Below are 57,671 nucleotides of genomic sequence, written 5' to 3'. Positions count from 1 at the left end.
CAGCGTGCGTTCGATCAGGAGTGCGCGGAAACCGGTGCAATCGATAAAGAAATCGCCTTCGATCCGGCGTTCTTCGCCCAGTGTGAGGGCGGTGATCGACCCGGTAGCGCTGTCCTGTTCGACATTCCCGATAGTGCCCTCGATGCGAACAACGCCGCGGCCTTCGGCATACCGCCGCAAGAACGCGGCGTAGAGCCCGGCATCGAAGTGGTAGGCATATGGCATTTCCGGTGAGCGCGGGGTCCGTGATCCGCGCCGCATCTTGAGCGAGCGCGCAGCCGTTTCATTGAGCGAATAGTGCGCCAGCGGTTTCGCGATGCCAAGCTGCTTGGCGCGCAGCCAGTAGTGATGGAACGGCAGCAGGCCATGGCCGCGCCCCACGGGGCCGAAGGCATGCATGTATGCCTCGCCCTCGCGCCGCCAGCCGTTGAACTCGATACCCAGCTTGAAGGTGCCCTTGGTCTCGCGAAGAAACTGGGCTTCGTCGAGGCCGAGTGCGTGATTGATATAGCGGATCTGCGGAATCGTCGCTTCGCCGACACCGACTGTGCCGATGTCTGCGCTCTCGACCAACGTGACCGAATGCGTGGAAGGCAGGAAGCGCGCAAGCAGCGCAGCGGCCATCCAGCCGGCTGTACCGCCCCCGGCGATCACTATGCGAAAGGAACTCTCTTCGGTCACAAGCTCACCCTATTGGAGCCTGCCGGGAAAGCCATCTTGGGAACAGCATTTCCCGGCAGACGAGTGGCCGGACGGCGAGCCTGCTTTCGCAAACCCCGCCCGGCCGGAGGAGCCCTAGAACTTGTAGGTGAACCCGGCGAGGAACCGGCGTCCGTATTCCTGGTAATCGATCACCGCTCGCGGTTCAGGTACGTCGAATTGCGATACAAAGGGCTGGTTCGTCAGGTTCTGGCCCTGCACGTAGATCGAGAGGCCTTCGAGCGCGCTACCGGGCTGGAATTCATAGCCGATCTGCGCGTCGACGATAGTTTCTGCACGGGCCAGACGGCGAACGATATTTCCGCCGAAGCCGGTGAAGTCAGCGAGGAATTCCGAACGGTAGCGAACGCTGCCGCGGGCGCTGAAGCCGTTGAGATCATAGTACAGCGTGCCGTTGGCGACCCACTTCGAGTAACCGGGAATCTGGTCGATTTCGCCTTGTGCGTTCTCGATCTCGGTCTTGGTGTAGCCAAGGCCGCCGGTCACGCCGAAGCCGGTGAGCGCCGGTGTCAAAACGTCGAATGGAACCGTTGCCGAAAGCTCAGCGCCGTAGAAATTGCCGCCGCCCGTGTTCACTTCGGAGAACAGCAGACCAATCGGGCTTGCCGGCGCATTGCCTGCGGGAAGCGGGAAGGTGCTGTAGTCGAAGACTTGCACGTCGCCATCGATGTAGCTGACCAGATCCTTGTAGAAGAGCTGGGCTGCGATCACGCCAGCGCCGCCAGCGAAGTATTTCTCGATGTTGAAATCGACGGCATTGGCCCGGTACGGACGCAGAACCGGGTTGCCGCCGCCGCCGGAGATGTACGGATATTCGCCGGTCGGGCTCTGGCCGTTGTTGGTTTCGACAATGCCGTAACCGATGGCGACACGAAGGTCATCGAGCTGCGGACGCTGGATCTGGCGGCTGGCAGCAAGGCGGAATACCCACCCGCTATCGAAGCGCAGCGACAGGTTGGCGCTGGGAAGGATGTCCCAGTAATTGTCGCCGAGCGAGAGATTGACCCTTTCGTCGCCCGGAAGACCGTCAACGTTCGTAAATGCGACACCGGTCGAGTTTTGTTCGGTGTTCACGGCTTGCACGCCGAAGTTACCGGTCAATTCCCCTGAACCGAGGTCCTGCTGCACGTCGAACTGAAGGTATGCAGTCATCAGCTTTTCGGTGATTCCGTAAGCCTTGGCCGGGATATCGTTGCTGTCGTTCGCGTCGAGCACCAGCGTGCCATCTGCAATCAGGTTGCGAACATCGTAGCTGACGATCGGGCCGAGGCCGAGATAGCCGAGGTCTGTCGGACGGAGCAGCTCGCTGCTCGGGATGGCGATTTCGGTCGCGCCATTGGCGGGCGAAACAAAGAATTCGTCCGGCGTCAGGCTCTTGGAACGGTCGGTATAGGACAGGCCGAAGCTGACTTTCGAAATGAAGCTCTCGATGTCCTTCGCAACGCCGAGGCGGTACTGGTAGAGTTCGTCCTTGATAATGCGATTGTTGTAGTAACCGGCCTGGATGCGGCTGCCGCCCCAGCCAAGCGGATCGGTCAGGACGATCAGGTTGGGGTCGCTGTAATCCAGCGTGGGATCGAAGCTCGTGCCGTTTTCGTCCGAGAAGAACTGGATGGTATCGGTCGCTCCGACGCCAGCGTTGTAGCCGGTGCCGGAATAGCTTTCGATGCTCAGCTCGTTGCGATCGGTGCGCGAGAAACCGATGTCGAAGAACGCGCTCCAGCCATCGTCACCTTCATAATTGAGGTTCAGGCCACCGGAATAGAGGTCTGCTTCGCGCTGGAACACGTCGTTGCGGACTACGCCTTCGACGTTTTCGAAGGTGCCCTGTTCGGCAAAGCCGCCGAATGGGCCGTCGACAACGGTTGCGGTCGAGGGGTCGAAGGTCGTGCCGAAAGCGCCAAAGCCGAGCGGAAGCTCGATGCCGCGCTTGGACTGGTCATCGTCAAAATTCGAATAGAACCCGTCGAGTGTGACCATCAGCGTGGGCGATGCTTCCCACTGCAGCGTGCCGTTAAAGCCGAGACGAGTAAGCTGTGTCGAAGTGACGAAGCTCTTGTTGCCGCCGATGACGAAGGGGCTGCCCGGTTCGCCGCTGCCCGCATAACCCCAGGCATTGAATTCCTGCAGCTGATACGGCTCGTCGGTATAGGCAGCCGAAAGCGCGATGCCGAGCGTGTCGTCAGCGAACTGGTCTACGTAAGTTGCGTTGGCGCGGTAACCGAATTCCTTCGAACCTGCGTTCAGCGCACCGATGTCCGCGTACGAACCCTTGGCACCGATGGCGAAGATCGTTTCACCCGTCTCGAGCGGGCGGATGGTGCGGATGTCGATCGTACCGACAAGGCCCTGGCCCACGAGGCTGGCAGAGGGGCTCTTGTAGACGAGCACCTGATTGACGACTTCCGAGGGATACTGGTCGAATTCGACTGCGCGGTTGTCACCGGTCGAGGTCTGCTCGCGCCCATTGAGAAGCGTCTGCGAAAAGTCCGGGCCAAGGCCGCGAATGGCGATGACGTTGGCGCGGCCATTGAGGCGCTGCGATGTTACGCCGGGGAGGCGGGCGATCGATTCGCCGATGGAATCGTCGGGCAGCTTGCCGATGTCTTCCGCCGTGACCGATTCAAGGATGAGGTCGCTGTTGCGCTTCTGCGCGACCGACGATGCAAGCGATTCGCGGAAGCCGCTGACGATGATGACCGCAGATTCGTCCGTGTCCGCATCGTCGACCGGCTGGCCTTCTTCTTCCTGGACCGTGGTCGCCGGCTGCGTGCTTTGCGCAGCGGCAATGGACGGAGTAAAACCGCCGACGAGTGCGAGGGCCAGAACCGGAACGCTGGTGCTCCCGGCAAGATGCTTGCGAAATGCCATTACTTTGCTCTCCCAGATGGCCGCCCCCTGTTTGCCGAGGTCCGGCTCAAATACCCCACAGGCAGCTTCTCTTCGGCCTGTATGACAGTTTTGATACGTGCTGGTTGGGGGGCGGCGGAAGACAGCATACGTATACGCAACCGTCCGCCAAATCTGCGCGGTGCCCAAATGTCACATGATTCTAGCGGGCTGGCTGCCTCGGGCATGGCACTTTTATCGGGATAGGCTTATGGTCGCGGGCCATGGCTGCTGGTGCGGCCTGGAGGAGAGAGATGGGACGCAAGCCGACTGGTCGTCCGACCAGTTTCGACATTGCCTATGCTGCCGGAGTTTCGCAGCCAACCGTCAGCCGTGCGCTGCGCGGAGATCGCTCCGTGAGCGAGCAGACCCGTCAGAAGATCCAGCAAATCGCGCGCGACCTCAATTACACGGTCGACAAGAACGCATCCTCGTTGCGCTCGCAAAGATCGAACACGATTGCGCTGCTGTTTTTCGAAGATCCCACTCCCGATGAAAGCATGATCAATCCATTCTTTCTCGCCATGCTGGGGTCGATCACCCGGGCCTGCGCGGACCGGGGCCTGGACTTGCTGATTTCGTTTCAGCGGATGGAAGATGACTGGCACGTCAAGTATCAGGACAGCCACCGGGCAGACGGCCTGATCCTGCTCGGCTATGGAGATTACACGACATACACGCCCAAGCTGGAAAAGCTGGTCGCACAGGGCACTCACTACGCGCGATGGGGTTCGGTCAGCCTGGATTCCAGCGGAGCGACCGTGGGAACCGACAATGTCGACGCTGGGCGGCTGGTCGGCAGGCACCTGCTCGAAATTGGTAAGCGGCAGATCGCATTCCTAGGCGAAGCTGACGAGACTTGCCCGGAGTTTCTCGGACGTTTCACTGGCCTGAGAGAAGTGACCGAAGATGCCGGATTGCCTCCCCCACCGCGCTTCGACGCGATAACGACCGAAGAGGCAGGGTATTGTGCGGCCCGAAAATTGCTGGAGAGCGGCGCGGATTGCGACGCCATTTTCGCTGCCAGCGATCTGATCGCGATCGGTGCGATGCGCGCTCTTGCAGATGCCGGGAAGAAGGTGCCTGACGACATTGCCGTCGTGGGGTTCGACGACATCCCCGCCGCAAGCCTGACCACGCCGCCGCTCACCACGGTAACGCAGGATGTGAGGGGCGCGGGCGAAAGCCTGGTAGATGCGCTTCTGTCACAGATTGCGGACCGCGAAGTCACTCCGCACAAGCTGCCCGGAAAACTCGTGATCAGAGGCAGTACAGCCAAAGCCTGAGCTGTTACGTATTCGTATACGTGTTTGCGCATGATGGTACTTCGTGCGAGCCATCCTTTCGTGACCGGGCAAAACAGCCCGGCCGGGGAGAGGATTGATCGTATGGCGACTTCGGCCGCAAATACCCAGGCGCGCAAACCGCAGATGGGCTGGGGGCAGCTTGCCAACATCAGCTTTGGCTTTTTTGGCATCCAGATCGGGTTCGTGCTGCAAAACTCGAACATGAGCCGGATTTTCCAGACCGTGGGCGCATCGCTCGACGATCTTCCTGCGCTCTGGGTTGCAGCGCCGCTTACCGGCCTGATTGTCCAGCCAATTATCGGCCATCTTTCGGACAAGACCTGGAATCGTTTTGGCCGCCGCCGGCCCTACTTCATGACCGGTGCAATCCTTGCCGCAATCTCACTGCTATTGATGCCGCTGGCCCCGGCTTTTGGTGCGCCGCTGTTGTTCGCTGCTGCGCTGCTGTGGGTATTGGATGCAAGCCTGAACATCTCGATGGAGCCGTTCCGTGCATTCGTCGGCGACATGCTCGACAAGTCGCAGCACGCGACCGGATATGCAGTTCAGACTGCCTTTATCGGAGCGGGGGCCGTGGTTGCGGCAATCTTCCCGTGGCTGCTGGAACAGTTCGGGGTAAGCAATATCGCCCCGGCTGGCGAGATACCCGACACTGTCAAATGGAGCTTTTGGGCAGGAGGCGCTGCGCTGTTTTTGGCGATCGGCTGGACGGTCGTCTCGACCAAGGAATACAGCCCGGAAGAAATGGCCGCCTTCGAGGCCGAGCGGGAAGTCGAAACGGGTCAGAGCGTGCGTGCGCTGGCCGCGAAAACCTACGGTTCTGCCGTGCTGTGGATTGCTGCCGGACTGGCCGTGATAGCGAGTGTCAGCCCGCTCGGGCTGGAGAAAGAAATCTACCTGCTCGGGGGCCTTCTTGCCGTCTACGGAGTTCTCAGCGCTATCGGCATTTCGATGGCGAAGCAGGGCAAGCATGCCAATATGCTGTCGAGCATTGTCGGCGATTTTTCCGGCATGCCGGACACGATGAAGAAGCTCGCACTGGTCCAGTTCTTCAGCTGGTCATCGCTCTTTATAATGTGGATATATTCCGGCCCGATCGTGTCACAGTATTTCTATGGCAGCCCCGATCCGACCACCGCCGCATATAACGAGGGCGCGAACTGGTGGAACCTGATCTACACGGTGCAAAATGCGGTTGCCGCAGTCGCCGCGCTGACGGTGTTGCCGGTGCTATCGAGACGCATCGGCAAGGCGCGCACGCACATGACCTGTCTCTTGCTGGGTGCGCTCGGCTTCCTTGGCTATTTCGTGCTGCGCGATCCCAATTTGCTGCTTGTCTGCGAGATACTCAAAGGCATTGCTTGGGCCTCTATCCTCGCGATGCCCTATGCGATCTTGGCCAGCAGTCTGCCGCAGGCCAAGCTCGGTATCTACATGGGGCTGTTCAATATTTTCATCGTGGTGCCGCAATTGCTCGTGGCGACCGTGATGGGCAGCGTGATGAACGCCTTCTTCCCGGACGATCCGATCTGGACGATGCTGTTCGCGGCGGCGAGCTGGACGATTGCTGCCTTCGCCATGCTGCGAGTGACCGTGCCAGGGGAGGAAGCCCGTGCGTAAGCTATTCGTTGGAGCCGCCGCAGCGGCTCTGCTAGCGGGCAGTGCCCTCGCGATGAGCGGCACGGCCGACGAGCCTGCTGCAACTGAGTGGGAACTGCACAGCAAAGTTTCGATCGAGCATCCTGAATGGTCGCGCGATGCGGTCCTCTACCAGATCAATACGCGCCATTTCACCGAAGAGGGCACCTTTCGTGCTGCGCAGGAAGAACTGCCGCGGCTGAAGGAACTTGGCGTGGACATTCTCTGGCTTATGCCGATCCATCCGATCGGTCAGGAGAACCGAAAAGGCACGCTGGGCAGCCCTTATTCGGTACAGGATTATTACGGCGTAAATCCGGAATTCGGGACCGAAGAAGAATTCCGGGATTTCGTGGAAGCTGCGCATGGACAAGGCTTCAAGGTAATCCTCGATCTGGTGGCCAATCACACGGCCTGGGACAATGCGCTGCGAACAGAGCATCCGGACTGGTACGAAAAGACCTGGGACGGCGATTTTCGGCCGACACCGTGGTGGGATTGGTCCGACATCATCGACCTCGACTGGTCAAAGCCCGGCGTGCGCCAGCATGTGGGCGAGGCAATGGAGTATTGGGTCCGCGAGTTTGGCGTCGATGGATACCGCGCCGATGTGGCGGGGTATGTCCCACTCGACTTTTGGGAAACCATGCGCGAGCGGCTGACCGCCATTCGTCCTGTCTTCATGCTCGGCGAAGTGCAGCAAACTGCATTCCATCACTCCGCCTTCGACGCCACTTATGCCTGGGATTGGCACAACACCACGAAGAACGTGGCGCAGGGCAAGGGCGATGCCACCAGCTTCTATGGGTATTATGCCGAAAATGAGAGCCTGTGGCCGCGCGAGGCCATGCGGATGACCTATATCGAGAACCACGACAGCAATGCGTGGGAAGGCACGGTGCAGGAAAATTACGGCCCGGCGCTGGAGGCCATGACCGCCTTGTCCTTCACCGGCGAGGGCCTGCCGCTGATCCACAACGGCATGGAAGCCTGCAATTCCAAACGCCTGCAATTCTTCGAGACGGACCCGATCGACTGGAGCCAGGGCGCAGGTTGCAATTACGGCGAATTGCTCGGGGAGCTGATTGAATTTCGCAAAGCCAATCCGGCCTTGGAAAATGGCCAGTGGGGCGCGCGGATGCAGCAGGTCGTGACAGACAAGCCGAAGCAGGTCTTCGCCTGGGTCCGCCAGGAAGATGGCAACAAGGTCGTGGGACTGTTCAATTTCTCGCCGGAACCGGTCACCGCATCGCTCGCCGATGGGCTGGCTGGGGGACGGTTCGAAGAATTTCAGTCTCGCGAGCCCGTTGTCCTCAAGGCGGGCGACGAGGTGACTTTGCCCGCCTGGGGCTTCCGTCTTTTGTCGAGCATCGCGAACTAAGCGCTTTCAAACATTCGATTGCGCGGGCTGGGGATAAGCATTTTTCCTCCCGACAAGCATTGTGCGCGGACCAAAATTTTCCTATCGCTCCGGCGACCAAAAGCCGCTTGCGCGCCAAACGCTCGCCGGCCATCTCAGCGGTCGCTCCGCACCGAACTGACCAATTTTTCGAGAACATCTCTCCATGTCCCTCACCCATTTACAGCGGCTTGAAGCCGAAAGCATCCACATCATGCGTGAAGTGGTTGCCGAAGCTGAAAAGCCCGTGATGCTCTATTCCATCGGCAAGGATAGCGCAGTCATGCTGCATCTTGCCAAGAAAGCATTCTATCCGTCCCCGCCGCCGTTTCCCCTGCTTCATGTCGACACGACCTGGAAATTCAAGGAAATGTACAATCTGCGCCAGAAGAGCGCGGATGATGCGGGTATGGAATTGCTCATCCACCAGAACCCCGAGGCGCAGGAGCGCGGGATCAATCCGTTCGACCACGGACCGGTGCATACCGACATGTGGAAGACACAGGGGCTGAAGCAGGCGCTCGACAAATACGGCTTCGATGCCGCGTTCGGCGGTGCCCGCCGCGACGAGGAAAAAAGCCGTGCGAAAGAACGGATTTTTTCGTTCCGCACTGCGACCCACGGCTGGGACCCGAAGAACCAGCGCCCTGAGCTCTGGAACCTCTACAATGCCAAGAAGACCAAGGGCGAAAGCATCCGGGTCTTCCCGCTGTCCAACTGGACCGAGCTCGACATCTGGCAGTACATCCATCTCGAGAACATCGAGATTGTCCCGCTCTATTACTCCGCCAAGCGGCCCACCTTCGAATATGAAGGCGGGTTGTTCATGGCCGACGATATCGAACGCCTGGAAAAGGTCATGGGTAAACGCCCGGAGATCACCGAACGCTCGATCCGCTTCCGCACGCTGGGCTGCTTCCCGCTGACCGGCGCAGTCGAAAGCGAAGCGGCAACGCTGCCCGAAATCATCCAGGAAATGCTCCTCACCACGACCTCCGAAAGGCAGGGCCGCGTCATCGACAAGGATTCGGGTGACGCTTCGATGGAGAAGAAAAAGCAGGAGGGCTATTTCTGATGTCGGATAGCGTAACGGACACCGTCTACGAAACCGATGCCCTCATCGCCGAGGATATCGACGCGTATCTCGAGAAGCACCAGCACAAGACCATGCTGCGCTTCATCACCTGCGGCAGCGTGGATGATGGCAAGTCGACCCTGATCGGCCGCTTGCTCTATGATTCGAAGATGATCTTCGAAGACCAGCTTGCTGCGCTCGAAAGCGATAGCAAGCGCGTCGGAACGCAAGGGCAGGAAATCGATTTCGCCTTGCTGGTCGACGGTCTCGCCGCCGAACGTGAACAGGGCATCACGATTGACGTCGCGTACCGGTTCTTCGCGACAGAGCACCGCAAGTTCATCGTCGCGGATTGCCCGGGCCACGAACAATACACGCGCAATATGGTCACCGGTGCTTCGACCGCCGATCTGGCTGTAATCCTGATCGATGCGCGCAAGGGCGTGCTTGTCCAGACCAAGCGGCACAGCTTCCTGTGCCACCAGCTCGGCATCAAGAACCTCGTCCTTGCCGTGAACAAGATGGACCTGATCGATTACGACCAGGCGAAATACGATGCCATCATCGCCGAATACACGGCCTTTGCTGAAAGCATCGGGATCGAAAGCTTTACCGCCATCCCGATTTCGGGCCTTGCGGGCGACAACATCACCAGCAAGTCGGACAATACCGGCTGGCATGACGGTCCCACGTTGATGGAGCATCTCGAAGCCGTTGAAGTGCGAAGCGATGCCAATCTCGGCAAGCCGTTCCGTATGCCGGTGCAGTGGGTCAACAGGCCTAACCTGGACTTCCGCGGATTCTCCGGTTTGATTTCGACCGGCAGCGTGAAGCCGGGTGACAAAGTTCGCTCGCTGCCTTCAGGCAAGACGAGCACGGTCAAGTCAGTCGTCACCATGGACGGCGATCTTGACCAAGCCATATCCGGTCAGTCCGTCACCATTACTCTTGATGACGAGATCGATTGTTCGCGCGGTGACGTTCTGGCTGCTGCAGACAATCCTCCCGAAGTCGCGGACCAGTTCGAAAGCACCATCGTCTGGATGGACGAAGAACCCCTGGTGGTCGGCCGCGGCTACTGGATGAAGCTCGGCTCGCAGATGGTTTCAGTGACCGTTGCCGAGCCCAAGTTCGAAATCAACGTCAACACGATGCAGCACCTTGCGGCCAAGACGCTTGAACTCAATTCGATCGGCGTCAGTGAAATCACGACCGATCGCCAGATCGTGTTCGATCCCTACGAAGAAAACCGCGCGCTCGGCGGCTTCATCCTGATCGACAAGATTACCAATCACACCGTTGGTGCCGGGATGCTGAATTTCAGCCTGCGCCGCGCACAGAACGTACATTGGCAGGCGGTGGACATCACGCGTGACGATCACGCCGCGATGAAGAACCAGCGTCCCCGTGTGTTGTGGTTCACCGGCCTTTCGGGATCGGGCAAGTCGACGATCGCGAACGAGGTGGAAAAGAAACTGGCGATCATGAACCGCCACACGTTCCTCCTCGACGGGGACAATGTGCGTCACGGTCTCAACAAGGACCTGGGCTTCACCGAAAGCGACCGGATCGAGAATATCCGCCGCATCGGCGAAGTGGCCAAGTTGATGACCGACGCCGGCTTGATCGTTCTGACCGCATTTATTTCGCCGTTCCGCGCCGACCGCAAGCTGGTCCGCGACATGATGGGCGAGGGCGAATTCATCGAAATTCACGTCGATACTCCGCTCGAAGTCGCGGAGCAGCGCGATGTGAAAGGCCTCTACAAAAAGGCTCGTGCAGGTGAGTTGAAGAACTTCACCGGCATCGACAGCCCGTATGAAGAGCCGCAAGAGCCGGAAATCCGCGTCAATACCGTGGCGATGAGCCCGGAAGAAGCCGCGGATTACATCATCAAACAGATCCTGCCGCTCAAGTAAGGGCGCCGGGGCACCACTGATGCTACTTTTTCGGGGGCGCGAGGCCCATTCGCGATCGTTTGCGAAAGCGGTCAGCTGGCGAATTCTCGGCAGTATCGACACCTTCGCGCTCAGCTGGTTCTTCACCGGCAGCGCGAAGGCGGCTGGCGCTATCGCGATCAGCGAGGTGGTGACGAAGATGGTACTGTATTATTTCCACGAGCGCGCCTGGGCGAATGTCTCGTGGGGATTTGCCAAGGACGCAGAGGAAAGCCAGGCGGGCGACCGGCCCGCCTGAGCTTGGCAGTACCAATCAGTCGACGAAATCGCTCACGCGCTCGATGATGATCGCCGGGGCCATGCCGCCCGCAGCGCACATCGTGACGAGGCCATAGCGCTTGTTCTGACGTTCCAGTTCGTCGACCATAGTGCCGATCAGGATTGAACCCGTGGCGCCGATGGGGTGTCCCAGCGCGATAGAGCCGCCGTTCACATTGACCTTGTCCCAATCGAGATCGAGGTCGCGCACGAACTTGGCTGCAACCACCGCGAATGCCTCGTTGATTTCATAAAGATCGATGTCGTCTTTCGACAGACCGGCCTTGGAGAGAACTTTCTTCGCCGCAGGGACGGGCGCGTTCAGCATCAGGGTCGGATCATCGCCCATATTGGCGGTCGCCACGATACGTGCACGAGGTTTAAGCCCATGCTTCTGGGCATATTCCTTGCTCGCCACCAGGACGGCCGCGGCACCGTCAACCACGCCCGAGCTGTTGCCCGCATGGTGGAAGTGCTTGATTTCGAGGTCGGGATATTTCGCGTTTACCAGTCCGGCAAAGGTCGTGCCGTTCTTGTCGAGCGGGACATTCGCGATCTTGGCGAATGCCGGCTCTAGCTCGGCAAGCCCTTCGCGAGTGGTCTGGGGGCGCGGATATTCATCCTTGTCCAGCACGACATTGCCGTCGTCATCCACCACCGGGACTACCGATTTATCGAACCGGCCTTCCGCCATCGCCTCCGCCGCGCGCTGCTGGCTGCGGTAGCCGACTTCATCCAGCTCTTCGCGCGTGAAGCCTTCCATCGTGGCGATGGCATCACCGCATACGCCTTGGTGGCTTTGCGGGTGGGTGCGCATCAAGCGCTCGTTATAGCTACCCATCATTGGCGGCTTGAGGCCCGCTGCCATCTTGTCCTTCGACATTTGCGCGGTGAGGCTCATCATTTCGGTGCCGCCTGCGACAACGCAGTCTTCCATGCCGCTCATGACCTGGGCCGCGGCAAGTGCAACCGATGTGATGCCGCCGCCGCAGAACCGGTCGAGCGTGGTGCCGCTGGAAGTGATGTCATAGCCGGCATCGAGCGCAGCCATGCGACCAAGGTCGCCTGCCTGCATCCCGTCCTGCGTGCTGACCGACCAGATGACATCGTCGACCGTGGAGGTGTCGAGATGGTTGCGGTCCTTGATCGCCATTAGAGCTGTTGCGGCGAGATGCTGCGGATGCATTGCGGCCAGCGCGCCCTTGCCCTGCTTGCCGATCCCTCTGGGGGTGCGGACGGCATCGATGATGTAGGCTTCGGACATGGCGTGTTCCTCTCTCGTCTTGTCGAATGTTGCGGCTTTTGCCGGTTGACGTTTGCGTAAACCTCCCGCAGCAAGGGCGCAAGAACAGTTTCTATTTGCAATGGAGAGAGAGAATGTCCGAGGAACTCCTCACCGAGGTCGACAATGGCGTCCTGATCGTCACCATTAATCGTCCCGAAGCCAAGAACGCGATGAACAAGGCCGCCGCCGAAGGCATTGCCGCGGCAATGGACCGCCTGGATGCGGATGATGATTTACGCGTCGGTATTCTGACCGGTGCAGGCGGCACGTTCTGTTCCGGCATGGACCTTAAGGGGTTCCTGCGCGGCGAGTCGCCCAGCATTGAAGGCCGCGGATTTGGCGGTGTGGTGCAGGCTCCGCCAAAGAAGCCGCTGATTGCAGCGGTTGAAGGTTATGCCTTGGCCGGCGGGCTTGAGCTCATGATTGCCTGCGACTTGGTCGTGGCGCACAAGGATGCGAAATTCGGCATTCCCGAGGCAAAGCGCGGCCTGGTGGCTGCTGCTGGCGGCGTCATGATGTTGCCTGACCAGATCCCTGAACGCATCGCCATGGAGCTGGCGCTGACCGGCGATTTCATTGGCGCGGATCGCGCTTACGAACTGGGCCTCATCAACCGGGTGACAGACGGGTCTGCGCTTGATGGTGCCAAGGAACTGGCAGCAAAGATCGCCGAGAACGGACCACTTGCGGTTCGCGTTTCGAAGCAGATCATGAAGGAATCGCGCGGCTGGGCCATGGACGAACGCTACGACAAGCAGGCCCAGTTGATCGGACCTGTCTTCGTGTCCGAAGACGCCCGCGAAGGCGCCGCAGCATTTGCAGAAAAGCGCAAGCCGAACTGGAAGGGTAAATAAGCCCCCGTTCGCGCCCAAGTTCAGATATCTGAGAGGAAGTCCAAGCCATGTCCGTCATCGACGTACCCCAGCCCGAATTCATGAACGACGAGGAAATTTCGATTTTCGCCGACGCCGTGGGCAAATTCTATGAAAAGCATGCTCCTGAAAAGCGCGTCCTGAAATGGCGCGAAGAGGGCCAGGTCGAACGCGAGTTCTGGAACGAGGCAGGTGCGGCTGGACTTCTCGGCACTTCGGTGCCCGAAGAATACGGCGGCCACGGCGGCGATTTCCGGCATGAAATGGTCGTCATCGACCAGCAATCGAAGCATAACGTCGAAGGCTTCGCCGCAAGCCTGCATAACACCGTGATCCTGCCATATCTCGTGCGTCACGGCACTGAAGAGCAGAAGAAGAAGTACCTTCCCAAGCTGGTTTCCGGCGAACTGGTCAGCGCCATCGCGATGACCGAGCCGGGCGTGGGATCAGACCTTCAGTCGATCACCACTACGGCACTGAAAGATGGCAATGGCTACCGTATCAACGGAGCCAAGACGTATATTTCCAACGGCCAGACGGCAGATTTCATCGTCATCGTGGCCAAGACCGACCCGAAGGAACGTGCCAAAGGCATCTCGCTGATGCTGCTCGAAACCGACGGTGCCGAAGGGTTCCAGCGGGGCAAGAAGCTCGACAAGATCGGGCTGGACGCTGCCGACACTTCCGAACTGTTTTTCGACGATGTCTTCGTGCCGGCTGAAAACGTGCTTGGCGGCGAGGAAGGGAAGGGCTTCTACCAGCTGATGGGCGAGCTGCCGCAGGAACGCCTGATCATTGCGATGGGCGCGATGAACGGTATCGAAAAAGCGCTCGAAACGACGATGGAATTCGTCAAGGACCGCAAGGCATTCGGGCAGACGATCTGGGATTTCCAGAATACACAGTTCGTCATGGCCGACCTGAAAGCGCGCGGCACGGCGGCGCGCATCTTCGTAAATGATTGTATCGCCAAGCACCTCAAGGGCGAGCTCGATGTCCCGACGGCTTGCATGGCGAAATACTGGGTCACCGAACTTCAGGGCGAAGTGGTCGATAAGTGCCTGCAATTCCACGGCGGCGCGGGCTACATCAATGATTATCCGATTGCGCGCATGTACCGCGACAGCCGCATCACGCGCATTTTTGGCGGCTCGAACGAAGTCATGAAAATGGTGATTGCCCGCTCGATGTAGTTTCCCCTGTTTACCTTAAAGGTTAGGTCAAATACCTGACTCGCAAGGGGGACTGATCGCTGCATAGACGGGGTTACAAGGCGGCTTCACGTCACGGGCTGATCGTTGCCGGTTTCCTCGCTTATGCGATGGTTCTGGGGGGTGGAGGTTCGCCCAGCCCCAAAGCGGAGATAATTGTCCAGCTTGGCTTCGTGGCCGCGCTGGGCGCGTGGCTGTGGTGGGCGCCGAAGCATGGCTTTGCCCAACTCAATGACATTCCCAAACCGCTGATCTGGCTGGGCGCCGCACTGCTGGCGTTGCCGCTTATCCAGCTGGTGCCGCTACCGCCTGCCATCTGGCAGGCGCTGCCCGGGCGTGATCTTCAACAGGCGTCACTGGGCCTTGTCGGTGCGCAAGACAGCTGGCGTCCCTTGTCGATCAGTCCGCCGCGAACGCTAGCCGCCCTGCTGGCGCTCGTCCCGGCGGTTGCGCTGATGTGGGCGGCCGCCAGTCTGCCATCGAGGGACAGGCGCTTTGTCATCCTCGCGATTGCCGCTGTCGCGGTTGCGGGCGCTGCACTTGGCGCGTTGCAATTGGCCGGCGGCGACGGCGCGTTCCAGTTATACGAATTGAGCCATCGCGGCTGGCTCACGGCTTTCCATGCCAACCGCAATGCGGCAGTCGACGTTTTGCTGATCGGCTCATTGGCGCTCAGCGCCTGCTTCGCGGGCAAGTCCATGCCCGGTCCGGTTGCGCGCCGGCGCATTCCGATATTGCTGGCCGGCCAGGGTGTCCTCCTGCTCGCCGCGATTCTCACTGGCTCACGCATGGGCATCCTGCTGATCCTGCCGGTCCTGGCGATCAACGCCATGATCCTCAAATCGGTAGGCATGGGAAAAATGCTCGATATCGCACTGCGCGCAGCAGCGGTTCTGGTGGCAGCGATGCTGGCTTTGCCGTGGTTGCTATCGGGCAATGCGAGGCTGGCGGAAGTCGCCTCGCGCTTCGACGTTGCAGGAGATGCGCGCATCCTGCTCTGGCGCGATACGGTCGCGGCGATCGAGGCGTTTTTTCCTGTCGGCAGCGGGATAGGGACCTTCCCGGTCGCTTTCGGACCATACGAAAGCTTTGAAAGCCTTTCACCGGCCTCGATAAACCGGGCGCACAATGACTACCTGGAATTTCTGCTCGAAGCCGGCTTGCTTGCCCCTGTCTTGATCGCGCTCGGAGCGTGCGCGTTGTTCGCCGCCGGCAGAAAGGCTTGGCGTGAGTGCCCGTGGGACCGCGCTCCACAGATCTTTGCGCTTGGCACCCTTGCTGTCATTGCGCTGCATTCCTTCGTGGATTATCCACTTCGCAACATGGCAATAGCCTGCCTCGCAGGGGTGGCGGCCGGGCTTTTGAGCGCGACCCGGCAATCCCCCGAGGCCCGACGGGAAGCGGAATCAGAGTAATGACACGCCTGAGTACCTTGGCCTCAATGGTCCGTTTTGCGGGTCTATGCGGCGTGCTCGTGCTCACCGCCTGCCAGCGGCCACTCAATCCCGTCGTACCTGCCGGACAGGCCGGTTATGATGCTGTTGCAGTCGATGCCGCTTCATCGCTTCCTGAACGCTACACGCTCAATCCGGGCGACGTTATCGCAGTGCGCGTTTTCGACGAACCCAATCTGTCGGTCGAAGAAATTGCGCTCGACAATGCCGGGATCGTTACGCTTCCGCTCATCGGCGAGGTCAGGGCTGTCGGGCTCAGCGCCACCGAACTCGCCGCAGCAATCGAGGCGGCATACGCTTCGAATTACCTGCGCGATCCCCGCATTTCGGTCATCGTCAAGCAAGGGCGCACCCGGACCATCGCGGTCGAAGGCGAGGTGGAGCAGCCCGGCGTCTTCCCTTACGCGGAAGGCCAGACCTTGCTGACAGCGCTGGCGCTGGCACAAAGCCCGACCGACACCGCCAAACTGGACGAAGTCATGATCTTCCGGACGATTGACGGCCAGAGCACGGCTGGCCGGTTCGACCTGCGCGCAATTCGCGGAGGCCGGATGCCGGATGTCGCGCTGATGTCCGGTGATGTGGTCGTGGTCGGATATTCCAGCGTGCGCGGCGCGTGGCAGGATGTCCTGCGTGCGGTGCCGGTATTTGGCATATTCAGGCCGATTTGATGACTGAAGCCACTCCTATTCCCATGCTCAATGCGCGTGATCGCTACGCCGCAGCCTATGCCGCGTCCGGCAACAACGCGATCAGCGACGCGATCCGCAGCGTGATTGGTGCATTGCGCCGCTATCTTTGGATGGCCATCGCGATCGTTGGCTCTGCTGCGGCCCTGGCGCTAATCGTGACCATGCTGGATACGCCTCGCTATTCTGCAGCGGCCAGCGTGCAGATCAATGACCAGCGTGACGAGGTGCTCGGCGGTGCGTTTGAAACTCAGGTGGCGCCGCCATCGTCCGACTGGGACATCGACCGCTTCCTCAACACACAGCTCGATGTCCTGCGCAGCCGCGCCTTGGCAGAGCGGGTCGCGGATGCACTGAACCTGGCTAATGACGAACGTTATTTTTCGGCCATGGAAGTTCCCCCTCAATCGGTCCCCACCGAAGAAGCGGACAAGCGCAAGTTGGCCATCGACCTTCTGCGCGCCAATGCCGAGGTCGAACTGCGCCGGTCGACCCGAATCGCGCTGATCACGTTCTCCAGCACTGATCAGGAAGTTACGGCACGCATCGCCAACGCCTTCGCCGAGGAATTCATCCAGCAGAACCTGCAGCGCCGCTTTGACAGCTCTGCCTATGCACGCAATTTCGTGGCCGAACAGCTCGATGAAGCGCGCCGATCACTGGAAGAGACCGAGGCCGCTTTGAATGATTACGCGCGCCAGACAGGCCTGATCCGGACGCGCGATACCTTTGCGCCCAGCGGTCCCGAACTTGCCGCAGGAACCGTGACTTCATCGAGCCTGCTGCAATACAATCAGGCCGCCATTCGTGCCCGTGAGGCGCGCATTGCAGCACAATCTCGCTGGGATGCGATTTCAAATTCGCCGCTGCTGTCTTCTCAGCCGGTCCTGGCCAATCCCACCGTGCAGTCCTTGATGACCAGGCGCGCGCAGACCGAAAGCGAATTGCAGATAGCGCGTGAGCGTTACTTGCCCGGACACCCTGCGATTGCTCGCCTCGAAGGTGACCTTGCCGCAGTCAACACGCAGCTCAATCGTACAGCGAACGACGTTCGCCAGTCGATTCGTGCCGACTACCTTGCGGCACAGTCCGCCGAGCAGCGGCTTGAGAGCCAGGTCACGCAGGCCCGCGGCGAAACACTTGCCGAACAGGACAAATCGGTACGGTACAATGTGCTTGCGAGAGAAGCCGATACTGCGCGGTCATCTTATGATGGGCTGCTGCAGCGGTTTCGCGAATTGAATGCGTCGGCAGGCATTGCCTCGAGCAACATCACCATCATTGATCGGGCGGAAATACCCAGCGCGCCATCTTCGCCGAGCCTGCCGCGCAATCTGGCGATTGGCTTGCTGCTTGGACTTGCGTTGGCCGGTATTGCCGTATTCCTGCGCGATCAGCTTGATGATGTCATCCACACACCGGAAGACGTGGAAGAGAAGCTCGGCCTGTCCCTTCTGGGCGTTGTTCCGCGTGCCGAAGACCAGACCCCGCTCGAAGCGCTGGCAGAACCCAAATCGCCGATTGCCGAGGCATACAATTCCATGCGCGGCGCGCTGCTGTATTCTACCCCTACTGGGCTTCCCAAAATCATCGTCGTCACCAGTGCTCAGGCCGCCGAAGGCAAGAGCACGACCAGCTTTGCCATTGCCGCCGGTCTGGCACGTATCGGCATCGAACCCTTGCTGATCGATGCCGACCTGCGCCGTCCGGCCTTGCACAAGATCGTCGGGATCAGTGCGGAGCGCGGGCTGACCAATCTCCTGGTTTCGCAGGATGATCCAAGCGATCTGACTACCCGTGTCGAACACGGCGGAAGTGCGTTCGACGTTCTGCCTGCCGGTCCATTGCCGCCAAGCCCGACGGAACTGTTGTCGTCGCCGCGGATGGCGCAATTGCTTGAATTCTTTGCGGGCAAATATGGCGTGGTGATCGTCGATAGTCCGCCGATCCTGGGACTCGCGGACGGACCCATGCTGGCCGCTATTGCCGATGGAACGGTGTTCGTGGTCGAGGCTGAGCGCGGCCGCAGCGGTTCTCTCAAGGCCGCTTTGCGCCGGCTGCGTTCGATGGAGCCGACCATTCTTGGCGCAGCCCTGGCGAAGTTCGATCCGACGCGTTCGGGCAATCGATATTCCGCCTATTACGGCTACGATTATTATGCCTACTCCGACAAGGAAGGGCGAAGCGCGGGATGACTGCCGAACGGGCCCGGTGGATCGTCAGCCTCGGCGGGCTGGTATTCGCCGCGCTAGTGCTGGCTTCGGGATTTGATCGCCTCAGCTCCCACCAGCCAAGCGATGCGCGCCTTGTTCCGGCACCCTTCCGCGCCGATGCAGCGCGGGTCACCGCATCCAGCCACTTGCTGGCAGGGCGTCACGAAGGCGCCCTGGCTGCCGCTCGCCAATCGATCCTCGCAGACCCCTTCGATCCGCGCGGCCCGGCCTTCCTTGGTGCGGCGCTGTATGGACAAGGGGCGAATGATGAGGGCGAACGCGCGATGCTGCTCACCGCCAGGTTGAGCGCCCGTGAACCGCTGAGCCAGGGCGCGCTGACTGCAATATCGATGGCCGATGGCAAGGTGGGCGAGGCTGCGCGTCACTTCGACATCCTGCTCCGTGCCCACCCGCGAACACGATCCCTGGACGGCCTGTTCGCGATCATGGAATCCCGCCCGGAAGGACGCGCCGAATTGGCCCGCCGATTGACCCGGCAGTCCCTGTGGACCGACGCCTATTTGCGGGCCGAGGGTCAGGAAGTCGGCGTACTCCGCGACCGGGCACGGTTCCTTGCGGCCAATGCTGACACCATTTCACTTGGTTGCGACAGGATTGACCCGCTGGTCCGCGAACTGGCGAGGCGCAACTACCGCGCCGATGCACAGTCACTTCATTCTGCTCAATGTGCCAGCGCTTCGAGCGGGCAGGTCCTCGCCGATTCAGGCTTTGATCGTTTGGGCGAGGATGCGCTGTTCGGCTGGCGCAGGCATGGCAGCGGCGATGTGACTATATCGAGGCGAGCAGGGTCGGTGGATCTGGAAAACCGTACGAGTGTAACGCGGCTCGTATTGTCCCAGCCGATCGCCCTGCCTCCCGGTGAATATCGAGCGTTCGGAAGTGTTTCCGGGGCCAATAGCGATGCGCTGCTGGCATCGCTCAACTGCGGAGAGCCCGCCCGGCCCATCCAGGGCGGTGGCTCGCTTGGGCGAGGGCAGCTTATTCGATCCGACGGCTGTGATGATCCTGTATTCGGTATCTGGCTGCGTCCGGGTCTTGGCGTTGTCGCGCTGGACAACGTTCGCCTCGAGGCAGTTGGCCGCGCTGACTAAAGCAGCGCGCTGTAGAATTCCTCCCAGCGCTCGGCGACACTCTGCTGAGAGAATGGTCCGCCAGCCAGCCCTCCTGCTGCATCGGACATTCGCTGCCATTCCTGATGATCGAGAGCGAAAGCCTGACGCAAGGCGGCGCCAATGGAACCGGCCGATGTGCCGCAGTCGATCGCAGCGCCTTCGGTGAACCCTTCGGGCAGATGGCAATGCTCGCTCATGATCGTGGGAACCCGCGCCGCCCACGCCTCAAGGATCGCCATGGGCAGCCCTTCGCTGTGCGACGGCAGGATCAGGAAGCGCGCAATTTCGAGCAGAGCCGCTTTTTGCGATCCGAAGGCCGTACCGACGAACTCGATGCCTGTATCCCTATTGCCCTTCATGGCGCTTTCGATGGCGGCGATACCCTCGTCATCCCCCCAGCCGGCGATCGTAAGGGAGGCGCCGGACGGCAGATCGCTACGCACCGAAAGCCATGCTTCCATCAGGGCCGACAGGTTCTTTTTTTCATGTATGCGGCCAAGGTAGAGCACCATCGGTGGGCGCTCCCTGCCCATGGCGGACGTGATCGGGGGAGCCGCATTGGGCACGACGCCGATCTTTGCCCCTGGCGCTTCGTTCGCGATATCAGCGGCTTCTGCATGGGTAAGCGCGTGAAATGCATTCGCAATCTTCCACGCCGCTCGTTCCCAGAACCATCGCCCGAGGTGCTTCTTCCACGCATTGCGGCGCGTAATCCACGGGTCGAACATGCCATGCGGGCTGATCACGAGCGGTAAACTGGAATGGTCTGCGAGTTTGCGGGCTACCCGGCTCGGATATTGCCAGATGCCATTGAGGTGCAGAAGGTCAAGCCGGGCGGTCCGGACAAGCTCAGGAAGCTGAGGCGCGTAGCCAAAGGCCGCTGGACCGCGCACATCGGCCAGCCGCACCTCGCAGCCTTTCAAGCGCCACACATCGTCTTGCGAGGCACTGTCGCGCAAGCCCAGCACAACGGGCTCCGCGTCAAGCGAGCGCAGAATGTCGGCTTGCGTGACGACTGCTTCGAACACGCCGCCATTGCGGCGCGAGACCCACGAGGACAGCAGGCCTACCCGCTTGCCCGCGAGGGAAGATGTCTTGCTCAGGCCTCGACGACCTTTTGCTCGATTGCACCGAAGATCGAATGGCCCTCGGCGTCTTTCATTTCGACGCGCACTGTATCGCCGGGAGCCATGAATCGTGTCTTGGCCTCGCCGTCGGCGATGGTCTCGATCATGCGGATTTCAGCGATACAGCTGTAGCCGAGGCCGCCTTCGGAAACGGGTTTGCCCGGATCGCCGTCGGGCCCCTGGTTCGATACTGTGCCCGAGCCAATGATGGCTCCTGCACCGAGATCGCGGGTCTTTGCGGCATGGGCGACAAGATCGGCAAGGCTGAATGTCGCATCGACACCGGCATTGGCGCGTCCGAAAGCTTCGCCATTGTAATCGACCATCAAGGGCAGGTGGATCACGCTGCCCTTCCATGCGTCGCCCAGTTCGTCCGGCGTTACGGCTACCGGCGAGAATGCGCTGGAGGGTTTGGACTGGAAAAAGCCGAAGCCCTTGGCCAATTCGCCTGGGATCAGGCCGCGCAGCGATACGTCGTTCACCAGCATGAGAAGCTTGATGTGGCCTGCGGCCTCTTCGCTAGACACGCCCATCGGCACATCGTCCGTAATGACCGCGACTTCACCTTCCATGTCACAGCCCCACTTGGTGTCCTTGAGCGGGATATCGTCACGCGGGGCGAGGAATTTGTCGCTGCCGCCCTGGTACATCAGCGGATCGTGGTAAAAGCTTTCGGGCACTTCTGCGCCGCGCGCTTTGCGGACCAGTTCGACGTGATTGATATAGGCAGAGCCGTCCGCCCACTGATAGGCGCGGGGGAGGGGCGAATGGGCTTCACGCTCGTGGAACCGCTCGCACGGTACAGCCTGGTGCTCGACGTCGGTATAGAGCGCTTCCAGCTTGGGCGCGACTTCATCCCAATTGTCGAGCGCAGCCTGCATGGTCGGCGCGATATTGTCGGCGGCGCAGTAACGGGTGAGATCCTTCGATACGACCACCAGCTTGCCGTCGCGGGTTCCGTCCTTGAGTGTGGCGAGCTTCATGTTTCAGGTCCTCTCGGGATTGTCGGGTTGATTGTCCGGATGCGATCGCTGGAATTCGGGAAGTTCCAGGCAGGCTTGCTCGATCCGGGTGATGCGCGGCTTATCGGAAAAATCGAAGTCGAAACGCTGGGCATTGTAGACTTGCGGCAGCAGGCAGACTTCGAAGAAGCCGGGTTTGTCGAACAGGAAATCGCCGGTACCCAGCTGGGCAAGCCGCGCTTCGAGCGGGTCCAGCGTGCGGGCGAGCCAATGGCGATACCAGACGCCGATTTCTTCCTGTGATTTGCCGTATTCGTTCGACAGATATTTCAGCACCGGCAGGTTCAACGGCGCGTGGAGTTCGGTGGCGATGGCATAGGCCAATTCGCGGGCGGTGTAGCGATCCTCGATATCGGCAGGCAGCAATGCCTGTTCAGGATATGCCTCGTCGAGCCATTCCAGCTGCGCCATCGACTGAACGCGGTCGCGGCCCCCGGCTTCCAGCAATGGCACCGAACCGAACGGATTGCGGCTCGTGAAAGCTTCGCCTTTCTGTTCGCTGGTCAGCAGGTTCACCGGCACATATTCGTAATCCAGCCCCTTCAGCTCCAGCGCAATGCGCAGGCGGTAGCTGGTGGAGCTGCGGTAGTATCCGTGAAGCCTGATCAAAACGCGGCGATCCCGGTGATGGCACGGCCCAGGATCAGCGCGTGGACGTCATGCGTTCCTTCATACGTGTTGACGGTCTCCAGGTTCACCATGTGGCGGATGACCTGATATTCTTCGGAAATACCGTTTCCGCCATGCATATCGCGCGACTTGCGAGCGATATCGAGAGCCTTGCCGACATTGTTGCGTTTCACGATCGAAATCATGTCGGGGGCAAATTTGCCTTCGTCCATCAAGCGGCCAACGCGCAGGCTGCCTTGCAGGCCGAGTGCGATTTCGCTCATCATGTCTGCCAGCTTGAGCTGGTAAAGCTGCTTGGATGCCAGCGGTACGCCGAACTGCTGCCGGTCGAGGCCATACTGCCGGGCTGCGTGCATGCAGAATTCCGCGGCACCCATGGCGCCCCAGCTGATGCCATATCGGGCGCGGTTGAGGCAGCCGAAGGGACCTTTAAGGCCTTGGACTTCGGGAAGCAGCGCGTCGGCTCCGACCTTTACCTCGTCCATCATGATCATGCCGGTGGTGCTGGCACGAAGCGAAAGCTTGCCTTCGATCTTGGGCGCGGAAAGACCTTCCATGCCTTTTTCGAGGACGAAGCCGCGGATGCCGCCGCCATGTGCCTCGCTTTTCGCCCAGACAACGAAAACATCTGCAAAGGGCGCGTTAGAGATCCAAGTCTTGGAGCCGGAAATCTTGTAGCCGTCGCCGTCTTTCTTCGCGACCGTTTTCATGCCCGATGGGTCGGAACCTGCATCGGGTTCGGTGAGGCCGAAGCAGCCGATCAATTCGCCGCTGGCAAGACCCGGGAGATACTTCTGCCTTTGCTCTTCCGAACCGTAGGCATGGATGGGATACATCACGAGGCTGGACTGGACGCTGGCCATCGAACGATAGCCTGAATCGACCCGCTCGATTTCGCGCGCGATCAATCCGTAAGCGACATAGCCTGCACCGGCGCCGCCGTATTCCTCGGGGATTGTTGCCCCGAGCAGACCGGCCTGTCCCATAAGCGGGAACAGTTCAGGCGCGTCGACCTCTTCGCGGTAGGCATCAGTGACGCGCGGCTGAAGTTCGCTCTGCGCGAAGCCGTGCGCGGCGTCGCGGATCATCCGCTCTTCCTCGGTCAGCTGGTCTTCAAGGTTGAAGGGATCGTCCCACGCAAAAGGCACCATGCCGGCCATACAGTCTCCTCTGATACGTCTCTGCCGATGGCAGCAAGAGCGGCGCGGTGCAAGGGGCGTCAGGCCGCTTCCGCATCGCCAGCGATGAATAGGCGGTACTCATTTTCATCGCACAGGCCCGTGACCCATTCCCCGCCGACTTTCAGCCATGCATGAAATTTCGCAATGCCGTCCTGATTCCGCTTGGTTCCAATATAAAGGTCGGACGCGATACCGCGCCGCGCCAGCATCCGGCGGGCCGCCAGAGCCTGGGGCAGGCAATTTGGCGCACCGGGAATGTTGCGGAGTGCCCGTACGATTGCGAGCCGTATGCGCCGAACGGTTTCAAGGTCCGCTTCTGCGATATTGCCCTGATGTATCTGGCCGAACGGGCCGAAGCTCGAGCGCCAGTGGCGCGGCGACACGCTGCCTACAAGAGCCTTGCAATATAGCAGCGCGGCCATGGCTTCGATCGTCGCCAGACGGTCGGCCTTGTCGAGCGCGAGGAAGGTATCAAGCTTGGACATAGCGCCCGCATCCTATCACGAATGCTCGCGCGATACCTCACCTCGCGAGTGACTTATTTCACGATGGGATCATTTCACCAGCGGGAGCGCCTTGCGGCAATCCTCGGCACACTCGCGGCACATTTCTGCACACAATGCGCAATGGGGGTTGTCATGCTTGGCGCATTCTTCGGCGCAGGTTTCGCAGGCCTTGATGCAGGCTTCCATCTGGGCGCGCAGGACATCGATGTTAGCGGCGGTGCGGCGGACAGCCAGGCGGGCGGTCGCAGCGCAGACATCTGCACAGTCGAGACAGTTACGGATGCACTGCGCCATGGCCATGTCTTCAGCCACGCACGCGTCCGCGCACGAGGTGCAGAACAGCGAACAGAGCATCGCGTGGCGGGCAGCAAGGACAAGCTCCTCTGTCTCGTCCTGCACCTGCGGGTGGGTGGCGATCATCTTTTGAAGCGACATGGGGAACTCCTTGTTTTACCTAAGTATCACTCAGGCAATGGAGAGAGCGCCGACTTGTTCCGCTGCACGAAGATCAGTGGTTTGCGGCTGCGACCTGTACCGAGTTGATCACTTCAGCCGGTGGACAGGGCTTCGACAGCGACTGTGCATTGGGAAAGCGAAGAGCCACGTCGGCGGGGGTGAGTTGTCCGGAATGGAAGATCACCTGCACGTCCTCAGCCATCATCTGTTCGGCAAGGGGGTAAACGATGCCGTCACCCAATTGAACATCGAGAATGGCAATGTCGGGCTTGTTCTTCTGGTAAGCGAGCATTGCGGAAGAGAGATTTCCGAACGGGCCATCCACCTGGTAGCCGGCTTCCGATACCGTATCGCAAAGATCGTATCCGACGATCAATTCGTCTTCGGCCACGAGTATCCTCAGTTTCTGATTACCCATCCTGCTCTCCTCAGCGCGCGCGACCCATTTTATTTAACGCGCAAGGAGCGAGTGGTTCCCGTTTTAGGCGGTTGAACCGTATTTCTGTGTGAAAGCGGCAGCGTTTCCTTCTGCAAGGAGCGCAGCCTGGCCAACCCAGTCATCGCGCCTGATCCGGCCCTGAAACCGGCCAAGCTGGTTGTCGATACGATCGATTTCGGCATCGTCCCATGCAGCGATCTGCCCGAACTGCGTCACGCCCAGATCGGTGAGTGTCGCCGCCAGTTTCGGACCGACGCCCTTGATCCTCGTCAGGTCATCGCCGACGGTCGGCTTGGAAACGGACGCGGTAGCGGGAGGACTGTCTGCATCACGAGCGGCAGCCGGCGCACTGTCGATCAGCGCCGCATTGCGCTGAGCCTTCTCTGCGCCTTCATCCAGCACATCGCTCTTCGCGCCGGTCACACGGGTGCGGCGGGTGGCGCTGAACAGATAGAATGCAACAACCAGCCCGATCAGCAGGCCGATGACGATCAGGGGCCATTGTTGGGCGACGAGTTCACTCATGGCAGTTCCTTTTCCGGAGTATCTGGGGCGGCAGGATCGGGCGCGCGCCCCCAAATCAGCCAGCCGATAGCAAGGCCGATACCATATGCTGCCAGCATCAGGGCGACCGTTTCAAACCATATCGGCATCAGCGCGGCCCCGGGGTATCGACTGGAGTTGGTGTCACCGGTTCTATCCGAATGACGGAAAATTCGATTCTGCGGTTGGCAGGGTCTTCCGGTGTGAGCCCTTCTACGGGCTCGCTCGACCCTACGCCGCGGGCGCGCAAACCATCGCGCGGAATGCCGCGTTGGATAAGCGCTTCGCGAACGGACCGGGCGCGGTCCATGCTGAGTTCGAGGTTGGCAGGTTCGGGACCGGACCGGTCAGTATGGCCAGTAACTGCAATGATGGCCCCAAGACACGGGCGCAGAGCCTCGGCCACTTCCCGCAAGAGCAAGTCGCTGGCTGGCAGCAATTCCGCGCTGCCTTCCTCGAAACGGACCGATCGTTCGCGCAGCAGGCCCTGGACATCTTCCTGACAATGCAGCGGTTCAAAATTGCTTTCGTCAGACGCCGCATTCGCCCAGCCATCGCGCCAGCTGACACCGCCCACGCCGGGCAGGCTGGCTACCAGCTTGGCGGCCCGATCCCGTTTACCTTCGTCGAGGCCTTCTCCGCCTGCAAGCATGGGGTGGCGAGTAGGGGCGCCGTGACGCGATTGAAATTGGGCTGTGATCGGCTCCAATCCGGCTTGAGATATCGCCGCCTTGCTGCGCTGTTCCAGCCGCTGTGCCATGGACTGTGCGCCTTGTTGGCTGCCCACATAGCCAAGCACCCCGACCAGCAGGGCGCCAAGGGCGATAGTGAAAACAGGACGAGACTTCATTGCCCCGCCTTCTAACCGCGCGCCGCGAGCGTGCAAGGCCCGTGACGCGCGGAAAGGGATCGATATCTACATCTGTGCCTGAGCAGTGCGGGCAAGCTCCACGAATTCCTGCCGCCAGAACTCGCGCTGGCGTCCGGCAAGGCTCACCACCTCGTCCCAGGAATACTCCGCAAGCAGCTCGTCACCGCGCAGTTTCTGGCCATAGGCGGCGACTGCCGCAGCGAAGGCGAAATCCCCTTGAGGCAAACGGCGGGTGTCGAGGCTTGCGGCTGGCAAACGGTACTGCAGCAGCTTCGACTTTTCGCCGCCCGGCAGCTTATAGCGCAGTTGGACAAACGCGGCTTCATCCGCATTTCGAGATGTCTCGGAAGATGCGCCGTTATAGCGCCTATCGCCAATCCAGCCTTTCGCGCCGGTAGGTATCACCTCGTAAAGGGCAGTTACCTGGTGGCCCGCGCCGATGTCGCCGGCATCCACCGCGTCATTGGCAAAATCCTGTTCACGCAAGGCACGGTTTTCATAGCCGATCAACCGGTACTGACTGACCGAGGCAGGATTGAATTCGACCTGTATTTTCACGTCCTTGGCGATGGTGAACAGGGTCGAGCTCATTTCGTCGCGAAGAACCTTTTTCGCTTCCATCGCGCTGTCGATATAAGCGTAATTACCGTTCCCGTGGTTGGCGATCTGCTCCATCATGGCTTCGTTGTAATTGCCCGTTCCAAAGCCAAGCGTGGTCAGGGTGATACCGCTGTCGCGCTTGTTTTCGATCATCTCGATAAGCCGGTCGGTATCCGATATGCCGACGTTGAAATCGCCGTCCGTCGCTACGATCACGCGGTTCACTCCGCCCTTGATGTAGGCCTGTTCAGCCATGGAGTACGCCAGCTCCAGGCCGGCTGCACCGGCAGTCGATCCGCCTGCTTCCAGCCGTGACAGGGCAGCGCGGACCTGGCCTGGGCTGCTGGTGGGTTCAAGCACCACCCCGGTTGATCCTGCGTAAACCACTATCGAAACCTTGTCCTTGCCGCGCATTTCGGAGGCCAGGCCGGACAGGGCACGCTTTACCAGCGGCAGCTTGTCGGGGCTGTCCATCGAACCCGAAACATCGATCAGGAAAACAAGGTTTGCGGCGGGGCGCTGATCGCGCGGCAGATCGTATCCGCGCAGGCCCACGCGGATGAGCTTCGCCTCAGCATTCCAAGGGCTGGCCGCAGTGTCGAGAGTAACCGAGAACGGCTTCGTGCGGTCCGTGGGTTCGGCGTAGTCATAGCGGAAATAGTTGATCAGTTCTTCGGTGCGCACCGCGGCCTTGGGGGGTAGCTGGCCCATGCTAAGGAACCGCCTGGCATTGGCGTAAGCGCCTGTGTCGACATCGACCGAGAAGGTGGAGACAGGCTGTGCCGCGACCATCCGGATGGCTGAGACTTCTTCCCCGGCATACCTTTCGCGGTCCTCTGGCGGGATCATGTATTCCAGGGGAGGGGCCATCATTGCTGCATCGGCGGACTCATACATCATTGGAGCGTTCGCAGGCTCCGCGATGTCGATCGTGCTCATATGCTCGACCTGTTCGCCTCCGGAATCCGTTCCCTCGCAGCCAGCCAGAGCCAGCATGAGTGCAGCGGTCGAAGCCAGCGCCAGCGAGCCTCCGGCTACCCGTGTCTGATTGTCCATTTTCTCTCTCTCCACGATTCGCTCTCCTAGAATGTGATGTTATCTCATAAATGATGGCGAGATGAAGGCGAAAATATGGCTAAAATAAGGCAAGTGTCAAATGCATGTTGACAGATGGCGCGCCGATGGGCTGCGTGAATGCCGCTAAATATCTGAGGATATGCAATTTAATCGGGAAGTTGGCTAAGCTTGTTCGCTTGCCTTATTTCGCTTGAACAACATGCGATCTTCAGGCCCGAAGCCTTTTTTCCAAATCACGAAACCATATGTGGCAAGGATTGCCGGGATGCCGACTGCCAATTCGGCCCATTCCGGAAGCTGCGTCGCCAACCAGCCAACCAGCACAGCTGGTGCGATCGCGTAGACCAGCGCCCAGCGCCAGTTGTTGATCGGATAGCCCAGTATCCGGGTGAGCAGCAGTGCTTTCACCAGGCTGGACAAACCCAGCGCAATCAGCAGAGCGATCGCGGCAGCGGCGGCCTTAAACGGTTCGCCGTAGCCCAAGTTCTGGACCAGCATGATGAGCCCGACAGTCAAAGCTGCCTGAAATGCGATCGTGCCCACGGAAATCGCCAGATTTCGCCCGCGGGCGACGTAGATCAGCACAGCTTCCGATACCACGGCAGTCGCCGCGATGACTTCAGCGGCGAGCAGGAAAGCCAGCGCACCGGTCCCGCCGACGAACTCCGGCCCGACAAGACCCATGACCGCTTCACCCGGAACGCCGAGGGCCAGGGCAATCCCTGCCTGCGCAGCGATAATCCAGAAACCGACCTGGCAAACCTGTTTGGCAATAGCCTCGTAATTCTTGGTCTTGAGGTTCTTCGTGATCACGGGGCCGAGGATAGGTTCAAAACTGGTTTTCAGTTTTTGGGGTAGGCTCGCGACCTGCTGTGCGATGTAATACACGCCGACCGCTGCAGGCGCGGCGAACAGGCCCAGGATAAAGATGTCTATGCGGCGGGTGCCCCATTCGATGGCGTCGGCCGTGGCAAGGGGCAGGGCGCGCGCGGTGACCTTGCGCATATAGCCAAGTTCCGGCCGCCAGCCTTGCGGACGGCCGTAGCTCCGGAAAAACGCGATCAGCCCGGTCGCAAGGCCTGCATAAATCGACGCCAGATAGGCCATCGAGAGGCCTGATTTCGAGAGGCCCGGAATGAAGAAAAACACCCCGGCCATGATCGAAATTGTCCACGGCTCCACCACTGCGCGGGCGCGCACGGTGGTGGCGATGTCGTACTTGTAAGCTTGCGCTGCCAGTACGATTTCGGTCAGCGCGTAAGCCGGGATGGCAAGCACGATGAAGCGGTCTAGCTCGGTGAAGTCGCCGCTTGGAAACAAGGGTGCTGGCACCAACCAGAAAAAGATCGCCGCAATGCTCGAGAAGATGATCGCCAGCAGCAAACCGTCGTAGACCAGATTGGCTGGATGCGCGTCCTCACCATCCGCCAACCGCTGGGCGAGGCCGCGTTTCTCGCCCATCGAGCAAAGCAGCGCTACCAGCTCGACGACAACCAGGGCAGAAGCAAATCGGCCCAGCGCATCAGGACCGTAAAGACGCCCCGCGATGAACAGGAACGGCAATCTGGCGAGCAATCTGAGCAGGAAACCGATGAAGTTCTGCCGGCCGCCCTTGGCGATGGCGGTAAGATCTTCTTCGTTGGTCGAAGTGGTCATCCAGCGCCGCCCTGTTCGGCCTTGAGCGGCCGGGACAGGATGCCTTCGACTACGGACTTCGGCTCGTCCCCCTTGAGCAGGTCATAGACAGCTGTGACGATCGGCATGGCGACACCCTGCCGCGCAGCCAGTTCGACCAGTACGGGCGCAGTATGCGCGCCTTCGGCAACCGTTTTGCGGTCGCTCATCAATGTTTCGGCGCTCTGGCCTTCGCCCAGCGCCTTACCAAGAGAGAAGTTGCGGCTGGATGTCGACGAACAGGTCAGCACGAGATCGCCCAGCCCGCATAACCCGGCGAGCGTTTCGGATCGTGCGCCCAGCGCCTCCCCGAATCGCAGCATCTCGGCATAGCCGCGAGCGATGAGGGCCGCGCGGGCATTCTGGCCCAGGCCCAGGCCGTCGACCACGCCGCATGCGATGGCGAGCACGTTCTTGACCGCCCCGCCAATCTCGGCGCCGACCACGTCATCCGAATAATAGGGACGAAAGGCGTGCCGGGCGATGAGCGGCGAAATGCGTTCCCACTGTTCTTCGCCGTTTCCGCAGGCAAGAGTCACTGCGGTCGGCAAACCGGCCGCCACCTCGTGGGCAAAGGTGGGACCTGACAAAACAGCGATATCGCTTTCGGGCGCGGCTTCCTTCGCGACGTGATTCATCAGCCTGCCGCTGCCCGCCTCGATACCTTTGGAACACAGGACGAGATCTCGCGGGTGGGCGGGCATTCCTGCAAGGACGCTGCCCATATGCTGTGCGGGCGTCACGACCAGCAGGGCGTCGAGCTTGGCCATATCCGCCAGGTCGGACGTTGCGGTGACGCTTTCCGATAGTTTTGCACCGGGCAGAAACAGTGAATTGGTGTGCTCGGAATTGATCTCTTCGACCAGCTCTTCCTCGCGGGCCCAGATTTTCACCGCGCGGCCATCGCTGGCGAGCATTTGCGCCAGGGCCGTGCCCCATGCGCCAGCTCCAAGAACACCCACGCTGGTCATGCCTTCACTCCTGCTCCGCGAGCGGGCTGCGCGTCGGGATCGAGCGGCCAGCGGGGTCGGGCAGCGATATCGAGCGGGTCGGGAGCGAAGTCTTTCAATTGCAGCCTTTCGATCCCCGCCCAGGCAATCATCGCCGCATTGTCGGTACAAAGGCGAGGCGGTGGTGCTGTGAACCGCATTTCGCGAGCAGCCGCAAGTTCTTCGAGTGCAGAGCGCACCACCTTGTTCGCAGCGACACCGCCTGCAACCACAAGCGTCGGGACAGGCCCCATCGCGTTCAGGGCGATCTGCAAGCGGTCGATCACGCAGTCGATGCCAGCCTGCTGGAAGCTGGCTGCGATATCGGCAATCTCGTATTTCCCGCTGTCATGCGCGCGCATCACGGCGCTCTTGAGGCCGGCGAACGAGAAGTGCGGTTCGCCGCTGCCGATCATTGGACGGGGCAAGGGGACCGCTTTTCCGTCACCCTCGCGGGCAAGCTGCTCCACCGCCGGACCGCCCGGAAAACCGAGGCCGAGGATCTTCGCAGTCTTGTCGAACGCTTCGCCGAGGGCATCGTCGATGGTCGTGGCAAACCGGCGATACTGGCCAACGCCGTCTACTCGCAAGATCTGGCAATGGCCGCCTGAAACCAGAAGCAGGGCATAGGGAAATTCGAGCGCTGCATCGGCAAGCCGGGGGCTTAGGGCATGGCCTTCGAGGTGGTTGATCGCGATCAACGGCTTGTCGCTCGCCATAGCCAGCGCCTTGGCGCTGACCAGGCCGACCATCACGCCGCCAATCAGGCCGGGACCTGCCGTCGCAGCAATCGCATCGCAATCCGAAAGCGCAACGCCGGCATCGGCGAGCACGCCTTCGATCATCGGGGCCAGTCGCTCCGCGTGGGCGCGAGCGGCAATTTCCGGGACCACGCCGCCGAATGGCGCATGTTCTTCGTCCTGAGACGCGATGCGCTGCGCGACAATCGTGCGATTGCCATCGACCAATGCGGCTGCGGTTTCGTCGCAGGAACTTTCAATGCCGAGAACGAGCGTCATAACTTCACTTTCCCTTAGCGGTCTCGCTCGCTAGGGCAAGCCGCCGACATGTCTGATATGCCAATCCTCCGCCTTGGAACCCGCCGTTCACCGCTTGCCATGGCGCAAGCAGAGGAGGCGCGCGCCCGTTTGTGCGCAGCGCATGGATGGGATGTGGGTTCTGTCGAACTGGTGCCGGTGATCGCCAGCGGTGACAAGATACAGGATCGCCCGCTTGCCGATATCGGCGGAAAGGCGCTGTGGACGCGCGAACTCGACATGTGGCTCGCCGAAGGGCGCATCGATGCTTCGGTGCATTCGATGAAGGACGTGGAGACCATCCGGCCTGACGAAATTTCCTTCGGGGCCATCCTTCCGCGTGCGGACAAAGCTGATGTTCTCCTGGGGGCTGCCTCGATTGCGGCGATTGCGAAAGGCGCAAAAGTCGGGACCAGCGCCCCGCGACGCGCGGCCCAACTGCTTCACGCAAGGCCCGATGTCGAAGTCGTCGGCATCAGGGGCAATGTGGCGACGAGAATGGCAAAGCTTGCAGCCGGAGAGGTCGATGCGACATTCCTCGCCGGAGCTGGCCTGTCGCGCCTCGGCGAAGACGGCGTCGGTGTCCGCCTGGATCCAGAGGCGTGGTTCCCGGCTCCGGCGCAGGCCGCCATCGGTATCGAATGCCGGACCAGCGACGAGCGAACCGCAGAAGTACTGTCGGCAATCGACCACGCACCCAGCCGCCAGGAAGTGATGGCTGAACGCGCATTGCTCGAGGGGCTGGGCGGTACATGTCACAGCCCGATCGCGGTGCTGACCGTTCGGTCTGGCGACATTATCGAGATGCGTGCGCAAATATTCAGCCCAGATGGTGCACACCGGGTCGAGGGCGAAGCCCATTTTGCTCCTGATGATACAGCGGCCGCGATTGCATTGGCGCATGACCTGCTTGCACGCGCTCCCGATGCCGTGGCGATCAATTTCGGACAGTCCTTGTGACCTGCCCGGTCTTTGTTTTCCGTCCGGAACCGGGTTTGTCGGTCACGCTCGAGACTGCGAAATCGATGGGGCTGGATGCCCGGGGCGCTCCTCTGTTCGAGGTGGAGCCGGTCAAATGGGAAGCTCCTTCGCCCCGGGGGTACAAAGGCGTTCTGGTCGGAAGCAGCAATGTGTTTCGGCACGGCGGCTCGGGCCTTGCCAAGCTGACCAGCCTGCCGGTCTATGCCGTCGGTGAAGCCACCGCAGAGGGCGCGCGAGAGAAGGGCTTCATGGTCGCCCGGACCGGCAAGGGCGGTCTGCAGGCGCTGATCGACAGCATGAAGCCGGGCGAACGGCGGCTCCTGCGTCTTGCAGGAGAAGCTCATGTCGAATTGAATCCACCGGCAGACTTCACCATCGACGTTATTGAAGTCTACCGCACCGATCCGCTCGGCATTCCCGAAGATCTGGCAAAAGGCATGAAATCCGGCGGCATCGTGCTTTTGCATTCGGGCGAAGCTGCCCGCCAGCTGCTTGCCGAATGCCTTCGTCTCGGTCTGGATCGCTCCAAATTGACAGTCGCTGCTTTGGGGCAGAGAATTGCCGATATGGCCGGAGATGGATGGCAATCCGTCCACATCTCAAATCAGCCTCGTGACGCCGAATTATTGGCCTTGGCAAACCAATTGTGTAAGAAAGTAAACGGGTAAAGAGGCGTCCACGAAAGGACGTCCGGGGTCGTGGAACGGAGTGTAATGGAAGATTTCTCGAGCACGCGGCGAGCGCGGGGCAGTTTGCGCCCGATGCTGCTTGCTGTGGCTGGCGCGTTCGCGCTTGGAGCGGGCGTCGCAGGGTATGTCGCATGGCGGATGGACGCCGCTCAGGACGTCGCGACTGAACCTCGGCAATCAGCCCAGGAACTGGCAGTCGAGGGCAGCGAACCTACTCCCTCGCCAAGTGCCAGTGAAAGTGCCGCGGCCGCCGAGGCGGTGGAGCGTGTTGCAGAGCAGCAGGGCGGTATCGATCAACGCCTCGCGGCTGCCGAACAGCGGTTGGCAAGGCTCGACCTGCAGGCTGAGGCGTCGGCCGGGAATGTGGCGCGTGCTGAAGGCCTGTTGATTGCGTTCGCAACCCGGCGCGCCATCGATAAGGGCGCGGAACTGGGATATCTGGCTGACCAGTTGCGGCTGCGGTTTGGCGATGCGCTGCCCAACGCGGTCAACACGATCCTCACCTTCTCCAGAGAGCCGGTTACTCTCGACCAGTTGCTGTTCCGGCTTGATGGTCTGGCACCGCAATTGCAGTCGGGCGAAGGGAAGCCCAGTCTAGAGCGTTTCGCGGATGAGCTGGGGTCACTCTTCACCATTCGCCGCGAAAGTGCGCCGTCGCCGCAGCCGCAGCAGCGGCTCGAACGAGCGCGCCTGTTTCTCGAAAGCGGGCGTCCGGATTCGGCGATCGCGGAAATTCGGAATCTTCCCGGTGCAGTGAATGCCGAAGGCTGGCTCCGCGATGCAGAACGCTATGCGTCGGTCCAGCGCGCGCTCGACCTTATCGAGACCTCTGCCGTGCTTGAACCAAGGCGCCTGCGCGATGGGGCTGGCAACCGGATTGAACAACCAAGTCCTGTAGAGGAATAGCCCTCAGGCTTTCATCAATTCAGGGACATCGCCCGAAACACCGCGTGCCTCGTCCATGAAGAACCGCTTGAGCCAGCTTGAACGCTGGACTCCGGCCATGCCCAACCGGCGTACTGCGCTGGCGGTCTTGCCGGGAACGCCGAACAGGCGTGTCAGGCTGTCGGTCGCGCCCATCACCATTAGCGAATCCAGCGCGCGCCATTTCTCGTAGCGATCAAGGATCTGTGCATCCCCGATATCCAGGCCGAGCCTGCGCGCATCGCCGAGCACCTCCACCAGGGCACCCACGTCGCGCAATCCGAGATTGAGCCCCTGTCCGGCAATCGGGTGCATTCCGTGCGCACTATCGCCAACCAGAGCCATCCGCTGGTCTACGATCCGTGCCGTATGCTGGAAGCTGAGCGGGTAGGAGGTGCGCTGGCTGTTGAGCGAAAGCTCGCCCAGCAAATCACCCATGCGTTTCTGAATTTCCGCCAGGAATGCGCGCTCACCCATTTTGAGCACGCCGGCAGCGTCCTTCTCGTCAACGGTCCAGACCAGCGCACTGCGATGCTGGCCGTCGGGGCCATCAATCAGCGGCAGCAGGGCAAACGGACCCGCGGGATAGAATATTTCCCATGCGACCCCGGCATGCGGTTTCGTGTGATCCAATCCGACGATGATCGCCCGGTGGGAATAATCCCAGCTGGCCATCTTGAGTTCGGCATCCTCACGGGTGGGTGAACGCCGTCCTTCCGAGCCGACAAGCAGGTCGGCGCCAAGGACGGTGCCGTCAGCCAGCGTGGCGGAAACGCCAAATGCATCGCGGTGGCGCTGAACGACATCGACAGGGGCGTGAAGCGTAATCAGCGATTCGCTTTTGACTGCCTCGAAAATCGATGTGCGCAGCACGCGGTTCGCGAACATTCGGCCCAGCGAACCTTCGTGCTTCTCCGGAGTAAAATCGATCCGGCCAGGCTTCATCTGGTCGAGCACAGCGATGCTTTCGATCGGGCAGCCGTGCGGCTCCAGTGTGTCGGCTATGCCGATGTTTCGAAACAGTCGCCAACTTGCGGTGGAGATAGCGGATGCGCGGCCATCGAATCCCTCGGCAGTCAGGTCTGCCGGATCGGCCCGGTCGACCAGGTGGCTCGAAAAGCCTTGTTTTGCCGCAGCCAGCGCCAGCGTAGAGCCGACGAGACCGCCGCCGAGGATGAGCAGGTCGCGCTTGTCTGTCATGGCCACGGTCCCTAGAGCGGGCGACGTGACACTGGCAAGGATTATGGACGTCTCGCGTGCTCGACTGGCTGTTTTACTGCTGGTCGCGCTATGGCTTTTTCCGGCCGGTCTGCTCGCGCAGGACCGTGAGCCGCGCTACGGCGACGAGAACATCGCGGTTGAGTTGTATGCTGATGGCGATCCCGTCGCAGGCAAAGAATGGCTGCTTGCGCTGCGCTTTGTACCCAGCGCTCCCGAATGGCACGGCTATTGGGCCAATCCGGGCGATGCAGGTCAAGGCATGAACCTTGCGCTGGACCTGCCGGCAGGATGGGAGGTCGGCAAGCCGCTCTATCCGGTTCCGCAAACGCTGCTGATCGGCGGATTGATGAACCACATCTTCGAGGGCGAATATGTGGTCCTTGTACCGGTAACGCCCGGACCCGATGCGTCGGTGATGAACCTCGCGCCGGTTACGGGCTTCATCGACTATCTCGCTTGCACCGACCGGATATGCGTGCCCCAGGATGCGCGCATTACTGCCAGGAAAGGCGGCGATTTCGATGCCTGGCGCGCACAGGTCGCGCCCATGCTCGACAGTACTGCCGGTTTCGAGATCCAGCGTGAGCGGCTGCGTATCGGTATCCCGCTGCCCGCCGATCTCGAGCTCGGCGAGTTGCATTTATTTCTCGAGAACACTGACCTGGGCGGCGGGCTTCGGCCTGAATATGCCGCTCTCCAGACGTGGGTGCGCGAAGGCAACTTGTTGGTTGCCGAACTGCCGCTGGAACGCATCGATGGGCTTGAGGGCGCACCGCCAGAGAAGGTCGAAGGCATCCTCGCGCTGGGCGAAGGGCAGGGGCTGCGATTTGTCGCCCGGCTATCCGACGTGCCGCTCGAAAGCGTGAAGCCGTTTCGCGGGGCCGCGGATCCGCCGGATTTATGGATCCTGTTGGTCGCTTCGGTATTGGGCGGCTTGTTGCTCAATGTCATGCCCTGCGTGTTCCCGATCCTGAGTCTCAAGGCGCTGGCGCTGGCAAAAGCTGGCGGTGATGAGGTTTCTGCGCGCAGGGATGCGCTGGCGTACACTGCCGGTGTCGTTTTAGCGTGCACGGGGCTGGGTGCATTGATCCTGTTACTCAGGTCCGCTGGCCAGCAGATCGGCTGGGCATTTCAGCTTCAGGAGCCGGCTGTGGTCGCGACCCTTTTCGTGATGGCGGCTGCCATCACTGCCAATTTCCTCGGCCTGTTCGCAATTCCCGGGCTCGCGATTTCTGGCGGAAAACCGAGCGCTCGCGGGTCGTTTGGAACCGGCCTTCTGGCAGCGTTTGTTGCCACGCCGTGCACGGGGCCGTTCATGGCGCTCGCCTTGGGTGCGGCCCTGATTTTGAGGCCGATTGAAGGCTTTGCGATCTTTACCGCTCTAGGACTGGGACTGGCTCTCCCATTCCTGTTGATCGGCTTTGTGCCCGCAATTCGGCGCCGACTGCCCAAGCCGGGCCCCTGGATGGAGAGGTTCCGCCGCTGGATGGCGCTGCCGATGGGGCTTACGGTCCTTGCCCTTGCGTGGCTCATGTGGCGGATTGGAGGGGGCCTGTTCCTGATCTCGGCGACGGGTGTAGCGGCCGGCGCAATCTACGCAGCAGGCACCCTTTTCCCCGATGGTCCGTCCCGTGGCAGCCAAACCAGAATGCCTGCGCTGGCCGGCATGGCGATGGCAGCAGTTTCAGCGTTGGCGATGGTGTCGAATTACGATCCACCAGCGAGGAATTCGTCGCAAAGCATCCTTGAGCCGCGCGAATTTTCCGAAACCGCATTGGCTCAGGCGCGCGCCAGCGGCCAGCCCGTGTTCGTGTGGTTCACCGCCGACTGGTGCGTCACCTGCAAGGTCAACGAAAGCGTCGCCATCGAGCGTGAAGAAACGCGCTCCGCTTTCGAGGATGCAGGGGTCATCGCCATGCGCGGCGACTGGACGTTGCGGGATGAAGAGATCGCAACGTTCCTCGCTCGCCAAGGTGCTGCGGGCGTGCCGCTTTATCTGTGGTATCCGGCGGGCCAGGACGCAGGGCAGTTGCCCCAGGTTCTCACTCCGGATCTTCTTCCTGAACTTGCCCGGCAAGAGGCAGCGCGCAGCTCTCGATAAATTGAGCTGGCAATCTGCTGGCGTTCAGGGTGATGGAGCCGCCAGCTGGCACGGTGGCCTCGACGCTGCGCGGACCGGTAAGGACTTCGAGCCTTGGATCATCGGCCGGGGTCCGTCCCCGCCAGACCCACACACCTTCGCTCTCTTCGGCATCGATCCAGAAACGCTCGACATGGCCATTACCGATCAAAGCCAGCACTGCCTTGGCGTGCGGGTCAGCAGATACGAAACGCGTATATCGCAGTGTGCCGTCTTCACACGCCAATGCCATCAGCGGCGTTGCGCCCGGCTTACCGTAGAGCAGGCGGTTCCCGTCTTCGCTGCGTGCCCAAAGCGCGCCTTCGGTATCCGGCGATGCGATCGGAGCCGTGGGGGCTTCACGTTCTCCTGCGATGCGTTCACGCGTCACATATTCATCCGAAGCCGGAGGTTTGCAGGCGGAAAGAAGGCAGAGCGCTGTGAGCGCGGAAATGCGAAGCATATCGGCAGCTATGCCAAGCGCGGCGCGCTGGTCAACGCGCTCATCATCAAATCGCACAGCTATTCGGCAGGCTGGGTGAACTTCAGGACTTTGGCCTAAGGTTTGCCGCCCATCTTCTTGTAACGAGTCTTGCCATAGCGGGTCTTGCGCGTGCCCGGCCTCCCGGCATCCGAACGGCCGACTTGCGGCGCTTTCTTCTCTGCATCCGGCAGACCCAGCTCGTCATTTTCCAGGCGGCGGATTTCATCGCGCAGGCGCCCGGCTTCCTCGAACTCCAGATCGGCAGCGGCGGTGCGCATGCGCTTTTCGAGATCCTCGATATAGGCACGCAAATTGTGGCCGACGAGATTGTTGCGCTCGTCATCGCCCGTGCCGATGGTCACGCTGTCCTGCGATGCGGTGTCGGCAACGATATCGGCAATCTGGCGCTTGATCGTCTGCGGCGTGATGCCGTGTTCTTCGTTGTAAGCGCGCTGCTTCTCGCGCCGACGATCGGTCTCCGCCATCGCGCGTTCCATGCTGCCGGTGATGCGGTCGGCATAGAGGATGACATGCCCGTCTACGTTACGCGCAGCGCGTCCGATGGTCTGGATGAGCGACGTTTCACTGCGCAGGAAGCCTTCCTTGTCGGCATCGAGGATGCAGACCAGCCCGCATTCGGGAATGTCGAGGCCTTCTCGCAGCAGGTTGATACCGACGAGCACATCATAGACCCCGAGGCGCAGGTCGCGGATCAGTTCGATGCGCTCCAGCGTTTCCACGTCCGAATGCATGTAGCGTACCCGGACGCCCGCTTCGTGCATGAACTCGGTCAGGTCTTCCGCCATCCGCTTGGTCAGCGTGGTGACAAGCGTGCGGTAGCCCATCTTGGCGGTCTTCTTGCATTCCTCGATGCAATCCTGGACCTGGTCTTCGACTGGCCTGATCGAGACAGGCGGATCGATCAGGCCTGTCGGGCGGATAACCTGCTCGGCGAAAACGCCTCCCGTCTGCTCCATTTCCCACGAGCCCGGCGTTGCCGAGACCGCAAAGGTCTGCGGCCGCATCGCGTCCCACTCGTTGAAGCGAAGCGGACGGTTGTCGATGCACGAGGGCAGCCGGAACCCGTGTTCGGCGAGCGTAATCTTGCGGCGGTGGTCGCCCTTGGACATCGCACCGATCTGCGGCACGGTCTGGTGGCTTTCATCGACGAACAGCAAAGCGTTTTCGGGAAGGTATTCGAACAGGGTGGGCGGCGGTTCGCCCGGGAGACGGCCGGTAAGGAAGCGGCTGTAATTCTCGATCCCCGCGCATGATCCGGTGGCAGCGATCATTTCGAGGTCGAAATTGGTGCGCTGCTCCAGCCTCTGGGCTTCGAGGAGGCGGCCTTCCTCATGGAGTTCCTTTAGCCGCTCTGTCAGCTCGAACTTGATGGCCTGGCTGGCCTGTTTCATCGTTGGACCGGGCGTGACGTAGTGCGAATTGGCGTAGACGCGCACCTTTTCGAGGGTGGCGCCTTTCTTGCCGGTCAATGGATCGAATTCGCTGATGTCCTCGATCTCGTCGCCAAAGAAGCTGACCCGCCAGGCCATGTCTTCATAATGCGACGGGAAGATCTCGAGATTGTCGCCGCGCACGCGGAAATTTCCGCGGGCGAAGGCTGCGTCATTGCGCTTGTATTGCAGTGCCACCAGCTTGCGGATCAGCTCGCGCTGGTCGACCGTGTCGCCCTTCTTGATGTCGAAAATCATGGCCGAATAGGTCTCGACCGAGCCGATACCGTACAGGCAGGATACAGAAGCCACGATGATCACATCGTCGCGTTCCAGCAAGGAACGCGTGGCGGAGTGGCGCATCCGGTCGATCGCTTCGTTTACCGAGCTTTCCTTCTCGATATAGGTGTCGGACCGCGGCACATAGGCTTCGGGCTGGTAATAGTCGTAATAGCTGACGAAATATTCGACTGCATTTTCCGGGAAGAAGCTTTTGAACTCGCCATAGAGCTGCGCGGCGAGGATCTTGTTCGGTGCCAGGATAAGCGCGGGGCGCTGCAATTCCTCGATGACCTTGGCCATGGTGAAGGTCTTGCCGGACCCGGTGACGCCCAGCAGTGTTTGCGTCTGCTCGCCTTCTCTTGAGGCCGCGACCAATTCCTTGATCGCAGTCGGCTGATCGCCAGCGGGGGTATACTCGCTCACCAGTTTGAATTTTTTGCCCGGCATGGATTTTTCGGGACGTGCGGGCTTGTGCGGGACGAACTCGCCAGTGGTATCGGGTTCTTCGAGGCCGCGCCGGATTACGAGTTCTGACATAAGCGCACATATGGGGAACGAATGAGGCGGGTGCAACGCTACCTTGCAAGGTGGCGGCGCCCTGCTAGCTTCCAGACCATTCAATTCAGGAGATTTCCATGCGCCGTTTCGCTTTGCTGATTGCATCCACCATCGTTCTGGCCGGATGCGGAGGGCCGGAAAGTGCAGACGTCGATGGTGATGGCGAAATCACGATGGAAGAGGCAGCCGAGCGTTCGAAGGACATGGCCAAGCCCGACCCGGGCCAATATCGCTCGACGACCGAAATGGTTGAACTCAACATGCCCGGAGCACCGCAGGAAGTGCGCGACATGATGCGCGGAATGCTCGACCAGGGTGCACAATCCCGTGAATTCTGCCTGACACCCGAGCAAGCCGAAGAAGGCTTCGCCGAGATGATCAAGAAATCGCAGATCCAGGATTCGTGTTCTTTCGAGAAATTTGACGCTGACAGCGGCACGATCGATGCGGTGATGATCTGTAACCAGCCGGGCCAGGGCGAAGGCCGCATGACGATGCAGGGCACCGGCGATTCGACCAGCTCAGACATGCGTATGACTATGGAAATCCAAACCCCGGACGGGCAGGAAATGAACATGGTCATGCGGACACAGAGCGAACGCATCGGCGATTGCCCAGGTTGACTGCTGCCCTGATCGTTCAGGAACCGGCCACGCCTTCAATGCGAGTAAGCTGATCGATGGAAACACCTCGCTTCGATGAGACCCGGCAGGAAATGAGCCGCCGCCTGGCGCTGGCGTCAGAGCCGAGCCCGGATGATGCACGCGGGCCGAGGCCTCTGCTGCTGATCCAGGAGTTCCTCTGGCCTCTCGAACCGGTGAAGCGGCAATTCGGCAAACTCAAGGTCGAGCCTGCCAGACATCCAAAGAGGATCATGCTGCTTCCCGGCTTTGGTGCCCATCCGGTCCGAATGCGGTTCATTGCAAGAAAGCTGGAAGAGGCCGGGCATACGGCCAAGCGTTGGGGAATGGGCGTCAATCTCGGCGCTACCGCCGAACGATTCGCCATAGTCGAGGAGCGCCTGATCGAATTGTACAACCGGCGCGGTGAACCGATCGTTCTGGTCGGCTGGAGCCTTGGCGGCGTGATGGCCCGCGAACTCGCGAAGAAGCATCCCGACAAGATCGCCAAAGTCATCACCATGGGATCCCCATTCTCGGGAAGCCCGCGTGCAAACAACGGCTGGCGGGCGTATCAGGCGATTGCCGGGCACCGCGTCGACGAGCCGCAGATCGACACGGTCGTCAGCGAAAAGCCGCCGGTTGAAACAGTGGCGTTCTGGTCCCCGCGCGATGGAATCGTCGATCCACGCTCTGCTTGCGGACGTCCGGGCGAGCGTGACCGCGCGGTTGCACTTCGGTGCTCGCACATGGGGTTTGTGCTCAGTAACGAGTCGGTTGCTGCGCTGCTCTCGGAACTTGATCGACCTTGAACCTTTAGTCCTTTAGGCAGGACGTTATGTTTTGTCATAGGCCGCGTCCTGCGGCCGATTGTACACTCCGGGGGCTCATGAGCGGCGAAGCCGAATTTTTCAACGAAATGCGCGAGCCCGATGGCTCTGTGCGTGACGCCTATTCATCCTATTGCAGCTGGTATGACGAGCAGGATGGAAAGCTGCTCAAGCGCAAGCATTCAGAAGCGGAATCCAATTTTCGCAAAACCGGCATTACCTTCAACGTCTACGGCGAGGACGAGGCGGAAGAACGCCTCATTCCGTTCGACATGGTGCCGCGCATAATTACCGCGAAGGAATGGCGGCGCGTGACCCGCGGGATCGAGCAGCGCGTCCGCGCGCTCAACGCCTTTATGTACGATCTTTACCACCGGCAGGAGATAATCCGGGCGGGGCGTCTGCCGCAGCGCCTGCTGCGCGATAACGACGCGTGGCTGCCGAATATGGTAGGTTTCACACCGCCCGGCGGGGTCTATACTCATATCGTGGGTATCGATCTGGTCCGCACCGGGCCGGACGAGTTTTACGTTCTCGAAGACAATGCACGCACGCCGTCAGGTGTCAGCTACATGCTGGAAAACCGGGAGACCATGATGTCCATGTTCCCCGAACTGTTCATGCGCGCGTCGGTCGAAAGCGTGTCGGATTATCCGCGCCGTCTGGCCAAAAGCCTTGCCGCCTGCGCACCTGCAGCGGCGGGCAACAAACCGGTGGTTGCCGTGCTGACACCGGGGATCTTCAATTCCGCCTATTTCGAACACGCGTTTCTCGCGGATCAGATGGGAGCGGAACTGGTGGAAGGCAGCGATTTGCGCGTGGTCAACGGGCGCGTCGCCATGCGAACGACCCATGGCTACAAGGCGATCGATGTCATCTACCGGCGTGTGGACGATGAATTTCTCGATCCGCTGACTTTCAATCCGGACAGCGTGCTGGGCGTCCCGGGCATCATGGATGTCTACCGGTCAGGCGGTGTGACCATCGCCAACGCACCGGGAACGGGCGTTTGCGATGACAAGGCGATTTACTCCTTCATGCCGGAAATCGTCGAGTTTTATACGGGCGAAAAACCTCTGCTGCCGAACGTGGAAACATGGCGCTGCGCGGACGAAGACAGTCTGAAGTATGTGCTCGACAACCTTGCGGAACTGGTCGTGAAGGAAGTTCATGGCTCAGGCGGCTATGGAATGCTTGTTGGTCCTGCTTCAAGCAAGAAGGAAATCGAAGCATTCCGCGCGAAATTGGTCGACAATCCGTCCAATTATATCGCGCAGCCCACACTCTCGCTCTCAACGTGTCCGATTTACACCAAGAAGGGACTCGCCCCGCGCCACGTAGACTTGCGGCCGTATGTGCTGGTGTCTCCGAACGAAATCGACATCACACCCGGCGGCTTGACCCGTGTTGCTCTGGAAGAAGGATCTCTGGTCGTGAATTCAAGCCAGGGCGGCGGGACCAAGGATACATGGGTGCTCAAGGAATGATGCTGGGCAGAACTGCAAACGGCCTCTTCTGGATGTTCCGTTATCTCGAGCGGGCCGAGAACATGGCTCGTCTGCTCGATGCGGGGCTGCGCATGGCGCTGACTCGTGATCTGGTAACGGCGGAAGAAGAATGGCGCTCTGTCATTTCGACTGCCGGCCAGCGATCAGCCTACGAGGCAAAACACGGCACTTATACCGGCCACCAGGTTTGGAATTTCATGCTGCGGGACCGCGGCAATCAGATGTCGGTCTATTCGCTATTTTATCAGGTACGCCAGAATGCGCGTCTGGCCCGCAATGCGATCAGCAGCGAATTGTGGGAGGCGATCAACGAGAATTGGCTGGTCATCGAAAAGCAGTTGGCAAAGCCGGTTGGCGAAAACGATGTCCTCGATATCGTCAAAACGATCCGCCGGGCGAGTTCACTCGCGCAAGGGGCCATGGCCGGGTCGATGCTGCGCAACGAAGGCTATCATTTCGCCCGCGCCGGAATGTTTGTGGAACGAGCAGACAGCATCGCGCGCATTCTCGACATCAAGTACTATCTCCTGCTCCCATCGCTTAGTTACGTCGGTTCAAGCCTCGACATGGGTCAGTGGGATCAGGTCTTGCGGTCAGTTTCGGGCGACCGTGCGTATCGCTGGCTGCACGCAGGCAAAATTGATGCGCGCGGTATTTGCCAGTTCCTTGTCCTCGATGACCGCTTCCCGCGCAGCTTGGCGTTTTGCCATTCGGCATTGCGTGAAGATCTTGCTGCGCTGGCCCGGCTTCACGGCAACGAAGGCGAGTGCAACGAATTAATGCGCGAAGCGGATCAGCGCCTGACCGATCTCACGATAGAGGATATTTTCGAGCAGGGTCTGCACGAATTTCTCACACAATTTACAAGGTCGAACGCGGCCATCGCCGAAGCTATTTCCAACGATTACCGGTTCCTTGCCTGATGCGCCTTTCTATCCGCCATACGACCCGCTATCGTTTCGACCGGCCTGTGGTGCACGCGCTCCAGCGCTTGCGCCTGGTGCCCAAGCAAACGCAGGGCCAAGAAATCCTCAATTGGTCGATGGAATACGACAATGCTCTGGAAGAGCTGCAGTATGAAGACCAGCATCACAACACCACGACACTGGTAGCAGTGGAGCAGGGCGCGACCGAGGTTACGGTGGCATGTCATGGCCAAGTCGACACGTCGGATCAGGCCGGCGTGATTGGCCGTCATGCGGGGCATTTGCCGTTGTGGAGTTTCCTGACTCAAACCAAGATGACACGTCCCGGACCCGGTATGCGTAAGTTTATTACGGACCTGAAGAAATCTGATGCGCAGGGCCTCGACTTGCTGCACGAACTTTCGCGCAAGACGCTGGATCAAGTGGACTATGTCGTAGGTTCAACGCAGTCTCAGACGACCGCCGAAGAAAGCTTTGCTGCCAAGGCGGGTGTTTGTCAGGACCATTCACACATCTTTATCGGTGCAGCGCGATCGATGGACATCCCAGCGCGGTATGTCTCGGGTTATCTGATGATGAATGACAGGATCGATCAGGAAGCGACGCATGCATGGGCAGAAGCGTTCGTCGAAGGACTGGGCTGGGTCGGGTTTGATATTTCGAACGGTATCAGTCCAGATGCCCGCTATGTACGTGTGGCGACCGGCCGCGATTACCGTGATGCCGCGCCCGTTACTGGGATAAGTTTCGGCAATTCGAAACAGGTGCTGGAAGTCGACGTTTCTGTCGAGCAGCAACAAGTACAACAATAATCAACAGTTGGATTTCAAATGACTTATTGCGTTGGAATGGTGCTCGAAAAGGGCCTCGTCCTCATGAGCGACACGCGCACGAATTCGGGCGTCGACAATATCTCTGTCTTCCGGAAAATGTTCACTTGGCAGGTGTCTGGTGAACGTATCATCACCGTGATGACAGCGGGCAATCTCGCCACGACGCAGGCTGTGGTCAGCCAGCTGGAAGAACGCATGAAGGAGCCGGGCGAACGCGAGAATGCGATCCTGCAATCTCCGACGATGTTCCAGGTGGCGACCGAAATTGGCAAGCTACTGCGCGACATTATTGCCAAGCGGCAAAATGCGAACGGTGATCGTGGGCGCGGCAAGTTTACCGCCTCCATAATCATCGCAGGGCAGATCAACGGCATGGAGCCGCGGCTGTTCATGCTCTATCCCGAGGGGAATTTCATCGAGGCAAGCCTCGACACGCCTTTCTTCCAGATCGGCGAAACGAAATACGGCCGTCCGATCATCATTCGCGGATATGACCGCCAAATGAGCCTCGAAGATGGCGTGAAGCTTCTGACGGTCAGCTTCGATTCGACTTTGAAGGCCAATTTGTCAGTTGGTCTACCGCTCGACCTGCAGGTCATCGAACGCGACAGCTTCGAAGTCAGTCACCAGCACCGAATGTCTGCCGATGATCCCTATTTTCGTTCGATATCGTCGAGCTGGGGCGATGCACTCAAGCACGCATTTCACTCGCTACCCGATTACTCATTCAAGCAAGACGGACAGTAAGCGTTTGCGTTCGAGAAAAGCCCGTCTTCTAAGTAGAAGATAGGTCCAATATGGATCATTGTTTAAGCGCCAAGTCCTGCGGATTTTTGATGTAGGACCAATTATTTAGACCCATATCCGTAGTCATACGGAATGCGCATTGTTCCGTATGATGGCAGCTTTGCGGAATGGAAACGCGGCAAACACTTCACATCGTTGACGGCTCTGTACGGGCCAGGGCGCAGCAGGCGCATCTCGGTTTCGAGATGGGCCATCACTGCGAGGTTTATTCCGACCCGCTCGAACTGATCGCCACCAAGCCGAAGCAAGGCATGATTCTGGCCCGGGACGATGAGGGGCAGGGATCTGCTGCGAAAGTCCTGCGCCAACTTTCGCTCGCCGGGATTTGGCTGCCGGTGGTGGCGACTTCGATGGATCCGCTGCCGGGACGGGTCGTTTCGGCAATCAAGTGCGGCGCGCTCGACTATCTGCGCCTGCCGCTGGATCTGGGGCGCTTCCGCGAAACGATCGCACGTATATCGGAGGAAGCGGAAGCTTACGGCGCAGCGCGGCGCAAGATAATCGAGGCCCGCAGCCGCATTGCATCACTGTCGCCGCGTGAGCGGGAAGTGCTCGAATGGCTTTCGGAAGGCCGGAGCAACAAGATGATCGCGCGGGAACTGGCAATCAGCCCGCGAACCGTAGAAATTCACCGCGCCAATATGATGAACAAGCTGGGCGCGCATCACGCCGCGGAGGCGGTTCGCGTGCGTATCGAAGCGCATCTGGATGGAGGTCAAATCGCTGTGGCCTGATGGCTACGCACAATTCGAGCCTGCGGGTCGCACCACAGGCCGGTCAGCGGCAGAAAGAACCGCTGCCAAGTTCAAGGTGAAGGTGGTCCCGGTGGGCCGCATTGTATTCGGGGCCCAGAACGGTGCCGAAACGCTTGCAGGCGCTGCGGTGGATCGTTTGCAGAAACTCGCGCTCCTGGCGCGACGCATTCCAGCCATCCTTCACGGTGATCCGCCTGCCGTCGGCAAGGACAAAGCCCGATACGTCGACCGCCTGTGCGCGTGAATGTGCCGATAAGCGGCCAGTGCCTGCGACATTGCGGCAGGCGTAACTGCCCATCGTCTCGATCCGCTGAAGCCCGCTGCCGAGGATCTGCCGCGCTGCGCGGTCGACGCCAAACCGAGCCCAATCGGCAAAGCTGTTGGCGACGGGGCACCCCACAGTCGGCAGGTTCGTGACCTCGAACTGTCTCTGGTCACCGCCCAAAGCATCAAGTCGAACAGTGTTGGAGATAGAACACCCACCGGCATTGAGTTTATCCGGTTTCGGATAGAATCTGGCCCCCGCATCTCCAAGTTGAGCCAGACATTGCCGCGCTTCGGAATTTAGGACGACAGCTTTGCCTGGACTGCTTTGTACAGGCGCTGACGAAGTATCCTGGCTGGGAGGAAGCGCGTTGCATCCACCCAGCGTGATGGCTGTTGCGAGTGCTAGAAGGGCTGCGATCCTCATCTTGAGGCAAACTAACCTGCGCCGGACTCGCAGACAAGCTTTGTGCTATTCAGGAGCGGCGAGTTGTTGCCAAAGCTCGATCTTCACCCCGTCCGGGTCAAGCAGCCAGGCAAATTTACCATAGCCTTCGTCAACTTGGTCAAGCACATCGACACCCCTGGCCTTCAGGTCAGCGACAAAGCTGTCCAGATCATCGACCCGCAGGTTGATCATGAACTGCGCAGAGCCGGGCTTGAGATAGGCATCGTCCTTGAAATGACTGATCAGCGAATAGGGCCGGTCGCCTGTCTCTTCGCTCCAGTTGAGTTGGGGACCATATTCGCCGTCTATGCCAAGCGTGTCGCGGTACCATGCACGCGTCGCCGCGGGGTCCTTCACCACATAGAAAACGCCGCCCAATCCGGTAATTTTGGCCATGTGCTCTCCCCTTAATACCCGCTTGCCTGACCATCCTTGCGCATTTCAGTCGCGCCGGTCAGCACGCCGGTGTCCGGATCGCGGGCGATGGCCTGGTAACCGCCGAACATTATGCCGTTGCTGACGATCTCGACCTTGTGGCCCATTGCCTTGAGCGCCTCGACAGTCGCGCCCGGAATACCCGGTTCGACGTAGAGGGTGCCAAGCGGATCTGCCGAAGGTCCGGCCAATGCTTCAGTCGGCTGGCGGCCGCCATCGTGGTTGATGCGCGCCGCGTCGCCAGCTTCCTGCAGGTTCATGCCGTAGTCCACGATGTTGACCAGCACTTGCACATGCCCTTGCGGCTGCATTCCGCCGCCCATCAGGCCGAGCGTCATATACGGCGCGCCGTCTTTTTTCACGAACGCCGGAATGATCGTGTGGAAGGGGCGTTTGCCCGGTTCGTATGCGTTTGGATGCGCTGGATCGAGGCTGAACAATTCGCCGCGATCCTGGAACATGAAGCCAAGGCCGGGGGGCACCAACCCGCCTCCCATACCGCGGTAGTTCGACTGGATCAGACTGACCATCATGCCGTTTCCATCGACGACCGTCAGATAGGTGGTGTCACCTTCTCCTTCGAGTTTGGGCTCTCCCGGTCCGAACTCGGGAGTGGCGCGTGCGGGGTCGATCAACGCAAAACGTTCGCGGCCATATTCTTCGCTCAACAATTCTTCGGGGAAGGCCGCGAACTCCGGATCCGCATAGAAGCGCGCCACATCGCCATAGGCCAACCGCTTGGCCTCGGTGATGTAGTGGATCACCTCGGGGCTGCCGCGCTCCCACTGTGACAGGTCTACATTCTTCAGAATGTTGACCATCTGCAGCGCAGCGAAACCCTGGCTGTTCGGCGGGAGTTCGCACAGCTCGTAACCCTCTTTGTAGAGAGTGCATGCCGGATCGACCCATTCACTGGAATGATCGGCGAAATCGGCAAGGCTGAAGGCGCTGCCCTGTTCCTGGAGGTAATCCACCATGATCGCTGCAAGCGGGCCTTCGTAGAAGGCATCGCGCCCCTCGCGCCCGATAGTCTCCAGCGTGTTGGCGAGGTCAGGATTGCGGAACATGTCGCCAGCCTTGGGGGCGGTACCATCTGCGAACCACACCTTGCGCGCGTTGCCAAATTCGAACGGATAGGCTTCCTGTCTTGCGGTGTAGGAGCGCAGGCTGCGCTCGAGATACATGGCGATCACAGGCGCAATCGGGTGGCCTTCACGGGCATATGATACTGTCGGCGCCAGGACGTCGCTCATGGGCAGTTTGCCAAAGCGTCCATGCATCGCGAACCACGCGTCGACCGTTCCCGGAATGGTGACGGGCAGGGGGCCAACCGGAGGCAGGGCATCTGCACCGTCCAGCTTTGCCAGCAATTGCTCGAGCGTTTGCCCCTTGGGCGAACGGCCGGAGCCGTTGATGCCGTGCAGCTTGCCGGTTGCCGGGTCATAGACGATGGCGAACAGGTCCCCGCCGATGCCATTGCCGGTTGGCTCCATCAGGCCAAGTGCAGCGTTGGCCGCGATTGCCGCGTCCACAGCGCTGCCGCCGGCCTTGAGGATATCGAGCGCTACCTGTGTCGCCAGCGGATGCGCAGTGGCAGCCATACCGTGCTGCGCGATCACCGGACTGCGCGACCAGTCGGCACCTACAGGCCTGCCGCCCGGGCCGATCTGCTCGGCTACAGGGGGCATCTCCTTGTGCTCTTGTGCGCTCGACGGCGTAACCGCCAGTGCCAGTGCTGCAACGCCCGCAAGTGCAATCCGCATGTATCTCTCCTCAAGCTTTGAGCCTGTGTGCAGTCTTGCCGCACTCTAGGCAAGCAGCAGGAGAGTTACTTGCAGTTCACAGCGCGCGATCAGGCCTCTGACGGGGAAGACCACGCTCGCGGCTGGGTCGCCTTGCTCACCAGCCAAATTGCTGCCCATGCGGCGATGAAGCCGGGTACGATTTCGTACAGCCCGCCATCGACGCCGGGCAGGGCAGAGTTCCAGCCGATCGCGATCCACGCCATCACTACAGCTGCACCGGTTACCAGTCCTGCGACTGCGCCTGCGCCGGTCATGCGGTCCCACGTCAGGGACAGGATGATGAGTGGGCCGAACGCGGCGCCGAAACCCGCCCAGGCGTTAGAAACAAGGCCGAGGACCTGGCTGTCCGGATCGCTGGCGATCCAGATGGCGGCCAGCGCGACCAATGCCACACAGATGCGGCCCACGTTCACGCTTTCGCGTTCGCCGGCCTCCTTGCGGAGGAAGAGCTTGTAGAAATCCTCCGTCAGCGAGGAGGAAGCGACGAGCAGCTGCGAGCTGATCGTGGACATGATTGCAGCTAGCAACGCCGCAAGCAGGAAGCCGGTGATGATCGGGTGGAACAGCAGGTTCGCCAGCACGATGAAGATCGTTTCGGGATCGTCGACCACAATCCCGTTGCGTTCGGTAAATGCCCGTCCGGCAATACCGATCCCGATGGAACCGAGGAGTGCCACGCCCATCCATGTCATGCCGATATTGCGAGCGGGGCGCACTTTCTCGACCGTGTCGATCGCCATGAATCGCACGATAATATGTGGCTGGCCAAAATAACCCAGCCCCCAGGTTACGGCGCTGATGAACCCGAGGAGGGTCAGGCCTTGCGTCAGGCTCAGGAAGCCAGGGACATCCACTTCGGTCAAAGATCCACCAGCGCTGCCGCCTTCGCCGAACATGACCACCAACGGCATGATTACCAGCGCTGTGACCATGATCAGGCCTTGCACGAAATCTGTCAGGCTTACGGCAAGGAAACCGCCGACCATCGTATAGGCCAGAACGACCAATGCAGTGATCCAGATGCCGAGCATGTAGTCGCTCATTCCAGCATCGGGCAGGATGCCTGCAAAGCTGGTTTCGAACAGCTTGCCGCCGCCCACGAGGCCAGCGGCTGTATATACCGCGAAAAACACGACCACGATAAGGGCGGAAATGACCCGCAGGGCCACTGCCTTGTCGGGAAAGCGATTGGCCAGGAATTCCGGGATGGTCAGTGCATTGCCGAGCTCCTCCGTCTGCCTGCGCAGGCGCGGGGCCACGATGATCCAGTTGAACAGCGCGCCGACGAACAAGCCGATGCCGATCCAAGCCTCCACCAGGCCGGTAGCATACAGTGCGCCGGGGAGACCGAGCAGCAGCCAGCCGCTCATGTCGCTGGCCCCCGCGGAGAGCGCCGCGACCGAAGGCGACAGGTTACGCCCCGCGAGCAAATAGCCTTCGGATGTGTCGGTCGATCGCCGCCAGGCCCACAGGCCGATGGCGATCATCAGGACGAAGTAAAGGGCGAGCGAAATCAGGGTGCCGGTTTGCATGGGTGGGCAGGTAACAAATGCGTCTGGGTCTGGCCACCGAGCTGTGTTGCATAAAAGCGACAAACTTTGGGGGAAACAGCTAAACAACTGTATTTTTGGCCGTTCCGGCTTATGTCCGGGAACAGGCATATAACACCTACGTTCCAAATCATCGTTTTATTAAAATGGGTCCTAAGTATGAAAAATTTTACCACCCTCCTCGCGGGTTCTGCCGCTCTATTTGCTGCGCCTGTATTTGCGCAAGATAATGCAGCCGGAACCTATGACGGTTTCTATATTGGCGGCGCTTTTGGCGGTGAATTCGTCGACGGTGCGCGCGATGATCGTCTGGTTTTCGATGGCGATTTCGACGGCAACTTCAACAATAACGTTCGCACGGTGACTGGTGCGGACGCATTCAGCAACGGCTTCTGTGACGGCAGCGCAAACGGTCGTGAATTTGCCGACGGTTGCCGGGATGATGAGAGCGGGTTCGGTTACTCGGTTCGCCTTGGCTATGACACACGCGTGAACGACTCGGCCCTGGTTGCAGGTTTCCTCGTCGAAGGCGAAATGAGCAAAGCGGTCGATTACACGTCCGGCTTCAGCACAACTCCTGCAAGCTATACCTTTGCCCGCGAACTCGACAAATCAATTGCCGTTCGTGGCCGGATCGGATCCTCGCCTGGCGATGGCCGTGGCCTCATTTATGCCACCGGCGGTTTCGCATATGGACAGATCGATCACGAATTCATCACGACCAATGGCGTGAACAGCTTTGATGTCGTTGACGGCGACGACTGGCAGTTCGGTGCGCAGTTCGGCGGCGGTGCCGAAGTCATGGTTGCCGGAGGCCTCACCTTCGGCGTGGAATATCTCTATTCCAGCTATGACGACGATGATGCCTATGTCGCAGTCGGCCAGGGTACGGCTGGTGATACGAACCCGTTTATTCTCACAAACGGCGGCACCAACCTCAAATCCAACGCCGGTAACTTCGACAAGCACTCGATCCGCGCGACGGTCGGCTACCGCTTCTAAGAAGCGCAACTGCCTGAAAGAAGAAAGGGCCGCTCCGGAAGGAGCGGCCCTTTTCGTATGATCAGTCGCCCATTTTGCGCGAGTGACGCTTGCGTTCGTGCGGATCGAGGATTGCCTTGCGCAGGCGAATGCTCTCGGGCGTCACTTCAACCATCTCATCGTCATCGATATAAGCGATGGCCTGCTCCAGCGTCATGACGCGCGGCGGCGTCAAACGGATGGAATCGTCCTTGCCGGTCGAGCGGAAGTTGGTCAGCTGCTTCGACTTCATCGGGTTGACTTCAAGGTCAGCCGGCTTGGCATTTTCGCCAATGATGATGCCTTCGTAGATTTTCGCGCCGCCACCGATGAACAGCTCGCCGCGCTCTTCCAGCATGTTGAGCGCGTACGGCACTGCTTCACCTGCAACCATCGAAATCAGCACGCCGTTCTGGCGGCCTTCGATCTTGCCGCGGTAGGTGTCGTACTTTTCATAGATACGGTTCATAATGCCTGTGCCGCGCGTGTCGGACAGGAATTCACCGTGATAACCGATCAGGCCGCGCGAGGGCGCCGAGAAGGTGATGCGGGTCTTGCCCTGGCCCGAAGGACGCATTTCGGTCAATTCGGCCTTACGGCGCTGCATTTTCTCGACGACCGTGCCGGAGTGCTCATCATCAACGTCGATGACCACCGTTTCGAACGGCTCCATGCGCTGGCCGTTTTCTTCACGGAACAGCACGCGGGGGCGGCTGATGCCCAGCTCGAAGCCTTCGCGGCGCATCGTTTCGATAAGGACGCCAAGCTGCAATTCGCCGCGCCCGGCAACCTCGAAGCTGTCCTTGTCTTCGCTTTCAGTGATGCGAATGGCGACGTTGGTTTCAGCTTCGCGGTAGAGGCGGTCGCGGATCATTCGGCTAGTGACCTTGCTGCCTTCACGGCCAGCCAGCGGGCTGTCGTTGACGGCAAAGCGCATTGCGAGGGTCGGCGGATCGATAGGCTGGGCCTCGATCGCTTCCTTTACACTCGGGTCGGCGATGGTGTTGGACACGGTCGCCTTTTCGAGGCCCGCAATCGCAATGATATCGCCTGCCTGTGCGTTTTCGACTGGCACGCGGTCGAGGCCGTCGAATGACATAAGCTTGGTAGCGCGGCCCACTTCGACGACATTGCCGTCACCGTCGAGCGCATGGATCGGATCGTTCAAATTGATCTTGCCCGACTGAACGCGGCCGGTGAGCACGCGCCCCATGAAGTTGTCGCGGTCAAGCAGCGTTGCAAGGAAGCTGAACGGCGCTTCAGTGTCGAGGCCGGGTGCCGGTACATGGTCGACGATCAGCTTGAACAGCGCATCGAGATTGCCCGAGCGCGCGTTTTCATCTTCGCTGGCATAGCCATCACGGCCCGAGGCCCAGAGCGACGGAAATTCGAGCTGGTCGTCATCTGCATCCAGGTTGGCGAACAGGTCGAAGACTTCGTCGAGCACTTCCTGCGGACGCGCGTCGCTGCGGTCGATCTTGTTGACGACGACGATGGGGCGCAGGCCGAGGCCAAGGGCCTTGCCGGTAACGAACTTGGTCTGCGGCATCGGGCCTTCGGCAGAATCGACCAGCAAAATTACGCCGTCGACCATGCTGAGGATCCGTTCGACTTCGGCGCCGAAGTCGGCGTGACCCGGAGTGTCGACGATGTTGATGCGCGTGCCGTTCCACTCGACGCTGGTGCACTTGGCGAGAATGGTGATCCCACGTTCTTTTTCGAGATCGTTGGAATCCATCGCACGCTCTTCGATCCGCTGATTTTCGCGGTACGTGCCAGATTGACGGAAGAGCTGGTCCACAAGTGTGGTTTTGCCGTGGTCGACGTGGGCGATGATCGCCACGTTGCGGAGGTCGCGGGACATGATTTTGCTTTCGTAAGGGTATCGGGGTGGCGGGCCAAGATTCGGCCCTGCCTAAGTTGTGCGCGCCCCTAGCCGAGATGGTGCAATGCGGCAAGCTTTGAAGGGTGTTACGCGAAAGTCACACTATACCCTTCGCGACGGGTATAACGGTCTAAATACTTGTGAGAAAAGGCGCTGGGCAATAATTGCCCCCCTGCTTGCGTGTTTTTGGGGACCGCGCGGCGGACCAAAATACGGTTTTGAGAGAGGTAAATCTATGAACTTCAGTCGTACCGGTCGCAATGCGGCCGTTCGTACCACCCTGCTTGCCGGCGCCGCAGCGCTCGCACTGCCCGGCGTGGCCGTTGCCCAGGATTCTGATGTAGATGCGGACGAAGATGCCGCGCTCGAAGAAGAAGCCGAGATGGGCAATGTCATCATCGTCACGGCGACCAAGCGTCAGCAGACGCTGCAGGAGATTCCGGTTGCCGTCAGCGTGACCACGGCTGAGACTCTCGACCGCGCACAGATCCGCGATCTCAAGGATCTCCAGACGCAGGTGCCTTCGCTTCGCGTCAACCAGCTGCAAAGCTCGGCTAACACCAACTTCCTGATCCGCGGTTTCGGCAACGGTGCCAACAATGCGGGTATCGAGCCTTCGGTCGGCGTGTTCGTCGACGGCGTCTATCGCAGCCGTACCGCTTCGCAGATCACCGATCTTCCCGACGTTCAGCGCATCGAAGTCCTGCGCGGCCCGCAGTCGACACTGTTCGGCAAGAACGCCAGCGCCGGCGTCATTTCGATCGTCACCAAGGAGCCGCAGTTCGACCTCGGCGGCGCCGTCGAAGTCAGCTACGGCAACTACAACGCCATCGTCGGCAAGGGTTATGTCACCGGCCCGCTGTCTGAAAACTTTGCTTTCAGCGTTGCTGGCGGCATCAACAAGCGCGATGGTTACCTGACCGACATCGGCACGGGCAATGACGTCAACAGCCGTGACCGCTGGTTCGCTCGCGGACAGCTGTTGTTCGACAATGCCGATGCGCTCAAGGTCCGCATCATTGCGGACTACGACAAGATCGACGAAAACTGCTGCGGCGTTATCAACCTCCAGCAGAGCGGTGCGACACAGGCCGTCTTCGCGCTTGGCGGACAGGTTAGCGATGCAAACGATCCGTTTGCCGATATCGTCAGCACCAATTTCGATTCCAGCAACGAGATCGAAAACAAGGGCATTTCAGCTCAGATCGACTACGACATTGGCAATCTCACGCTGACATCGATCACTGCATATCGCGAAAGTGATGCGGTTACCGACCAGGATTCCGATTTCACCACCGCCGACCTGATTGGCAGCAACTTTGCCGACGTGGGTCTTGAGACCTTCACTCAGGAACTTCGCCTCTCCGGGGAAATCGGTGACCGCATCGGCTTCCTCGTGGGTGCATTCTACTTCAACGAAAGCATCGAACAGCAGAACAGCCTGACGTTCGGCGAAGACTTCCGCGAATATGCCAACATCCTGATTGGTGGCCCGATCACCAGCCCGCCGAACGATTTCGCGGTCCAGGCGATCGAAGCACCGCTTTCTGCGCTGAATGGCCAGAACTTCGCAGGTCAGTTTTTCGCAGCAGGCCAAGGCCTTGCGGAAGATTACACGCTCGACAACGAAGCGATCTCGATCTTCGGTCAGCTCGATTTCGAGATCTTTGACGGCCTCGTGCTGACGCTGGGTGCCAACTACACCGATGACAGCAAGGAAATCACGACCAACGTGGTTTCGAGCGACGTTTTCTCGGGCATCGACCTGATCGCATCGGGCCGCACGGCAATCTTCGCGCAGCTCGTAGGTGCAGGCGTCGATCCGGTCACTGCCGGGGCGATTGCGGACTTCAACTCGACCTTGTCTCCGACCGATGCGGCGACCAACCCGAGCCCGCTCAACGTCGGTGGCAACCCGTTCATCCCGCTTCAGCCGCTTCAGTTCCTGCCGCCGTTCCTCAACGTGCCGAACGTCATCGAAGACGGTTCGACACAGGATGACGACTGGAGCTACACAGCACGTCTCGCCTATGATGTTTCGCCTTCGCTCAATATGTATGTGAGCTATGCGACCGGCTTCAAGGCAAGCTCGTTCAACCTCTCGCGCGACAGCCGTCCGCTGGTGAGCGATCTTCCGGCAATCATCGGTGCGGGAATCAACCCGAACAACCTGGGCACTGGTTCGCGTTTCGCAGGTCCGGAAGAAACCGAAGTGGTCGAACTCGGCATTAAGGGTAACTGGGAATACGCTTCGGCCAACCTGACGTTCTTCAAGCAGAGCATCGACGGCTTCCAGTCGAACATCTTTACCGGAACCGGCTTTGCGCTGGCCAATGCTGGTCTGCAGGAAACATTTGGCGTCGAATTCGACGGTAATGTTCGTCCGACCCGCGACCTGACCTTCACGGCCGCATTCACCTTCCTTGATCCTGAGTATATAGAATTCCCGAACAGTTCGATCGGTGACCTTTCGGGTCGTCCGGTCGCGGGTATCTCGCAGCTCTCGGCAGCCCTCGGCATGATGTACGACAAGGAAGTGAACGACGCGGGCGACCGTGTGATCTTCGCCACCAACTTCTACTATGAAGCACCGGTGCAGGTCGCAGACGGTCTTCCGGGCTTCAACGCCGGTGGTCAGGAAGCTGCTTTTGCAGCGGCTCGTCCGTTCCGCCGCGAAGTGAACGAGCTGTCGGCCAGCCTGACCTACGCCATGGACATGGGCCTCGAGCTCACGATCTGGGGCCGCAACCTTCTCGACGATCGCTACATAACCACGATCTTCGATTCCGTTGCACAGTCAGGTTCGATCTCGGGCTATCCGAACCAGCCGCGCACCTACGGCGCTGCGGTGAAATACAAGTTCTGATCTTCGACGATCAATGGATAGGGGAGAGGGGGCTTTGCGGCCCCCTTTTTCTTGTGCTGCGGAATGACGAATAACCGTCAATGCTCGGCCGTGCGGCAGCCCCATGGGCTGAGGCCCGTCAGAGAATGAACAGTGTTCTTTCCCATTTCGGGACAGA

The 57,671-nt window shown here is 60.2% G+C and carries 50 protein-coding genes (1 of these 50 only partly in view); 25 read left to right on the top strand and 25 right to left on the bottom strand.

Annotated features, from left to right (window positions below; genetic code table 11):
• Both K3166_RS08945 and K3166_RS08940 read right to left on the bottom strand, forming a co-directional pair.
• Positions 1-681 carry the 5' portion of a tryptophan halogenase family protein gene (locus K3166_RS08945; protein ID WP_282098797.1) on the bottom strand. 837 nt of this gene lie to the left of the window's left edge, so 681 of the gene's 1,518 nt are visible here — the first part of the coding sequence; its start codon is at positions 679-681; the stop codon falls past the left edge of the window.
• Positions 682-795: 114 nt separating this feature from the next.
• The gene (locus K3166_RS08940) at positions 796-3,591 is read right to left on the bottom strand and encodes a TonB-dependent receptor (protein ID WP_221421918.1); all 2,796 of its coding nucleotides are present in this window, start codon (positions 3,589-3,591) and stop codon (positions 796-798) included.
• A 272-nt stretch (positions 3,592-3,863) separates the two neighbouring features.
• On the opposite strand from K3166_RS08940, the gene K3166_RS08935 reads away from it, so the two are divergent.
• The 6 genes from K3166_RS08935 to K3166_RS08910 all read left to right on the top strand — a co-directional run bounded on the left by K3166_RS08935 (position 3,864) and on the right by K3166_RS08910 (position 11,224).
• On the top strand, positions 3,864-4,895 hold the full coding sequence (locus tag K3166_RS08935; RefSeq protein ID WP_221421917.1) for a LacI family DNA-binding transcriptional regulator: 1,032 nt from the start codon (positions 3,864-3,866) through the stop codon (positions 4,893-4,895).
• A gap of 102 nt (positions 4,896-4,997) precedes the next feature.
• On the top strand, positions 4,998-6,536 hold the full coding sequence (locus K3166_RS08930) for an MFS transporter (RefSeq protein WP_221421916.1): 1,539 nt from the start codon (positions 4,998-5,000) through the stop codon (positions 6,534-6,536).
• Positions 6,529-7,935 (top strand): alpha-amylase family glycosyl hydrolase, encoded by a 1,407-nt coding sequence (locus K3166_RS08925; RefSeq protein WP_221421915.1) that lies wholly within the window; start codon positions 6,529-6,531, stop codon positions 7,933-7,935. Before K3166_RS08930 ends, K3166_RS08925 begins: the two co-directional genes overlap by 8 nt.
• A 184-nt stretch (positions 7,936-8,119) precedes the next feature.
• Entirely contained in the window at positions 8,120-9,028 is a 909-nt protein-coding gene (gene cysD, locus K3166_RS08920; protein ID WP_221421914.1) for a sulfate adenylyltransferase subunit CysD, read from the top strand.
• Entirely contained in the window at positions 9,028-10,947 is a 1,920-nt protein-coding gene (gene cysN / locus K3166_RS08915) for a sulfate adenylyltransferase subunit CysN (protein WP_221421913.1), read from the top strand. The genes cysD and cysN overlap by 1 nt, the downstream gene beginning before the upstream one ends.
• A 19-nt stretch (positions 10,948-10,966) precedes the next feature.
• Positions 10,967-11,224 (top strand): DUF2061 domain-containing protein, encoded by a 258-nt coding sequence (locus K3166_RS08910; protein ID WP_221421912.1) that lies wholly within the window; start codon positions 10,967-10,969, stop codon positions 11,222-11,224.
• Between the two features lie 15 nt (positions 11,225-11,239).
• Here K3166_RS08910 and K3166_RS08905 read toward each other — a convergent pair whose 3' ends face one another.
• The gene (locus K3166_RS08905; RefSeq protein ID WP_221421911.1) at positions 11,240-12,508 is read right to left on the bottom strand and encodes an acetyl-CoA C-acetyltransferase; all 1,269 of its coding nucleotides are present in this window, start codon (positions 12,506-12,508) and stop codon (positions 11,240-11,242) included.
• A gap of 113 nt (positions 12,509-12,621) precedes the next feature.
• Here K3166_RS08905 and K3166_RS08900 point away from each other — a divergent pair, with 113 nt between their 5' ends.
• The 6 genes from K3166_RS08900 to K3166_RS08875 all read left to right on the top strand — a co-directional run bounded on the left by K3166_RS08900 (position 12,622) and on the right by K3166_RS08875 (position 20,080).
• Positions 12,622-13,383 (top strand): crotonase/enoyl-CoA hydratase family protein, encoded by a 762-nt coding sequence (locus K3166_RS08900; RefSeq protein WP_221421910.1) that lies wholly within the window; start codon positions 12,622-12,624, stop codon positions 13,381-13,383.
• Between the two features lie 47 nt (positions 13,384-13,430).
• Positions 13,431-14,594: an acyl-CoA dehydrogenase family protein gene (locus tag K3166_RS08895; RefSeq protein WP_221421909.1), complete on the top strand. Its 1,164-nt coding sequence runs from the start codon at positions 13,431-13,433 to the stop codon at positions 14,592-14,594.
• A gap of 128 nt (positions 14,595-14,722) precedes the next feature.
• On the top strand, positions 14,723-16,027 hold the full coding sequence (locus K3166_RS08890) for an O-antigen ligase family protein (RefSeq protein ID WP_221421908.1): 1,305 nt from the start codon (positions 14,723-14,725) through the stop codon (positions 16,025-16,027).
• Positions 16,027-16,737: a polysaccharide biosynthesis/export family protein gene (locus K3166_RS08885; protein WP_221421907.1), complete on the top strand. Its 711-nt coding sequence runs from the start codon at positions 16,027-16,029 to the stop codon at positions 16,735-16,737. The genes K3166_RS08890 and K3166_RS08885 overlap by 1 nt, the downstream gene beginning before the upstream one ends.
• Positions 16,737-18,950, top strand: a complete 2,214-nt coding sequence (locus tag K3166_RS08880) for a GumC family protein (RefSeq protein ID WP_221421906.1) — start codon at positions 16,737-16,739, stop codon at positions 18,948-18,950. Before K3166_RS08885 ends, K3166_RS08880 begins: the two co-directional genes overlap by 1 nt.
• Positions 18,947-20,080 (top strand): hypothetical protein, encoded by a 1,134-nt coding sequence (locus K3166_RS08875; protein WP_221421905.1) that lies wholly within the window; start codon positions 18,947-18,949, stop codon positions 20,078-20,080. The genes K3166_RS08880 and K3166_RS08875 overlap by 4 nt, the downstream gene beginning before the upstream one ends.
• Here the strand turns inward: K3166_RS08875 and K3166_RS08870 are convergent.
• The 14 genes from K3166_RS08870 to tsaD form a co-directional block, all read right to left on the bottom strand.
• Positions 20,077-21,129 (bottom strand): glycosyltransferase, encoded by a 1,053-nt coding sequence (locus tag K3166_RS08870; protein ID WP_221421904.1) that lies wholly within the window; start codon positions 21,127-21,129, stop codon positions 20,077-20,079. The two genes, K3166_RS08875 and K3166_RS08870, sit on opposite strands and share 4 nt — an antisense overlap.
• Positions 21,130-21,200: 71 nt before the next feature.
• Positions 21,201-22,211, bottom strand: coding sequence for a fumarylacetoacetate hydrolase family protein (locus K3166_RS08865; RefSeq protein ID WP_221421903.1), 1,011 nt, complete (start codon positions 22,209-22,211; stop codon positions 21,201-21,203).
• 3 nt (positions 22,212-22,214) lie between these two features.
• Positions 22,215-22,856, bottom strand: coding sequence for a maleylacetoacetate isomerase (gene maiA / locus K3166_RS08860; RefSeq protein WP_221424041.1), 642 nt, complete (start codon positions 22,854-22,856; stop codon positions 22,215-22,217).
• Positions 22,856-24,031 carry an acyl-CoA dehydrogenase gene (locus K3166_RS08855; protein WP_221424040.1) on the bottom strand — a complete coding sequence of 392 codons (1,176 nt, stop codon included), beginning with the start codon at positions 24,029-24,031 and terminating at the stop codon, positions 22,856-22,858. The genes maiA and K3166_RS08855 overlap by 1 nt, the downstream gene beginning before the upstream one ends.
• Before the next feature lie 68 nt (positions 24,032-24,099).
• Positions 24,100-24,546, bottom strand: a complete 447-nt coding sequence (locus K3166_RS08850; RefSeq protein WP_221421902.1) for a lasso peptide biosynthesis B2 protein — start codon at positions 24,544-24,546, stop codon at positions 24,100-24,102.
• A 69-nt stretch (positions 24,547-24,615) separates the two neighbouring features.
• Positions 24,616-25,002, bottom strand: coding sequence for a four-helix bundle copper-binding protein (locus K3166_RS08845; protein WP_221421901.1), 387 nt, complete (start codon positions 25,000-25,002; stop codon positions 24,616-24,618).
• Positions 25,003-25,075: 73 nt separating this feature from the next.
• Positions 25,076-25,441 carry a response regulator gene (locus tag K3166_RS08840; RefSeq protein ID WP_247714588.1) on the bottom strand — a complete coding sequence of 122 codons (366 nt, stop codon included), beginning with the start codon at positions 25,439-25,441 and terminating at the stop codon, positions 25,076-25,078.
• Between the two features lie 63 nt (positions 25,442-25,504).
• The gene (locus K3166_RS08835) at positions 25,505-25,987 is read right to left on the bottom strand and encodes a hypothetical protein (protein ID WP_221421900.1); all 483 of its coding nucleotides are present in this window, start codon (positions 25,985-25,987) and stop codon (positions 25,505-25,507) included.
• Complete coding sequence (locus tag K3166_RS13520; RefSeq protein ID WP_282098796.1) at positions 25,984-26,115, bottom strand: hypothetical protein; 132 nt, start codon at positions 26,113-26,115, stop codon at positions 25,984-25,986. The genes K3166_RS08835 and K3166_RS13520 overlap by 4 nt, the downstream gene beginning before the upstream one ends.
• Positions 26,115-26,855, bottom strand: coding sequence for an OmpA family protein (locus K3166_RS08830; RefSeq protein WP_221421899.1), 741 nt, complete (start codon positions 26,853-26,855; stop codon positions 26,115-26,117). The genes K3166_RS13520 and K3166_RS08830 overlap by 1 nt, the downstream gene beginning before the upstream one ends.
• A 66-nt stretch (positions 26,856-26,921) precedes the next feature.
• Positions 26,922-28,532: a vWA domain-containing protein gene (locus K3166_RS08825; protein ID WP_221421898.1), complete on the bottom strand. Its 1,611-nt coding sequence runs from the start codon at positions 28,530-28,532 to the stop codon at positions 26,922-26,924.
• A 183-nt stretch (positions 28,533-28,715) separates the two neighbouring features.
• Positions 28,716-30,209, bottom strand: a complete 1,494-nt coding sequence (locus K3166_RS08820; protein WP_221421897.1) for a lipopolysaccharide biosynthesis protein — start codon at positions 30,207-30,209, stop codon at positions 28,716-28,718.
• A complete protein-coding gene (locus K3166_RS08815) occupies positions 30,206-31,198 on the bottom strand; it encodes an NAD(P)H-dependent glycerol-3-phosphate dehydrogenase (protein ID WP_221421896.1) in 993 nt (330 codons plus the stop codon). Before K3166_RS08815 ends, K3166_RS08820 begins: the two co-directional genes overlap by 4 nt.
• A complete protein-coding gene (gene tsaD, locus K3166_RS08810; RefSeq protein ID WP_221421895.1) occupies positions 31,195-32,235 on the bottom strand; it encodes a tRNA (adenosine(37)-N6)-threonylcarbamoyltransferase complex transferase subunit TsaD in 1,041 nt (346 codons plus the stop codon). Before tsaD ends, K3166_RS08815 begins: the two co-directional genes overlap by 4 nt.
• A gap of 48 nt (positions 32,236-32,283) precedes the next feature.
• Between tsaD and hemC the strand changes: the two genes are divergently transcribed.
• The 3 genes from hemC to K3166_RS08795 are packed head-to-tail and all read left to right on the top strand — an operon-like array spanning position 32,284 to position 34,829.
• On the top strand, positions 32,284-33,213 hold the full coding sequence (hemC, locus tag K3166_RS08805; protein WP_221421894.1) for a hydroxymethylbilane synthase: 930 nt from the start codon (positions 32,284-32,286) through the stop codon (positions 33,211-33,213).
• Positions 33,210-33,902, top strand: coding sequence for a uroporphyrinogen-III synthase (locus K3166_RS08800; RefSeq protein ID WP_221421893.1), 693 nt, complete (start codon positions 33,210-33,212; stop codon positions 33,900-33,902). Before hemC ends, K3166_RS08800 begins: the two co-directional genes overlap by 4 nt.
• A 45-nt stretch (positions 33,903-33,947) precedes the next feature.
• A complete protein-coding gene (locus K3166_RS08795) occupies positions 33,948-34,829 on the top strand; it encodes a hypothetical protein (protein WP_221421892.1) in 882 nt (293 codons plus the stop codon).
• 3 nt (positions 34,830-34,832) lie between these two features.
• Here K3166_RS08795 and K3166_RS08790 read toward each other — a convergent pair whose 3' ends face one another.
• Entirely contained in the window at positions 34,833-36,047 is a 1,215-nt protein-coding gene (locus K3166_RS08790; protein ID WP_221421891.1) for an FAD-dependent monooxygenase, read from the bottom strand.
• Positions 36,048-36,090: 43 nt separating this feature from the next.
• Between K3166_RS08790 and K3166_RS08785 the strand changes: the two genes are divergently transcribed.
• Positions 36,091-38,169, top strand: a complete 2,079-nt coding sequence (locus tag K3166_RS08785) for a protein-disulfide reductase DsbD family protein (protein WP_221421890.1) — start codon at positions 36,091-36,093, stop codon at positions 38,167-38,169.
• On the opposite strand, the gene K3166_RS08780 is transcribed toward K3166_RS08785, so the two are convergent.
• Complete coding sequence (locus K3166_RS08780; protein WP_221421889.1) at positions 38,111-38,650, bottom strand: hypothetical protein; 540 nt, start codon at positions 38,648-38,650, stop codon at positions 38,111-38,113. The genes K3166_RS08785 and K3166_RS08780 overlap by 59 nt on opposite strands.
• 95 nt (positions 38,651-38,745) lie before the next feature.
• Complete coding sequence (uvrB, locus tag K3166_RS08775) at positions 38,746-40,941, bottom strand: excinuclease ABC subunit UvrB (protein WP_221421888.1); 2,196 nt, start codon at positions 40,939-40,941, stop codon at positions 38,746-38,748.
• Positions 40,942-41,039: 98 nt separating this feature from the next.
• On the opposite strand from uvrB, the gene K3166_RS08770 reads away from it, so the two are divergent.
• The 7 genes from K3166_RS08770 (at position 41,040) to K3166_RS08740 (ending at position 47,220) form a co-directional block, all read left to right on the top strand.
• Complete coding sequence (locus tag K3166_RS08770) at positions 41,040-41,585, top strand: DUF3617 domain-containing protein (RefSeq protein ID WP_221421887.1); 546 nt, start codon at positions 41,040-41,042, stop codon at positions 41,583-41,585.
• 56 nt (positions 41,586-41,641) lie between these two features.
• The gene (locus K3166_RS08765; RefSeq protein ID WP_221421886.1) at positions 41,642-42,394 is read left to right on the top strand and encodes an esterase/lipase family protein; all 753 of its coding nucleotides are present in this window, start codon (positions 41,642-41,644) and stop codon (positions 42,392-42,394) included.
• Between the two features lie 77 nt (positions 42,395-42,471).
• On the top strand, positions 42,472-43,899 hold the full coding sequence (locus K3166_RS08760) for a circularly permuted type 2 ATP-grasp protein (RefSeq protein WP_221421885.1): 1,428 nt from the start codon (positions 42,472-42,474) through the stop codon (positions 43,897-43,899).
• Positions 43,899-44,843: an alpha-E domain-containing protein gene (locus K3166_RS08755; RefSeq protein WP_221424038.1), complete on the top strand. Its 945-nt coding sequence runs from the start codon at positions 43,899-43,901 to the stop codon at positions 44,841-44,843. Before K3166_RS08760 ends, K3166_RS08755 begins: the two co-directional genes overlap by 1 nt.
• A complete protein-coding gene (locus K3166_RS08750; protein WP_221421884.1) occupies positions 44,843-45,658 on the top strand; it encodes a transglutaminase family protein in 816 nt (271 codons plus the stop codon). Before K3166_RS08755 ends, K3166_RS08750 begins: the two co-directional genes overlap by 1 nt.
• A gap of 18 nt (positions 45,659-45,676) precedes the next feature.
• Complete coding sequence (locus K3166_RS08745) at positions 45,677-46,426, top strand: proteasome-type protease (RefSeq protein ID WP_221421883.1); 750 nt, start codon at positions 45,677-45,679, stop codon at positions 46,424-46,426.
• 167 nt (positions 46,427-46,593) lie between these two features.
• Positions 46,594-47,220 carry a response regulator transcription factor gene (locus K3166_RS08740; protein ID WP_221421882.1) on the top strand — a complete coding sequence of 209 codons (627 nt, stop codon included), beginning with the start codon at positions 46,594-46,596 and terminating at the stop codon, positions 47,218-47,220.
• 43 nt (positions 47,221-47,263) lie between these two features.
• Here K3166_RS08740 and K3166_RS08735 read toward each other — a convergent pair whose 3' ends face one another.
• The 4 genes from K3166_RS08735 to putP all read right to left on the bottom strand — a co-directional run bounded on the left by K3166_RS08735 (position 47,264) and on the right by putP (position 51,725).
• Positions 47,264-47,932, bottom strand: a complete 669-nt coding sequence (locus tag K3166_RS08735) for an extensin-like domain-containing protein (protein ID WP_221421881.1) — start codon at positions 47,930-47,932, stop codon at positions 47,264-47,266.
• A 45-nt stretch (positions 47,933-47,977) separates the two neighbouring features.
• Entirely contained in the window at positions 47,978-48,349 is a 372-nt protein-coding gene (locus K3166_RS08730; protein WP_221421880.1) for a VOC family protein, read from the bottom strand.
• Between the two features lie 11 nt (positions 48,350-48,360).
• The gene (ggt, locus tag K3166_RS08725; RefSeq protein WP_221421879.1) at positions 48,361-50,151 is read right to left on the bottom strand and encodes a gamma-glutamyltransferase; all 1,791 of its coding nucleotides are present in this window, start codon (positions 50,149-50,151) and stop codon (positions 48,361-48,363) included.
• A gap of 89 nt (positions 50,152-50,240) precedes the next feature.
• The gene (gene putP / locus K3166_RS08720) at positions 50,241-51,725 is read right to left on the bottom strand and encodes a sodium/proline symporter PutP (RefSeq protein WP_221421878.1); all 1,485 of its coding nucleotides are present in this window, start codon (positions 51,723-51,725) and stop codon (positions 50,241-50,243) included.
• A 177-nt stretch (positions 51,726-51,902) separates the two neighbouring features.
• Between putP and K3166_RS08715 the strand changes: the two genes are divergently transcribed.
• On the top strand, positions 51,903-52,745 hold the full coding sequence (locus K3166_RS08715; RefSeq protein WP_221421877.1) for an outer membrane protein: 843 nt from the start codon (positions 51,903-51,905) through the stop codon (positions 52,743-52,745).
• 61 nt (positions 52,746-52,806) lie between these two features.
• Here the strand turns inward: K3166_RS08715 and typA are convergent, their stop codons facing one another.
• Positions 52,807-54,627, bottom strand: a complete 1,821-nt coding sequence (gene typA, locus K3166_RS08710; RefSeq protein WP_221421876.1) for a translational GTPase TypA — start codon at positions 54,625-54,627, stop codon at positions 52,807-52,809.
• A 256-nt stretch (positions 54,628-54,883) separates the two neighbouring features.
• Between typA and K3166_RS08705 the strand changes: the two genes are divergently transcribed.
• Entirely contained in the window at positions 54,884-57,514 is a 2,631-nt protein-coding gene (locus K3166_RS08705; protein WP_221421875.1) for a TonB-dependent receptor, read from the top strand.
• Positions 57,515-57,671: the final 157 nt, after the last annotated feature.

The sequence above is a fragment of the Qipengyuania psychrotolerans genome (assembly GCF_019711355.1).
GTDB lineage: Bacteria > Pseudomonadota > Alphaproteobacteria > Sphingomonadales > Sphingomonadaceae > Qipengyuania > Qipengyuania psychrotolerans.
The sequence above is the reverse complement of the archived record's forward strand: the minus strand, read 5'-3'. Positions and strand labels throughout refer to the sequence as shown.

Excerpts from the sequence above, each read along its gene's own strand:
- K3166_RS08940 (WP_221421918.1), bottom strand. The coding sequence starts at position 3,591 with ATGGCATTTCGCAAGCATCTTGCCGGGAGCACCAGCGTTCCGGTTCTG.
- K3166_RS08935 (WP_221421917.1), top strand. The coding sequence starts at position 3,864 with ATGGGACGCAAGCCGACTGGTCGTCCGACCAGTTTCGACATTGCCTAT.
- K3166_RS08930 (WP_221421916.1), top strand. The coding sequence starts at position 4,998 with ATGGCGACTTCGGCCGCAAATACCCAGGCGCGCAAACCGCAGATGGGC.
- cysD (WP_221421914.1), top strand. The coding sequence starts at position 8,120 with ATGTCCCTCACCCATTTACAGCGGCTTGAAGCCGAAAGCATCCACATC.
- cysN (WP_221421913.1), top strand. The coding sequence starts at position 9,028 with ATGTCGGATAGCGTAACGGACACCGTCTACGAAACCGATGCCCTCATC.
- K3166_RS08910 (WP_221421912.1), top strand. The coding sequence starts at position 10,967 with ATGCTACTTTTTCGGGGGCGCGAGGCCCATTCGCGATCGTTTGCGAAA.
- K3166_RS08905 (WP_221421911.1), bottom strand. The coding sequence starts at position 12,508 with ATGTCCGAAGCCTACATCATCGATGCCGTCCGCACCCCCAGAGGGATC.
- K3166_RS08900 (WP_221421910.1), top strand. The coding sequence starts at position 12,622 with ATGTCCGAGGAACTCCTCACCGAGGTCGACAATGGCGTCCTGATCGTC.
- K3166_RS08895 (WP_221421909.1), top strand. The coding sequence starts at position 13,431 with ATGTCCGTCATCGACGTACCCCAGCCCGAATTCATGAACGACGAGGAA.
- K3166_RS08890 (WP_221421908.1), top strand. The coding sequence starts at position 14,723 with ATGGTTCTGGGGGGTGGAGGTTCGCCCAGCCCCAAAGCGGAGATAATT.
- K3166_RS08885 (WP_221421907.1), top strand. The coding sequence starts at position 16,027 with ATGACACGCCTGAGTACCTTGGCCTCAATGGTCCGTTTTGCGGGTCTA.
- K3166_RS08880 (WP_221421906.1), top strand. The coding sequence starts at position 16,737 with ATGACTGAAGCCACTCCTATTCCCATGCTCAATGCGCGTGATCGCTAC.
- K3166_RS08875 (WP_221421905.1), top strand. The coding sequence starts at position 18,947 with ATGACTGCCGAACGGGCCCGGTGGATCGTCAGCCTCGGCGGGCTGGTA.
- K3166_RS08865 (WP_221421903.1), bottom strand. The coding sequence starts at position 22,211 with ATGAAGCTCGCCACACTCAAGGACGGAACCCGCGACGGCAAGCTGGTG.
- K3166_RS08855 (WP_221424040.1), bottom strand. The coding sequence starts at position 24,031 with ATGGTGCCTTTTGCGTGGGACGATCCCTTCAACCTTGAAGACCAGCTG.
- K3166_RS08850 (WP_221421902.1), bottom strand. The coding sequence starts at position 24,546 with ATGTCCAAGCTTGATACCTTCCTCGCGCTCGACAAGGCCGACCGTCTG.
- K3166_RS08845 (WP_221421901.1), bottom strand. The coding sequence starts at position 25,002 with ATGTCGCTTCAAAAGATGATCGCCACCCACCCGCAGGTGCAGGACGAG.
- K3166_RS08840 (WP_247714588.1), bottom strand. The coding sequence starts at position 25,441 with ATGGGTAATCAGAAACTGAGGATACTCGTGGCCGAAGACGAATTGATC.
- K3166_RS08835 (WP_221421900.1), bottom strand. The coding sequence starts at position 25,987 with ATGAGTGAACTCGTCGCCCAACAATGGCCCCTGATCGTCATCGGCCTG.
- K3166_RS13520 (WP_282098796.1), bottom strand. The coding sequence starts at position 26,115 with ATGCCGATATGGTTTGAAACGGTCGCCCTGATGCTGGCAGCATATGGT.
- K3166_RS08830 (WP_221421899.1), bottom strand. The coding sequence starts at position 26,855 with ATGAAGTCTCGTCCTGTTTTCACTATCGCCCTTGGCGCCCTGCTGGTC.
- K3166_RS08825 (WP_221421898.1), bottom strand. The coding sequence starts at position 28,532 with ATGGACAATCAGACACGGGTAGCCGGAGGCTCGCTGGCGCTGGCTTCG.
- K3166_RS08820 (WP_221421897.1), bottom strand. The coding sequence starts at position 30,209 with ATGACCACTTCGACCAACGAAGAAGATCTTACCGCCATCGCCAAGGGC.
- K3166_RS08815 (WP_221421896.1), bottom strand. The coding sequence starts at position 31,198 with ATGACCAGCGTGGGTGTTCTTGGAGCTGGCGCATGGGGCACGGCCCTG.
- tsaD (WP_221421895.1), bottom strand. The coding sequence starts at position 32,235 with ATGACGCTCGTTCTCGGCATTGAAAGTTCCTGCGACGAAACCGCAGCC.
- hemC (WP_221421894.1), top strand. The coding sequence starts at position 32,284 with ATGTCTGATATGCCAATCCTCCGCCTTGGAACCCGCCGTTCACCGCTT.
- K3166_RS08795 (WP_221421892.1), top strand. The coding sequence starts at position 33,948 with ATGGAAGATTTCTCGAGCACGCGGCGAGCGCGGGGCAGTTTGCGCCCG.
- K3166_RS08790 (WP_221421891.1), bottom strand. The coding sequence starts at position 36,047 with ATGACAGACAAGCGCGACCTGCTCATCCTCGGCGGCGGTCTCGTCGGC.
- K3166_RS08785 (WP_221421890.1), top strand. The coding sequence starts at position 36,091 with ATGGACGTCTCGCGTGCTCGACTGGCTGTTTTACTGCTGGTCGCGCTA.
- K3166_RS08780 (WP_221421889.1), bottom strand. The coding sequence starts at position 38,650 with ATGCTTCGCATTTCCGCGCTCACAGCGCTCTGCCTTCTTTCCGCCTGC.
- uvrB (WP_221421888.1), bottom strand. The coding sequence starts at position 40,941 with ATGTCAGAACTCGTAATCCGGCGCGGCCTCGAAGAACCCGATACCACT.
- K3166_RS08770 (WP_221421887.1), top strand. The coding sequence starts at position 41,040 with ATGCGCCGTTTCGCTTTGCTGATTGCATCCACCATCGTTCTGGCCGGA.
- K3166_RS08765 (WP_221421886.1), top strand. The coding sequence starts at position 41,642 with ATGGAAACACCTCGCTTCGATGAGACCCGGCAGGAAATGAGCCGCCGC.
- K3166_RS08760 (WP_221421885.1), top strand. The coding sequence starts at position 42,472 with ATGAGCGGCGAAGCCGAATTTTTCAACGAAATGCGCGAGCCCGATGGC.
- K3166_RS08755 (WP_221424038.1), top strand. The coding sequence starts at position 43,899 with ATGCTGGGCAGAACTGCAAACGGCCTCTTCTGGATGTTCCGTTATCTC.
- K3166_RS08750 (WP_221421884.1), top strand. The coding sequence starts at position 44,843 with ATGCGCCTTTCTATCCGCCATACGACCCGCTATCGTTTCGACCGGCCT.
- K3166_RS08745 (WP_221421883.1), top strand. The coding sequence starts at position 45,677 with ATGACTTATTGCGTTGGAATGGTGCTCGAAAAGGGCCTCGTCCTCATG.
- K3166_RS08740 (WP_221421882.1), top strand. The coding sequence starts at position 46,594 with ATGGAAACGCGGCAAACACTTCACATCGTTGACGGCTCTGTACGGGCC.
- K3166_RS08735 (WP_221421881.1), bottom strand. The coding sequence starts at position 47,932 with ATGAGGATCGCAGCCCTTCTAGCACTCGCAACAGCCATCACGCTGGGT.
- K3166_RS08730 (WP_221421880.1), bottom strand. The coding sequence starts at position 48,349 with ATGGCCAAAATTACCGGATTGGGCGGCGTTTTCTATGTGGTGAAGGAC.
- ggt (WP_221421879.1), bottom strand. The coding sequence starts at position 50,151 with ATGCGGATTGCACTTGCGGGCGTTGCAGCACTGGCACTGGCGGTTACG.
- putP (WP_221421878.1), bottom strand. The coding sequence starts at position 51,725 with ATGCAAACCGGCACCCTGATTTCGCTCGCCCTTTACTTCGTCCTGATG.
- K3166_RS08715 (WP_221421877.1), top strand. The coding sequence starts at position 51,903 with ATGAAAAATTTTACCACCCTCCTCGCGGGTTCTGCCGCTCTATTTGCT.
- typA (WP_221421876.1), bottom strand. The coding sequence starts at position 54,627 with ATGTCCCGCGACCTCCGCAACGTGGCGATCATCGCCCACGTCGACCAC.
- K3166_RS08705 (WP_221421875.1), top strand. The coding sequence starts at position 54,884 with ATGAACTTCAGTCGTACCGGTCGCAATGCGGCCGTTCGTACCACCCTG.